Below are 57671 nucleotides of genomic sequence, written 5' to 3'. Positions count from 1 at the left end.
CCCCCATTTTCGAACTGAATCAGAGAAAAATTCTTTTATAATCAATGGCAGTTATTTCCACCAAGCGATGTAGTGCCATTTTTTATGTTTTTATCTTGACTTTTCCATGATTTTATTGCATGCTCCAGGCATGTATATCCGCAGAACCAAGACTAAATCTCTTGATCAGGGAGAAGGCTACTACACCTACCGCATCGTTGAATCGGTCCGTATCGGCCAACAGGTCAAACAACGCACACTGCTCAATCTGGGCAAGGATTTTGCCGTGGATCCTGCGCACTGGCCATACCTGACGGACCGAAAAATACGGGGTCACGTCTAACATTTCAACATTTGTCACGGTTATTTTGCTTAAATCGCAGCACAGCTGGACGGTGTGAAAATAGCAGCGCTGCGCAATGACGCAATGACGCAATGACAATATGTTAGTCATGCAAAATAGCGATTGGGCAAGATTTCCGGGATTATGGTTCGCTCGGCCGGTTGTTTTGTAACATTTCTGCCGCATGTGTGCGTGTGACCGAAGTGATTGTTTCGCCTCCCAGCATACGGGCGATTTCCTCGATTCGTGCTGGCAGGTCCAGATTCAGAATATGTGTGGTGGGTGAGGATGCGGTTTGGGTGCCAGTAGCTTTGGACACTCGCCAGTGTTGATCGCCCATGGCAGCTACCGGTGCTAGATGGGTGATGCACATCACTTGACGCGATTGGCCTAATTGTTTGAGCAGCTTCCCGACCTTTTCCGCTGCTTGCCCTCCGATGCCTGCATCGACTTCATCAAAAATCAGCGTGGGTGTGATGCCGCTTTGACTGGTAATGACCTGGATTGCAAGACTGATTCGCGACAGTTCACCACCAGATGCTGCTTTGTTCAATGGACGCAGGGGCAAACCAGGGTGCGCTGATACCTGGAACTCGATTTGTTCCAGGCCATGTTGGCCGCCTTTTGGCAATGCTGTCAAAGCAACATCGAAACGGCCACCGGCCATCGCCAGGGTTTGCATGATTTCTGTCACCGATCTGGATAGATTGCTGGCAGCGGCTTGGCGCGCTTTGCTTAATGTGCCCGCAAGACGTTCATATTCGTTCCAGGCAGCCTGTTCGGCGTCGATGAGGGTTGAGCCGTCGACAACGCCTTCCAGTATCTGTAGCCGTTGTTGTGCAGCTGCCAGCAGCTCGGGGATGGCTTCGGGGCTGACGCGGTATTTGCGCGCCGTCCCGTGAATGGCTGCCATACGGGCTTCCACTGTTTGCAAGTTTTGCGGGTCCAGATCCAGGCGCTGCTGGTAATGTTTTAATTCATAGGCGGCTTCTTGCAGCTGGATCTGTGTCGATTCCAATTGGGCACAGATGGGTTCGAGTGTGTGATCGATGTCGATCAATGCCTGTAGACGGCTAGTCACTGAGCTGATCTGGGATAATGCGGCCGTTTCTCCTTCCGACAAGGTTTCCAGGCTATATTGTGCGGCTTCCAGTAAGCTTGCAGTATGCGCCAACCGGTTATAGTCAGCCTGAAGCGCTTGCCAGTCTTCTGCTGAGAAATTCAGGGAAGACAATTCCTGCAGCTGCCATGTCAGGTGCTCATGTTCCTGCAGGCTTTGAGAGCGGTGCTTTTCCCAGGCAAGTCTTTGGCGATGAAGCGCCTGCCAGTGACGGTGAGCGGCTGCCACTTGCCGGGCGAGCTCGGTTTTGCCGGCCCAGGCGTCAAGCAGCTCACACTGTTTCTGGCTTTGTAATAATGATTGATGGGCATGCTGCCCATGGATATCGATCAGCCACTCGCTCACGGTACGCAGTTGCTGCAGGGTGACCGGGGTGCCATTGATAAAATTACGTGACCGCCCGTTGGCTTCAATTACCCTGCGGAGTATGCAGCTGTCCGGTGTTTCATCTAGCGCATTGGCTTGTAACCAGGCTTGGGCTGCAGGAAGCGCGTGCAGGTCGAATTCTGCGGTGATTTCCGCGCGTTTGCAGCCATGCCGGATTTGTCCGGATTCGGCCCGCCCACCCAATGTGAGTACTAATGCATCAATCAGAATCGATTTGCCGGCACCGGTCTCGCCGGTGAGTACGGTAAAGCCGGGTTTGAAAACCAGCTCTATGTGATCGACAATAATGAAATCACGGATAGACAGGCTCAGAAGCATGGTTGCCGATCAGCCGCCGTTTTTCTGGAGAATTCCGCTCCAGCCAAGCTTTTCTCGCAGCATACGGTAATGGCTGTAATGGATGGAATGCATCAGCCTGACTGTTTCCGGGTAGCGCCGCACCACGACCCGGTCATGTTCCCCGAGGTCAAACCAGGAATGACTGTCGGCGTAGATTTTGGTTTCGGTCGTATAATGAACCTTGATATCAACTACCGCATCGGCACCGACCACGATGGGACGATTGCTCAGGGTATGCGGGCAGACCGGTACTAGCGTTATCAGATCGAGCCCTGGATGCAGAATCGGTCCGCCAGCCGAGAGAGCATAGGCGGTAGAACCGGTGGGTGAGGCCACGATTAAGCCATCCGAGCGCAGTGAATAAACATATTCATCGTTAATGCGAACTTCAAACTCAATCATGCCGCTACTCACGCCGCGGTGCAGCACGACATCATTGAAAGCGAGTTCCTTGTAAACGCATTCCTCGTTGCGCATCACCTCGGTTGCCAGCAGCGTGCGGTTTTCTACAACGTACTGGCCTTCCAGCATCGTGGCCAGCGTGTCATACATGGTATCGACAGTCAGATCTGTCAGGAATCCCAGTCGCCCTTGATTGACTCCAATCAAGGGTACATTGTATGAAACCAGTGCGCGGGCAATATTGAGCATTGTGCCGTCACCTCCGATCACGACCGCCAGGTCGGCCTGTTTGCCAATTTGTTCCAGGGTCAAGGCTGGATAGGCAAGATCCTCGATATGGGCGGCAGTCAGGACATCCAGCACCACGTTGAAATCTCGCTCAGAGAGAAATTGTGCCAAATTTAGCAAAGGTATCGTAATATCCGGGTTTTTGTGCTTGCCGATCAATGCAATTGTTTTGAATGGGATGGCCATCTGCCTTTGACTTTGAAATAAATCCGTTTATTAAAATTAATGGTCAGGAATTGCCACCGGGAGGATCTCGGTGGGTACTTCCAAGGAGGCTGTCCGAGAATAGACTGATCTACTGCGGACGAGCCTGGTTGGCCGGATTTTACGATCCTATTTCGTTAAATAGAACGACTGTTCGCCTCAAATGATCGAAAAATCCAACTCAACCAGCCTCGCCCTCGCTACGATCGCTATTCTCGGACAGCCTCCAAGTGGGGCACAAATTTAAGAATATTAACGCAGCTGCTACTAAAGGTAAAAGTAAGTTGAAAAATGTTAAATGTGCCCTTATCTAAAACTCGAGCAATTTTAGCTTCGTGGTCAACTCATCTGACGGCACCTATTGGTGTAGAATAAACCGATGCTCAACGAACGTGCAAAAATACTACTTAAAACTTTGGTTGAACGTTATATCCATGAGGGACAACCAGTTGGTTCGCGTTCGCTCGCCAAATTTTCAGGTCTGGATCTCAGTCCAGCCACAATCCGCAATGTGATGACCGATCTTGAGGAGATGGGCCTTGTCTCCAGTCCACATACCTCTGCTGGGCGCATGCCGACAGCACTTGGCTATCGTTTCTTTGTCGATTCCTTGCTGATCGTCAAATCTTTGGATGAGGCGCAAATTACTACTCTGACCAATCAGATGCATCCGGACAATCCATCACGGCTGGCCAATGTCACTTCACAGTTGCTTTCAGATCTGACACAGTTTGTCGGGGTGGTCATGACGCCCAGAAGAGCAGGCGGGGCAGTGTTCCGGCATATCGAGTTTATGGCATTGACCGAGAAACGCATCCTGTTGATCCTGGTGACGCCAGAAGGTGATGTTCAGAACAGGATTATTTTTACTGATTCGGTCTATAGTCAGTCTGACTTGATAGAGGCCGGAAATTTTCTCAACCAGAATTATGCAGGCTGCACCCTTGAAGAAATCCGTGCCCGCTTGCAGAGCGAACTGCTGCAATTGCGCCATGATATGACTCACCTCATGAATGCGGCGATTGAGGCCGGCAGCGATGCTTTCCGCGAGAGTAGTGAGACTGTGGTCATTTCCGGGGAGCACAAGCTTCTGGATATCCGTGACTTGTCCGAGAATTTGGCCGGCCTGAAGAAGTTGTTCGAGCTGTTCGAGCGGAAATCAAAATTGCTGCAGCTGATGGAGCTGAGCCGTCAGGCGCATGGTGTGAAAATCTTCATTGGCGGCGAATCTGATGCCACCGTGCTGGAAGAAGTGAGCGTGGTGATGGCTCCGTATGAAATAGAAGGGGAAGTGGTTGGAACGGTTGGCGTGATTGGCCCGCGGCGCATGGCTTATGAACGTATTATTCCGATTGTTGATATTACTGCCAGACTGTTTTCGAGTAATCTGGCACAGCATTGAAGATCGATTTTCAATAATTATCAAAGTGAGCAAATGATGCGACCTGAACCTGCCTATCAACATGGCTCGATGAACCGGATCGGTGTGCTGCTGATCAATCTGGGTACCCCCGATGCGCCGACAGCCAAGGCTTTGAGACCCTATCTCAAGCAGTTCCTCAGCGAGCCGCGGATTATCGAGCTGCCACGTTGGTTGTGGTGGTTCGTTCTGAACGGTATTATTCTCAACACGCGTCCCAGGAAATCAGCGGAGAAATATGCGCAGATTTGGATGCCGGAGGGCTCGCCCCTGAAAGTACACACCGAGCGCCAGACTGAATTGCTGTTGCAATCGCTGGAAGAGCGTATCAAACCGGCCCCGGTGGTGGAATATGCCATGATGATCGGGACGCCATCGATCGCAGAGAAATTGCAGCGGATGAAGGAAAGAGGATGCGATCGCATTCTGGTTTTGCCGCTGTTCCCGCAATATTCCGCCAGCAGCAGTGGCTGTGCAATGGATGGTGTGTTTTCCGAGTTGCGTAGCATGCGGAATATTCCCGCTGTACGTACAGTGAAGCACTACCACGATGATGCCGGCTATATCGAGGCATTGGCCCAAAATGTTCGTGAATATTGGGACAAGCATGGCCAGCCGGATAAGTTGATCATGAGCTTCCACGGTGTGCCGCGCAAGACGCTGGACCTGGGCGATCCGTATCATTGTGAATGCCAGAAAACTGGCCGGCTGCTGGCGGAGGCACTAGCTCTTACGAGCGACCAATACCAGGTATGCTTTCAGTCGCGTTTCGGTTTCTCGGAATGGTTGGGTCCCTATACTTCCAAAACGCTCAAGGAGTTGGGCAGGCAAAATCTCAAGCGGGTCGATGTTGTTTGTCCCGGCTTTGTTGCGGATTGCCTGGAAACTCTCGAAGAGATCGCTATCGAGGGGAAAGCGACTTTCATCGAAGCGGGTGGAGAAGATTTTCATTATATTCCCTGTCTCAATGAGCACTCTGATTGGATCAAAGTTCTTGGCGACATCACTCACAGGCATCTTGCCGGCTGGCTGGATCAACAGGTTTCCGAGGAAGCCGCCGAACTGTCTCGCAAACTGGCGCTGGAGTTGGGTGCGCAGGAATAACCTGCAAATCTGAGCCATGCTGGCTGAGCAGGAAGCCCTGATCCGGGCGGGATGCTTTCTGGGCATCTTGCTCTTGATGGCATCCTGGGAAGTCTATGCGCCCAGGCGCAAGTTGGCCATTTCCAAATGGTTGCGCTGGCGTAACAATTTATCGCTGACGGTTTTGAATACCATTCTGATCAGGCTGGTATTTCCTGTTGCAGGAACCGGTGTGGCCGCTTATGCAGCTGACAATCAATGGGGCTTGTTCAATCAGTTTGAATTACCACTTTGGCTCATGGTTGGCTTAAGCCTGGTGCTGCTTGATCTCGTCATATATGGCCAACACCTCATGATGCATATCTATGCGCCGCTGTGGCGTTTGCATCGCGTACACCATGCTGATCTGGATATCGATGTCACCACTGGCGCACGTTTTCATCCTCTCGAAATGCTGCTTTCCATGCTGATTAAATTTATTGCAATAATTCTGCTTGGTGTTTCTGTTTGGGGCGTGCTGCTTTTTGAAATCATTCTCAATGCGATGGCCATGTTCAATCATAGCAATATTCGCTTGCCTGGCTCGATAGATCGCTACCTGCGAATTTTGATTGTGACGCCCGATATGCATCGGGTTCATCATTCAACTCTCCAGCATGAAATGCACCGTAATTTTGGCTTCAATCTCGCCATCTGGGACAGAGTGTTCGGTACCTATCGCGCACAGCCACAGGCTGGTCATGTGGGCATGACAATCGGTCTGGCCGAATGGCGCGATCCAGGTTCATGCAGCCGCCTGGCCAATATTCTCATGATGCCCTTTCGGTGGTGACCGGCTGCCTGCTCGGCGGGAGATTCATAAGGTGCTCATAATATTTGCTTGCTTTTTTATCCTTATATGATAGTTTTGACCGAGCAAACAACCTGATTCACTGGTAAACAATCTGATTTGGCTGCTACAAGCAAAATGAAGCTATTCTCTAATTTATGTTTGGCACTTATCCTAGCCGCTTGTGCGACGTCGCCTACGGGCAGAACGCAATTCGCATTCATGCCGGATGCCGAATTGAATAGCATGGGGCTGCAGGCCTTTGAAACGCTCAAACGAGAAAATCCAGTGAGTCGCAATGCAGCGCATATCGAATTTGTCCGTTGTGTCACGGATGCGCTTACCAGGGAAGTCGGCGGGGAGTGGGAGGTTGTCGTCTTCCAGGACCGTTCACTCAACGCATTCGCACTGCCTGGCGGGAAAATCGGTGTCCATGCGGGTTTGATTGACTTAGTGGATAACCAGCATCAGCTGGCAGCCATCATCGGCCATGAAATCGGGCATGTTCTTGCCCGGCATAGCAACGAGCGGATGTCCCAGCAAGTGGGTACGAAAATGGGGCTCACCCTCATTCAGGCTGTCACTGCGCCACAGACTGCCATGGGGCAGACGGCTATCGGCCTGCTGGGAGTGGGCGCGCAGTATGGCATCATCATGCCATTTAGTAGACTGCACGAAAGCGAAGCGGACATGATCGGCCTGGATCTGATGGCCAAGGCGGGATTCAATCCAGCAGAAAGCATTACTCTCTGGCAAAAAATGACCCAAGCCAGTCAGGGACCGCAACCTGTCGAGTTTCTTTCCACCCATCCTTCTCATGACACGCGTATCCAGGATTTGCAAGCCCGCTTGCCGAGAGCGCTGCAGCTACAACAACAGGCGAATGCTGCAGGAAAGAACCCTCGCTGCTTCAAGTAATCACACTTGAGCAGAAGCTATCGATTCTATCGAACAATCCTTTATTCTTTTCTAATTCGTAGCGGGAAGTGATTTATGCCAAGAAAACTATATGGTGTAAACTTCTTTTTGTTCAAAGAGTTATAGAATACCCACCAAGAACGGTCTAAAAACAAGTATCATTCGCACTACATTTATACGCAAGCCGTTATATTAATATTCCTAATTGACCGTATTATATTCAAGGAGATAGCAACAAATGTCGCAAAAGCACCCTGTTATCGCCGTGACCGGATCGTCCGGCGCTGGTACATCCACAGTCAAAACCAGTTTTGAGCATATTTTTCGCCGCGAGCAACTGAAAGTGGCTGTTGTGGAAGGGGATAGTTTTCATCGTTACGACCGGGAAGCCATGAAGCAGGCGGTTGAAGCGTCAGAGAAAGGGGGAGGGCGGCCAATCAGTCATTTCGGTCCGGAAGCAAATGAATTCGAGAAACTGGAAACGCTCTTCAGAGAGTATGGCGAAACGGGTTCTGGTCAGACACGCTTATACTTGCACAACGATGAAGAAGCTGCACCCTACAATCAGAAGCCAGGCACCTTTACGCCCTGGAAATCTATCCAACCGGGCACGGATTTGCTGTTCTACGAGGGCTTGCATGGGGGGGTAAAAAGCGACACCGCCGATGTGGCTCAATTTGTGGATCTGCTGGTGGGCGTGGTGCCCATCGTCAACCTCGAGTGGATCCAGAAGATCTATCGGGATACAGCGGCAAGAGGCTACTCTGCCGAAGCCGTGACGTATACCATTTTGCGTCGCATGCATGATTATGTGCATTACATCACGCCGCAGTTCTCGCGCACGCACGTCAATTTCCAGCGTGTGCCAACGGTAGATACTTCCAATCCTTTCATCGCGCGTGAAATTCCCTCGTTAGATGAAAGCATGGTTGTCATTCGCTTCCGTGATTATCATGGTGTGGATTTTCCCTTTTTACTCAATATGATCGGCGATTCTTTCATGTCCCGTCCGAACACGATTGTCGTGCCGGGTGGCAAAATGGGCATGGCGATCGAACTGATTCTGACACCTCTGATTCTGGATCTGGTCGCAAAAAGCAAAAAGTAAAATTCATGGTTTTCCTGTTTCAAGTGGGTTGTTGTGCAGGGAAATTCGAATATTGCTTCCATTCATATGACATCGTTACTTTCCGGCCTGAACCCGGAACAGCTCGAAGCCGTCACCTGGCCACACCATTCCGCATTGGTGCTGGCGGGTGCCGGTAGTGGCAAGACGCGGGTACTGACTACCCGTATCGCTCATTTGCTCCAGACCGGTCAGGCGCATCCGCAAAATATCCTGGCTGTGACCTTCACCAATAAGGCGGCCCGGGAAATGATCACGCGCATTGCCGCCATGTTGCCTATCAATATACGCGGCATGTGGATCGGTACTTTCCATGGCTTGTGCAACCGGATGTTGCGTACGCATGCTGAGGATGCAGGGTTGCCCCAGGCTTTCCAGATACTGGATATGTCAGACCAGCTGGCAGTCATTAGGCGCATGTTGAAGGAACGTTCGCTGGATGAAAAATCATTTCCACCCAGACAGGTTCAGTGGTTTATCAACAATGCCAAAGAGGAAGGCTTGCGCGCATCCCGGGTCGAGACACAGGACAGTTACAGACGCAAGCTTGCAGAGTGTTATCAGATTTATGAAGGGATCTGCGCGCGCGAGGGTATTGTTGATTTTGCCGAATTGCTGTTGCGCAGTTATGAGTTGCTGAGCCGCAATGAGATTCTGCGTGATCACTATCGAGACCGTTTCAATCATATTTTAGTTGATGAGTTCCAAGACACCAATCGTTTGCAATACAAATGGCTCAAATTGCTGGCGGGAGCTGGTTCGCAGCAGCAGGCGGCTATTTTTGCCGTTGGTGACGATGACCAGAGTATTTATGCATTCCGGGGTGCGCATGTTGGCAATATGAAAGATCTGGAGCAGGATTTTTCGATTCCCAAAGTCATTAAGCTGGAACAAAACTATCGCTCACACGGCAATATTCTGGATGCAGCCAATGCATTGATCAGCCATAACGATGGTCGCCTGGGCAAAAATCTATGGACTGCTGAGGGGCATGGCGAGCCGGTTCGGGTTTATCATGCGATAACGGATATAGACGAAGCGGCCTTTATTGTGTATGAAATCAAGGCATTGCAGGCAGAGGGCCTGGCGCTTTCCAACATTGCGCTACTCTATCGTTCCAATGCCCAGTCAAGGATTCTGGAGCACAGCCTGTTTAACGCATCGATTGCGTACCGGGTGTACGGTGGTATGCGCTTTTTTGATCGGCAAGAAATCAAATATGCGCTTGCCTATTTGCGTATGATAGCTTTTCCGGATGATGACCACGCATTGTTGCGCATCATTAATTTTCCGGCGCGAGGTATCGGTGCCCGGACACTGGAGCAGCTGCAGGATGAGGCCGGTACCGCAGGCAGTAGTCTATGGCAGGCAGCACTGAGGCGATGTGATGGCGAAGCACAGGCGGCGGTACGCCGGGCAAATTCATCTGGAAAGGGTGTCGCCGGCTTCGTGCATCTCATACAGACCCTGCGACAGGCCTGTGCAGGCCTGTCGTTGCCTGAAATCGTTCACCGTGTGGGAGAGATTAGCGGCTTGATGGCGCATTATCAGGCCGAGCGCGAAGGCGCCGAACGATTGGAAAATTTGAAGGAATTGATCAATGCGGCAACGAGTTTCGTGCATGAGTCTGAGGATGATAGTCTGTTGGCTTTTCTTTCCCATGCTTCCTTGGAGGGCGGCGAACACCAGGCTGGCAGCTACCAGGACGCAGTTCAGCTGATGACTGTGCACGCAGCCAAGGGACTGGAATTTCACGCAGTCTTTATCAGCGGCCTGGAAGAGGGATTATTTCCTCATGAAAATAGCCGTCATGAGGCAAATGGCCTGGAAGAGGAGAGGCGCCTCATGTATGTAGCGATGACGCGCGCGCAACGACGCTTATATCTTAGTCACGCCCAGAGCCGCATGTTGCACGGGCAGACGCGAGTGAATGTGCCGTCACGATTTGCTGAAGAGATTCCCGATGATTTGCTAAAAAGGTTGCGGCCAAATTCCAGAGCGGACATCGGATCGCAGCCATTTTTTATGAATCCGGCACATGATTCCAGACATGTCCGTCGTACTGCAGGAAGCGCTGCGGGCAATGTGTCAACCCGGCCCGTGGCTGCTATGGCTGCGCATGCATCGGGTCTGCGGATCGGTCAACAGGTCTCGCACACGAAATTCGGGCCAGGTACCATTATTGACTACGAAGGGAGTGGAGCGGATATGCGAGTGCAGATTTGTTTTAGCCGTGCCGGCACCAAATGGCTTTCACTCGCCTATGCCAAACTGACACCTCTATGAGTGTTGCCAGCCCTGGTTTCTGGCCGGCCTGGATCTCCTGGATTGACTGTTACAACCGGCTGACTGAAGACAGGGTTAGGTCAACAGTTGGGTGCTTGTTGACCTAACCCTGTCTTCGCCGTATAGCGGTATCCCGGTCATCGGGATACCGGTTTAGCGCTGTTCTATCTGACTGACATCCTCTTTGTTCTCGTGCTCGTCTGGGGCGGGGTCTGTGCCGCTGTCCTCATCGTAGTGAAAGAGATCCTTGTAACTCACGTATACGGAGGCAAAGGTGACCGGGAACCATAAAATGAAGCCTAGTCCATAGGGTATTGATGCCAAAAAGGCAAGAAAAAGCAGCGTGATGAAATATATCTGGAAAGCAAAGATATTTCTCAGGCAGGCAAAAAAACTTTTGCGCATGGCAATAACGGGCGGCATATTCTCGAACATTACCAGCATGGGGGCAAACCAGACTGCCATTAACAGCGGGATGACGAGTAGCAGGGCAAATAGAAAGGCGGATAAGGCATCATCCATCACGGCAGGTAACTCACTCTCATCGAAACGCTTGCCATAGAGCCACATGTCGACGACAGCATCCCCTCCTAGCAGCATGAAAACACCAATGATCAGGACATCGCCGATCAGATAGAGTCCGCCTATCGTGATCAGTGCCGAGGTGTTTTTTTTGAAACCGACAAATAGGTATCCCAGATCAAGCTTACCGGTCAGATCCAGTTGTCTGCACCCGACCATGATGCCGGCCACAAAGACCGGCATGGTCAGTGTGCCCACAAAACTTCCCAGCAGCGGGATAAGGCCCAGCGTGGCACCGATCAGCAGGTAAGTAAAGCATAGCAATATCCAGTTGAGGGGGGCCTGGCGAAAAAAATAGAAACCGCTCACTATCCATTGTAATCCCTGTTTGCCGCGTACATATCGCGCATCCATCTGTATGTTCCTCCTGTAATGTAAAACGACTCATCTGCGAGCATTGATAGGTGTCAGGACGAGCCGGTAAGCAGAATACCTAGGAGGCTGTCCGAGAATAGACTGATCTACTGCGGACGAGCCTGATTGGCCGGATTTTACGATCCTTTTCGTTAAATAGAACGACTATTCGCCTCAAATGATCGAAAAATCCAACTCAACCAGCCTCGCCCTCGCTACGATCGCTATTCTCGGACAGCCTCCTAGAAACACAAATCATGTTTCTACCGTGTTTGAAAATCGGTTTCAGAGCTAGAGATGCGGCAACATGCTCGGGTTGGTCAAATGATATTCCAGAATTTTTCTAAAATGCGCTGGGTCTTTTTTGTGCGTCAATTCGCCTGGGCGAGGCAAATGATAATCATACAAGCGCGATATCCAGAAACGCAGTGCTCCGGCACGTAACATCTGCGGCCAGGCATGGCGCTCTTCAGCATTTAATGGACGGATGGTGTGATAGGCCACTATAAATGCCCGGGTGCGTGCCTTATCCAGCATTTCATTTCCGAGCATGCACCAGTCATTGACGGTAATGGCGAGGTCGTAGAGCAGCGCATCATTGCAAGCAAAATAGAAATCGATAATGCCACCGATGCCAGAAGATGTAAACAGAACGTTATCGCGAAACAAATCTGCATGAATGATGCCTTGCGGGAGCTTGTTCGTGGGGTGTGCGGCCTGATATCGCAATTCCATATCAAGCAACTCACGCTCTGCCGGCGTAAGAAAAGGGCTGACGCCTTGGGCCGTTGCCTGCCACCAGTCTGGACCTCGTGGGTTTTCATTTCGGTCCGCATAGGATAGGCCAGCCAAGTGCATCCTTGCCAGCATCGCGCCGATCTGGGCGCACTGCTTCTCTGTGGGGTGAAGCACGGACCGGCCTGGCAGGAAAGTGACGATGCAGGCGGGTTTATCGTTCAACCAGCTGAATAAAGCGTGATTGTGCGGCGCAATCGGTCTGGGGCAAGGAATACCATGACTGGAAAGATGTGCCATGAGATTGAGGTAAAAGGGCAGCTCGGTGTCGGTCAGTTTCTCAAACAGGGTGAGAATGTATTTTCCTTGTGTGGTCGTGACAAAGTAGTTGGTGTTTTCTATTCCTGATGAAATGCCCTGTAAATCGATTAATGTGCCCAGTGAATAATTGTGCAGCCAATGGCTCAGTTGTGTTTGGGTGACGGGAGTAAAAACAGACATGAATGGCGCAATGAAAAAAGCGTTAGCAGGTTAGAAGCAGCCGGTTTGGAACAATTTGGAAAGGCTTGGATTTTGTGCGCAGGCCATTGGAGAAAATCAGAAGCGATAAATTTCCCACATTGGAACACTGACATCGGACTCCATCATATCCCCCCGATGGGGGCCGCCAACGGTACCCCGGCGGTTCAGCAGATAATAAGGCTTGCCGATTCGTGGCGTAATTTTGATCATATAAAGCTGGCCATTGATACGATATTCTTCAATTGTTTCCTCTTCGCCCTCGCGTATGGTGATTTCAGGCTCCAGGGATGGATCAAGTCCCAGATCAGGCAGCGGTATGTCTTCTTCACTAGGGGGGTCAGGTAAATCGGGCAAAGGCACCAAATCATCGGGCTGTGGCCGGGATTGTGCCAGGACAGATGAGGTTGCCCAGATCGAACTGGCAAGAAGCAGGAGGATGGTCACCGATCTCATGCTGGTCACTCCAAAATATAGAAAATCGAAACAGGTTGTGGGTTATGGGGAAAGAGATCTGTGCCTATCCTAAAGATTCAGCTGAATGTCGCGTTCGGTTGCCGAGGGCTCAAACCCGGATGTTTCATAGTAGCGGAAGATCGCATCGACCACCTGGGTGGGTTCGTCGATGATTTGGATGAGGTCCATATCTTCTGGCGCGATAAAGTTTTCTGCCACCAGTACCTGACGAAACCAATCGACCACACCCTGCCAGAAATCCGAGCAGACAAGAATGATTGGCATCTTTCGGGTTTTGCCGGTTTGTACCAGCGTCAGCGCTTCCATCAATTCGTCGAGTGTGCCGAATCCCCCTGGCATGACGACATAGGCGGTTGCAAACTTGACAAACATATATTTGCGCGCAAAAAAATGGCGAAAAGTTTGGCTGATATCCTGATAGATATTGCGATGTTGTTCATGGGGCAGCTGAATGTTCAGTCCCACACTCGGCGATTTGCCTAAAAAAGCACCTTTGTTGGCTGCCTCCATAATACCCGGGCCGCCACCGGAGATAACAGAGAATCCGGCATCCGACAATTGTCTTGCAATCGCTTCGGTTAATTTATAATGTGGATGGTCGGGGTGGGTTCTTGCGCTGCCAAAAATGCTGACGGCCGGTTGGATGCATTCAAGTCGTTCTGTTCCCTCGACAAATTCCGCCATGATCCCGAAAACTCGCCATGATTCCTTGGCTGACCAAGGTTTTTCCAAGGTCAATGCATTAGCCAGTTTAGCTTGCAAGCTCATAAAGGTCCTTTTTTGATGAAAATGCTTTTGTTGGTCGACGGCTCTTCTTACTTGTACCGCGCTTTCCATGCTTTACCGGATTTGCGCAATCGTCACAATGAACCCACTGGCGCGATCTATGGCGTGCTGAATATGTTGCGTCGCCTGCACAAAGAGTACCACCCCGATTATAGCGCGTGTGTGTTTGACGCAAAAGGTAAAACATTTCGAGATGAGATCTACCCGCAATACAAGGCGCATCGTCCACCGATGCCGGATGACTTGTCCAGGCAGATTGCATTCCTGCATGAATGCATACGTGCAATGGGTTGGCCGCTCTTGATGGAAGAGGGTGTTGAAGCTGATGATGTGATCGGCACATTGGCCAGGCTTGCTGCCAATGAGCAAGTGCAATGCATTATTTCCACAGGCGATAAAGATATTGCTCAACTCGTGGGGCCGGGCATTCAATTGGTGAATACCATGAATAACGAGCGGCTGGATGAATCGGGGGTTCTTGATAAATTTGGCGTGACCCCTGCGCAAATTATCGATTTCCTGGCGCTAGTGGGCGACAGTGTCGATAACATTCCTGGGGTCGAGAAAGTGGGGCCCAAGACAGCAGCCAAATGGCTAAAAAAGTATGGCACGCTAGATAATCTGATTGCCCATGCCGATGAAATCAGCGGGGTGGTGGGCCAGAATCTACGCAAAAGCCTTCCCTGGCTGGAGACTTCCAGGAAATTGCTGGCTATCAAATGTGATGTGCCGCTGGACATTGACTGGCATGGCCTTGTGACCAACGCCATGGATACGGAAAAACTGGCGGCGCTCTACGAACGCCTTGAGTTCAAAAGCTGGCTGCGCGAGCTCAAGCAAACCCAGGCCGCGAATGACAGTGATCCTGTCATGCCTGACCCCGATCCTGCAGTCGTGCAGCCAGCGCGCACCGAATTGGATCTGGACTACCAGACCATCTTGACCGAGTCCCTACTGGATGAATGGTTGAAGCAGTGTGAACATGCCCAGCTGGTTTCGGTGGATACTGAGACAACCAGCCTGAATCCCATGGAAGCAAGGCTTGTGGGGCTGTCACTTTGCATACAGCCGGGCCAGGCGGCCTACTTGCCGCTTGCACATCATTATCCTGGCGTCCCGCAGCAGTTGGACAGTAAGCGGGTGCTGGAACGGCTGAGGCCCTGGCTGGAGGACCCCGATCAAGCCAAGCTTGGCCAAAACTTGAAATATGACAAGCATGTGCTGGCAAACCATGGGGTGACACTAAACGGAATTGTCCATGATACGTTGCTGCAATCCTATGTGCTGGAATCGCATCAGTCGCATGATCTGGATAGCTTGGCCACCCGTCATCTGGGCGTTCAGACTATTCACTACGATGAACTGACCGGCAAAGGCGCGAAACGTATCGGTTTTGAGCAGGTGGAGATTGACCGGGCCACGCGTTATGCCGCCGAAGATGCGGATATCGCATTACGCCTGCATCAGTTTTTGTATCCGGCCATCCGCAGCGATGACCAGCTTGAGCAAATTTATCGACAGATAGAGATGCCTTTGCTGGATATTCTGTTCCAGATCGAACGTCATGGCGTGTTGCTGGATGTCGATTTGCTGCGCGCACAAGGTAATGAGTTGGCCCGGCAACTGGCAGCGCTCGAACAGCAGGCCTATTCAATGGCCGGACATGCCTTTAATCTGAATTCGACTAAACAGATACAGGAAATATTGTTCGGACAGTTCAAATTGCCGGTTATCAAGAAGACGCCCAAGGGTGCGCCCTCTACCGATGAAGAGGTGCTTCAGCGGCTGGCATTAGATTATCCTTTGCCCAAGGTCCTGCTGGATTACCGCGGTCTGGCCAAGCTCAAATCGACCTATGTCGATAAATTGCCTCAAATGGTGAATCGGCAAACCGGGCGTGTCCATACGCATTATGCCCAGGCCGTGGCAGTGACCGGGCGCTTGGCAAGCAACGACCCCAATCTGCAGAATATTCCCGTCCGTACGCCTGAGGGCCGGCGGATTCGTGAAGCATTTATCGCGCCTGCAGGTTGGCAGATCATCTCTGCTGATTATTCCCAAATCGAATTGCGCATCATGGCGCATATTTCCCAGGATGCAGGACTGCTGCAGGCTTTTTCAGAAGGACAAGACATTCATCGTGCGACTGCTGCTGAAGTTTTTGGTGTGCCGGTCGAGCAGGTCAGTGCAGAACAGCGGCGTTACGCCAAGGTAATCAATTTCGGCCTGATCTATGGCATGTCGGAATTTGGATTGGCAGCGCAACTGGATATCGACCGCATGGCGGCGCGCACTTTCATCGATCGATATTTTGCCCGCTATCCGGGCGTGGCCGATTACATGCAGCGCACGCGAACCGAAGCCAAACAGAATGGGTATGTAAAAACCGTACTGGGGCGACGATTGCAATTATCGGATATTCGTAGCAGCCAGCACAATCGGCGCATGGGTGCGGAACGTGCGGCAATCAATGCACCCATGCAGGGTACGGCGGCCGATATCATCAAGCTTGCCATGATCGCCGTGCAGGGATGGTTGGTGCAGGCGCAACTGCAGAGCAAGCTCATCATGCAAGTGCATGATGAGCTGGTGCTGGAGGTTCCCGATAGCGAGGTTTTCCTGGTAAAGGAAAATCTGCCCAAACTGATGGAGAATGTCCTCGAGCTGGATGTTCCGCTGCGGGTCGAAGTGGGTGTGGGAAAGAATTGGGATCAGGCACATTGATTCAATTTATCAATTATTTATAGAAATATCATGAAATTCCTTGACTAATGGATGACATCTCTTTAGATTAAACTAGTTAGAAAGTGGAATTATTTAGGAGGGTTTATACCAAAATGGATATCGCATCGATATTATTGACCGGTTTGATTGACTTGCCGTGGTGGGGGTATATTGTTACAGCATTGATATTTACCCATATCACTATCGCAGGCATCACCATTTTTTTGCATCGCCACCAAGCGCACAGAGCGTTGGATTTACATCCGATACCCAGCCATTTCTTTCGTTTCTGGCTCTGGTTGACGACCGGTATGGTGACCAAGGAATGGGCTGCCGTTCACCGGAAGCATCACGCTAAATGTGAAAGTGTGGATGATCCGCACAGCCCGCAAATTTTCGGCATCAAAAAGGTGCTGGCCGAGGGCGCCGAGCTTTACAAAATTGAAAGTAAAAACAAAGAGACACTGGAACGCTATGGGCATGGCACGCCCGATGACTGGATGGAGCGTAACGTATATACCAAGCACAGCGTGGCGGGTATTGTGTCGATGCTGGTCATCAATGTGCTGCTGTTTGGTCCGATCGGACTGACTATCTGGGCGGTGCAAATGATGTGGACGCCGGTGATGGCTGCCGGCGTGATCAACGGTATCGGCCACTTCTGGGGTTACCGCAATTTCCGTTCGGAGGATGCCAGCCGTAATATCGTGCCTTGGGGAATTCTGATTGGCGGTGAAGAGTTGCACAATAACCACCATGCCTATCCGACATCGGCCAGATTATCCAATAAGTGGTTTGAGTTTGATATCGGCTGGATGTATATCCGTATTTTGGAAATAATGGGACTGGCCAAGGTCAAAAAAGTCGCGCCTAAATTACAACTGAACAAAAGCAAAACCGAATGCGATCTGGAAACATTGCAGGCTGTCATTTCTCATCGCTATGAGGTATTGGCCAAATATACCCAATCCATGAAAGTCGCTTTCAGTAAAGAGTTGACGCATTTGCAGGGGGTTGCTGCAGAACATGGTGTGGATGGTTCCACTTTGAAAAACTGGGTCTTGGCCGATGCCAAAACTCTCAAGGAGGAAGAGCGGACCAAGCTGACGCAGGTGTTAAGCCATGCCCAGATGCTCGACAAGCTTTATCATATGCGAGAGGAACTTTCGATGATATGGGAGCGCTCCGCTGCAACCAAGGACGAACTGCTCAAGCAATTGGAAGACTGGTGCCGCCGTGCAGAAGAAAGCGGTATCGATTTTCTGGAAAACTTTTCTCGCAGACTGCGCTGCTATGCATAGTCGTCATGGTCTTGCATGATTCAAGACAATAAAAAACCCGCTTCGGCGGGTTTTTTATTGTCGGTTCTGAACGCTCATGGACTGGCTATTTGGGCGCAGGATCTGGTTATTTCAGCTTGGTCTCTTTGTATGCCACATGCTTTCTTGCAACCGGGTCATATTTCTTGAGTTCCAGCTTTTCCGGATTAGCCCGTTTGTTTTTGGTCGTGGTGTAAAAATGACCTGTTCCAGCCGACGACTCTAATTTTATCTTCTCACGCATAGGTTATGCCTTTTTCAAAACTTTGCAGCGATTAATCAGATGTGCTCTCCACGGGCGCGCATATCAGCCAACACTGCATCAATCCCGTTTTTGTCGATGGTGCGCAGGGCAGCATTGCTCAGGCGCAGACGTATCCAGCGATTTTCGCTTTCCAGCCAGAAACGACGCGACTGGAGGTTGGGCAGGAAGCGACGTTTGGTTTTATTGTTGGCATGGGAAACATGATGGCCACTCATGGGCCGTTTACCTGTGACTTGACATACACGCGCCATGATACATACTCCTGTATTCTGAAAACTAAAGTCGGGCATTATAGCCTGATTTGCAATGATTTTTCAATTTAAATCAGGCCGCGTTCAGCAAATGATACGACTTCTTCGCTGCCGATGACAAAGTGATCCAGTACCCGTATGTCGACCAGCGCCAGCGCCTGTTTGAGTGATCGGGTCAGGGTTTCATCTGCTTGACTGGGTTCGGCGACTCCAGAGGGATGATTGTGTGCAAAGATAATGGCCGCGGCGTTATGAAATAAAGCACGTTTGACCACCTCGCGTGGGTAGACGCTCGCCTGTGTCAGGGTGCCGCTAAAGAGCTCTTCGGTCGCGATGGTGCGATGCCGGGCATCCAGGAAGATCCCGACAAAAATTTCATGCGGCTTGCCTCCAAGGCTCAGACGCAGATAGTTGCGTACCGACTGCGGAGAATCCATGATGTCGCCACTCTTGATCTCCTCGGCGAGTGCGCGCCGGGCCATTTCCATCACTGCCTGCAGTTGGGCAAATTTGGCTGGGCCCATGCCGGGTAGCTGACTGAACGTGTGTAAATCGGCGATGCATAATTTAGTCAGGCTGCCAAAATGGGCGAGTAACTCTCGTGCCAGCTCGACGGCATTCTTGCCGCTCACCCCCGTGCGCAGAAAAATCGCGAGCAGTTCCGCATCGGATAGCGCTGTGGCGCCTTTTTCAATCAGTTTTTCACGTGGGCGTTCGGATGCCGGCCAGTCTGAAATTGCCATGTGGAATTTAATCCTGTAAAAGAAGTCTCTTATCCTAACAACCGTAGGGATGCAGTTTAGAATGCGTGGGTGGTTAGGCTTATATGACACTGCATACGCATATGGGAACGGCTGTTTTCTGAAAATATGAATAGCGGCGCACTATCAGTGTCATGTTTGACCAGGCAGGGAAGTGCGGGAGAAATATCCCGCTGCAGCAGATGGCTGGTGCGGAGCGGTCTCTGCGGCCGCGCTTGCAGGCGGCCGGGAAGAAGTGCAGTCCGGGACAGCTATGGCGGAAGCCGGTTTTCTGGCTTTAACGATTGAGATATTCGATAACTATATGATGAGACAGGTATGACTTTAGCGCGTCCACTTGCAGGCAGACGCCTATTGCTGGGGATAACGGGGGGAATCGCCGCTTACAAGGCTGCGGAATTGGCGAGATTGTTGGTGCAGGAAGAGATGCAGGTGCAAGTCGTGATGACTGAATCGGCTTGCCGTTTTATGGGCGCGGCCACATTGCAGGGGTTGACGGGTAAGAAAGTATACACCGAGCTATGGGATGACAACGTTCCAAACAATATGGCACATATCGGCCTGTCACGTGAAGTGGATGCCATACTGATCGCGCCGGCGAGCGCGGACTTTATCGCCAAGCTCGTGCATGGTCTGGCCGATGATTTGCTGTCGACCCTTTGCCTGGCACGAAGTTGCCCGCTATGGGTGGCGCCGGCCATGAATTTGCAGATGTGGGAAAATCCTTCAACCCAGCGTAATCTTGCCACGCTGCAACAAGACAATATTGCTGTACTGGGACCCGCCAGTGGCCAACAGGCATGCGGTGAGATCGGCGTGGGACGTATGCTGGAAGCCCGGGAGCTGCTGGCGGAAATTTATCGCCGCTTTCAATCCAAATCCTTGAGTGGTAAACGGGTCTTGATCACGGCGGGGCCGACCTTTGAAGCGCTGGATGCCGTCAGGGGGCTGACCAATCTGAGCTCTGGCAAAATGGGGCTGGCGGTTGCGCAGGCTGCAGGTGATGCCGGTGCGGAGGTGACGCTGGTCTGCGGTCCGGTTTGCGCACCACTGCCAGTGGTGCATAAACGCATCAGCGTCATCAGTGCAGCTGAAATGTTTGCCGCCGTGAAAGACGAGGTGCATGATAACGATATTTTCATCAGTGTTGCGGCCGTTGCCGACTACCGGCCAGCCGAGTCTTTCGAACACAAACTCAAAAAGACTGCCGCCAATCTGACATTAACTTTGGTGCCCAATCCGGATATTTTGCAGTATGTGACCAGTCTGCCGAATGCGCCTTTCTGTGTGGGGTTTGCGGCAGAAACCGAAGCCATCGAACGGCATGCAGCTGCAAAACGCAAAAAGAAAAAATTGCCGCTGATTGTCGCGAACGATGCGCGTCTGGCGATCGGATCAGATGACAATGCGCTGATTCTGCTGGACGACACGGGCACCCACCACTTGCCGAAAGCTGGCAAGATGCAGCAGGCTCATCTGCTGATTGATCACATCGCCCATTTATACCACCAACATACAAAGAAGCATGCATGCAATGAAGAACGTTGATATCAAATTACTGGACGCGCGTCTGCGTGATTATCTCCCCAGCTATGCCACACCCGGGTCGGCTGGGCTGGATCTGCGCGCTTGCATCGATAACAAAATTGAAATCCGGGCAGGGGAGACATACTTGATTCCAGCCGGTATCGCGATTCACTTGGCTGACCCAGGGTTGGCTGCCATGGTGCTACCACGTTCCGGCTTAGGACATAAGCACGGAATCGTGCTCGGGAACCTGGTGGGGTTGATCGATTCGGATTACCAGGGACAAATCCTGGTTTCCTGCTGGAACCGCGGGCAGTCGAGCTTCGTACTTAATCCGCTGGAGCGGATCGCGCAGTTGGTCATTGTGCCGGTTGTCCAGGCAAGTTTTACGCTGGTAGAAAATTTTGATGCCAGTCAACGAGGCGAGCAAGGGTTCGGGAGTACGGGGAGATGCTGAAACCTGTGCTGGGCCTGTTGCTGGTTGCCGCCAGCATGCTGTCGTTCAGCTACGCAGGCCAGGGCGCGTTGCCTATTATCGAACTTGAAATTGCCCAATATTCGATTACAGCCGAAGTCGCGAATACATCAGCCACGCGCACAGCCGGGCTGATGCATCGTACCCATCTGCCCGAGGATCATGGCATGCTCTTCGTTTTTCCCACTACTGCCATTTACAGCATGTGGATGCAAAATACCCCCTTGCCGCTGAGCGTGGCTTTTCTGGATGAGACGGGCGCCATCATCAATATCGCCGATATGGCCCCCAATACGCTGACAGCCCATCGCGCCGAGAAAGCGGCCAAATATGCATTGGAGATGAATGCCGGCTGGTTTGCCGCCAGGGGAATCAAAGCAGGCGCTACGGTGCAGGGAATCGAGGCTGCCGATAGCGCTCGCTAGGAGGCTGTCCGAGAATAGCGATCGTAGCGAGGGCGAGGCTGGTTGAGCGGGATTTTTCGATCATTTGAGGCGAATAGTCGTTCTATTCAACGAAAAGGATCGTAAAATCCAGCCAATCAGGCTCGTCCGCAGTAGATCAGTCTATTCTCGGACAGCCTCCTAGGAGGCTGTCCGAGGATGAAAGCTTTGGTTTTCTTCACCAGTGGCCCCGGTCAACTGTCATACCGGTAAAGTAGGGGCCGCCGGCTTGCGGGTTTAACGCATTTGAGGGAACATTCCCTTGACTGCGCGCATCATTTTGGACATGCCACCTTTGTTCATCATCTTCATCATCTTGCGCGTTTGTTCAAACTGCGACAAGAGGCGGTTGACTTCCTGCACAGAAACGCCTGAACCGGTGGCAATCCGGCGCTTGCGCGAGGCCTTGATGATTTCTGGCTTGGTCCGTTCTTGTGGCGTCATGGCATTGATGATGCCTTCCGTGCGATTGATGATTTTTTCGTCTACGTTCATGTTTTGCGCGGCCTGACTTAACTGATGCGGCAGTTTTCCCAACATGGCGCCCATGCCACCCATTTTTTTCATTTGCTGAAATTGTTGTTTGAAATCATTGAGGTCAAATCCCTTGCCTGATTTCATTTTTTTCATCAAACGCTCGGCTTCTTTCTTGTCTGAAGACCGTTGCGCTTCCTCGATCAACCCTAGCACATCCCCCATGCCCAGTATGCGTGAAGCCATGCGATCAGGATGAAAGGGTTCCAGTCCGCTCAGCTTCTCGGCTACCCCGGCGAATTTGATCGGTTTGCCGGTCACATGCCGGACCGACAGCGCCGCACCGCCACGCGCATCGCCATCGAGTTTGGTGAGGATCACCCCGGTCAGGGGCAAGGCATCCGAGAACGCCTTGGCAGTATTGACTGCATCCTGGCCTTGCATGGCATCGACGACAAATAGCGTTTCGACTGGTTTCAGTAATCGTTCCAGTTGGGTGATTTCTTGCATCATCGCCTCGTCGATCCCCAGGCGTCCGGCGGTATCGACGATCACGACATCATAGTGGTGGCGGCGGGCATAATCCAGCGCAGTGGTGCTGATTTCCGCTGGCTGCTGGCCAGTCTGTACCGGGAAAAACTCGGCGCCTGTCTGCTCGGCCAGCAGGGCCAGCTGATCGATGGCAGCCGGGCGGTAAATATCGCAAGATACCAGCAACACTTTTTTCTTCTTTTCTTCCATCAGCCACTTGGCCAGTTTGCCGCTGCTGGTCGTTTTGCCTGCACCCTGCAACCCTGCCATCAGAATAACGGCAGGCGGCGCGACGTTCAGATTCAGTTCAGCCTTTTCTCCGCCCATAATGGCAACCAATTCCTGATGGACAATACCGATCAGGGCTTGTCCGGGCGTCAGGCTGTCCATGACCTCATGGCCAATGGCTCTTTGTTTGACTTGTTCGATGAATACCTTGATTGCTGGCAAGGCAACGTCTGCTTCGATCAAAGCCATGCGCACTTCGCGCAAAGCTTCTTGAATATTGCTCTCGGTCAGGCGTGCTTCACCACGCAATGTTTTGATTACGCCGGAAAGTCGTTCGGTTAAATTATCAAACATGCATGCTCCTGGTTAAAATCATATCGTCAGGCGGGTAGTGACGTCTCTGGTTAAACTTTATAGAATAGCAAATTAGCGCTTCATGTTTATTCAAGCGCAGGGTAGACTGCTCTAGTCTTTGCTAACTAATCCTATTGATTATTAATGTCTAGCATTCTAACTTATCTCAGTGCTTCTTTGCTTTACGGGTTTGCCGGATGGTATTTCTGGCAAACCACCCAGAGGCATGCATTCGCCATGCATGACAATGAAGCAGGCGAACCCTCTGGTGTGGCGTTGCGGCATACGATCATGCTTGCGCCGCTGGCATTTCATGGTCTGATTCTCCATCAGTCCATGTTCGAGAATGATGCACTCAGCTTTGGGGTCGGAAACGCTGTGTCATCTATCGTCTGGCTGACCGCCCTGATCTACTGGATCTCAGGCTTTTTTTCATCCTTGCAGGGACTGCAGAATCTTATCGCGCCAATTTCACTGACAGCAGCCATAGCTGTTTTGGCGCCATTGATGTTTCCCTCTGTGCATCCTCTTGCGCATACTGAAATGCCGGTTTTCAAGGCGCATTTGCTGGCGGCTATGCTGGCTTACAGTCTTTTTACGATTGCAGCCCTGCATGCATTGCTGATGACTATTCTGGAAAGGCGCCTGCATCATTCCGCGGTTTCTTCGCTCTTCACGCGCCTGCCACCTCTTCTGACCATGGAGAAAATGCTTTTCCGCCTGGTCTGGACTGGATTTATCCTGCTGAGCCTGACGCTATTCAGCGGTATCGTATTCTCGCAAGAGTTGTTTGGCCAGTCGGTGCCGTTTACGCACAAAACCTTGTTCGGTTTTATTTCCTGGGGGATTTTTGCAGCGCTTCTCGTGGGCAGGCATCTCTACGGCTGGCGCGGACGCATCGCGATTCGTTGGATGTTGACCGGGTTCGGGGTTTTGCTCCTGGCCTATATCGGCAGTAAGTTTGTACTCGAAATCATCCTGGATCGCTGAAAGGAGACGGATCAGATCTGCCTGGGCGTTTTGAATTCAAGGGCACCTTGAGGTAATCGATGACAGTGGATCAGCATCAAGCACAATCGACCGTTCCTAAGCGGGATTACCAGGCAAGATTGCGTACACCGTTCGCGGTGCTGGGGGTGCGCATCGAAGAGGACTGGCTGACCGATGTCGACTATTTGCCACTGAACATCCCCGCGCTCGAGCCGGCTAGTCTATTCGCGGCCGAGGTCTGTCGTCAATTGCTTGCCTATTTGCATAACCCCAGATTTGTTTTTGATTTGTCCCTGCACATCGGCGGAACGCCTCACCAGCAAAGGGTCTGGCAATGTATCCAGGCGATACCGCCCGGTTCCACCTGTAGTTATGCCGAGATCGCCCACGAGCTGCATTCCGCTCCGCGCGCTGTTGGCCAGGCATGCGGTGCAAATCGTCTGCCCATCATTATCCCGTGCCATCGTGTCATCGCCAAAAATGGCAAACTGGGGGGGTTCATGCATGCCAGTGATGGCATGCCGCTGACAATCAAGCAATGGCTGCTGCAGCATGAGCGCGTCTGAAGCCAATACAAGACTGCTCGATGAATTTATCGACGCCTTGTGGCTGGAAGATGGTTTGGCGCGCAATACGCTCGTCAGTTATCGTACTGATTTGGCAAAACTGAGTCACTGGCTGTTGCAGCAACAGCGGGCAGATGGATGCTTGACCAGGGTAGCGCAAGCCGACCTGCTGGCTTTTCTCGCCCACAGGATTGCACAAGGGATCAAGGCCAGCACAACTGGTAGAGAACTTTCTTGCATGAAAAGGTTTTACCGGTATTTGCTGCGGCAAGGGAAAATTGGGGTCGATCCCACGGTCAATATCGACAGTCCAAAGAATTCACGGCAGCTGCCAATGAGTCTGACCGAGGCGGAAGTGGAGGCGTTGCTGGCTGCACCGGATATCCAGCAAGCGCTTGGGCTGCGTGATCGTGCCATGCTGGAAGCACTCTACGCTGCGGGTCTGCGGGTCTCGGAATTAATCGGTTTGAAGATTTCCCAGGTGCGACAGGATATGGGGATCGTGCATATTCTGGGCAAGGGCAACAAAGAGCGCCTGGTGCCTTTGGGGGAAGAGGCATTGCATTGGCTCAACCTGTATATGCAGCAGGCCCGGCCGGCAATACTTGCTGGCAGACATAGCAGCATGGTTTTTGTGACCGCGCGCGGGGGGGCCATGACGCGCCAGGCTTGCTGGTATATGATCAAGCGCCAGGCTAACCAAGCAGGCATTCACAAACCATTGTCGCCGCATACCCTGCGCCATGCATTTGCGACCCATTTGTTGAACCATGGTGCAGATTTGCGAGTGGTGCAGCTTTTGCTGGGCCATACGGATATTTCAACCACCCAAATTTATACCCATGTTGCACGAGAGCGCCTCAAACGATTGCATGCCGAACATCATCCACGAGGATAACGGATGCTTTGACCGTGATCCGGGTGAAGTCAGGCTATGACATAGGGCGTATATTCTCCATGTCAGACAGCCTGAAATACCCGGCTCGCCATTCTCCGCTGGTATCATCCGGGATTTCTTGCTTTTTCGGCTGAACGTGCTTTATGTGCGGTTTTCAAGGGCACGACCTGCCGCAGCTTCACCGCATCAGTCCTTGGTTTCAACCTGTATCAACGGTTCGGTGCTGGTTGCTTCCACATGCTGAATCCGTTTGCGCGGTCTTTTGGGGGGTGCCTGCACTGCCGGCGTATCGGATACTTTGTCAGCCGGGGTCTCAATCATAATCAGTCCGCTCTGGGAAAGATCCGGCAGCACCATTTCCTGGTGAGCCGCCGGCTTGGCTGGTTCGATGGCTTCTACTTGTTCGGCAGCAGGCTGCTCGATTTCGACAGATGCTTCTTGTTGCGGTACAACCTCGGCCGTTACGCTTTCTGCTGCCAAGAGTGGAATAGGGCTTTCTGCTGGCGTCGGCTCTGGCATGTCCGCACCCTCGGCTGAGACAGCTGCCGGGGCTGATACCGGCGGCTCGGCCGGGGCAGCGACGGGTGCTGAGGGTTCGGTGGCACCGTCATCAGTGCTTGGGGTGGCTTCTTGATCGGATTCGGTGGTTTTGTTGGGGCGTGCACGTTCTGCCCGGTCACGATGCAGTCCTCCACGGCGACGGCGTGGCCGTCCACGTTTTTCGCTCGTTTTATCATCTGCCTGGTTAATGGCTGGAATCGCTTCTTCCTTGACAGGTTCTGATTCTGAATTAGCTGAAACTTCCGCGGCCGCCAGATCCGGGAATACATCGGGTGAACTAGCGGGTTGATGACGACGGGCTTTTTGTCCATTGTCGGGGAGCTGGTCGTCGGTTTGTTCGCGAAGCAGTATGCCGCTCGCTTCCGGTGGCGATGCACTCGCGGCCATTTGCTGCCCTGGAAGTTCGCTGGTCAGCATAGCCTTGTTGCGTTTGCCGCGATTGCGATCGCGGCGACTTTTGCTGCGCTCGGCCCGCGGGGGGTGTTCCGGTGTGAGGCCCTGAGCGGTTTCTGCTTCGGGCAGCTGATTATGAGCCGGCCTGAACAAACTGAAAAACTTATCGAGAAACGAATGCTGCTCGCGTGGCTTGTCCTCGCGTATCGGAGCAGGCTGATCGGGCTTGATGCCGGTGACGGCAGCTTTGGGGCGAGTCGCCTTGACTTCCTGGGAAGCCGTTGGCGGCAGAATTTCCTCCGAAATTTTTTCTACCATCTCGTAACTGGGAGGCAATTCTGTTGACTTGATATCCTCATGGCGCAGCCGGGTGATGACGTAGTTAGGCGTTTCCATGTGGATATTGGGAACCAGAATAATGCCAACCTTGAGGCGCGCTTCGAGCAAGTGAATTTCCGATCGTTTCTCATTCAGCAGAAATGTCGCAACGTCAACCGGCAGCTGTACCTGGAGTAGACTGGTATGCTCCTTCATCGCCTCTTCCTGGATAATCCTGAGAATGTGCAATGCTGAAGAATCCGTGCCTCGGATATGGCCGGTACCATGGCAGCGGGGGCAGGGAATGTAATTGCCTTCACCTAGAGAAGGCCGCAGGCGTTGCCGGGATAACTCCAGCAGTCCAAAGCGTGAAATCTTGCCGACCTGGACGCGTGCCCGATCCAGCCGCAAGGCCTTGAGCAGCGTTGTTTCCACTTCCCGCTGGTTGCGGGAGACTTCCATATCGATAAAATCGATGACCACCAGTCCGCCCAGGTCGCGTAAACGCAATTGCCGGGCGACCTCATCGGCTGCTTCCAGGTTGGTATTGAGTGCAGTGGCTTCGATATCCGATCCCCGAATGGCGCGGGCCGAATTGACATCGATGGAGACCAATGCTTCGGTATGATCGATGACCACCGAGCCGCCCGAAGGTAGTGTCACCTGACGGGAATAAGCGGTTTCAATTTGATGCTCGATCTGAAAGCGGGAAAACAAAGGGATATCATCTTGGTAGAGTTTGAGCCGGTCAACGTTGGCTGGCATCACATGTGCCATGAATTGATAGGCTTGCTCAAATATTTCGGGGTTGTCGATCAGGATTTCCCCGATTTCGGAATGAAAATAATCACGAATGGCGCGAATGACCAGGCTACTTTCCTGATAAATCAGGAAAATGCCACTCTGATGATTGGCCGCTTCCTCGATTGCATGCCAGAGCTGAACCAGGTAATTCAAATCCCACTGCAGCTCTTCCTCGCTCCGGCCAATACCGGCAGTGCGTGCGATGATACTCATGCCGCTTGGCACGTGCAGGTGTGCAATCACTTCGCGCAATTCAGCCCGCTCTTCAGCACTGATGCGCCGCGAGACCCCGCCGCCTTGCGGGTTGTTGGGCATCAGCACCAGATATCGGCCTGCCAACGAGATATAGGTGGTGAGCGCTGCACCCTTGTTGCCGCGCTCATCCTTGTCAACCTGTACGATCAGCTCTTGGCCTTCGCGCAACAATTCGGAGATACGGTGGTTGGCTGTATCAGTGCTTTTGCCAAGGCAGGTGGGAGAAATTTCTTTATAGGGCAGGAATCCGTGGCGTCCCGCGCCGTAATTGACAAAGGCGGCTTCCAGACTGGGTTCAAGACGGGTGATGGTTGCTTTGTAAATATTGCTTTTTCGTTGTTCCTTGCCTACGGTTTCGATATCGAGATCGATGAGTTTTTGCCCATCGACAATGGCGACGCGCAACTCTTCAGGTTGGGTCGCGTTGAATAACATGCGTTTCATTTAGTGCCTCCCGCGCTCGGTTTTCACGGGCAGACCTTTCGTTCACTGTCAGCGTGGCATCCTAATAGTTTTCGCATACATGCGCTTTTTGTTCGGATAATTGGGTCATGATACGGATCATATGTTGGTATCCTTGGGAAATTGACCAATCGATAGTTGCCACTTGGTATTTTCACTCTCAGACCGATAGGGCCGATCAATGACCTCTATGCTGGAGCGTGGAACCAGGAACTTGAATCTATGTGTGCTTTGAGCGCGCAAAATTAATATATATAACGATCGCTACTTCACGTGGTGAGCGACATTAACCAGACAAAAACCGGTTTTTTCCAGCATTTGATATTCGAAAATTCGGGTCCACAACATTATTGACTGTGCAATCACGTCATGAAAAATAGATATAGGAATTCAGGTGTGAAAAGTATAGGTAAAAGCGGGGCATTCAGTAAAGCAATTATGACAGATATTATGCCAAAACGTGTGGCTGTAGAACACATCGATGAAGCCTCGGATGGTCAGCGCATCGATAACTTTCTTTTCAGGTGCCTGAAAGGGGTACCTAAAAGCCATATTTACCAGCTGCTTCGTAGCGGACAGGTGCGCGTCAATAGCAAGCGTATCGATGCGAGCTACCGTTTGCAGTGCGCTGATAAAGTACGCATTCCGCCCGTCACCCGCACGGCCAGAAGCGTCGCTGGCAAACCGGAACGATCGTTGAAGTCGTTTGATGTGCTTTATCAGGACGATTGGCTGCTGGTCATCAACAAACCAGCTGGCATGGCGGTGCATGGCGGCAGCGGAATCAGTCACGGTGTCATCGAGCAATTGCGCTTTCAGCATCCTGACTGGAAGTTTCTGGAGCTGGTGCACCGGTTGGACAGAGAAACTTCGGGGGTATTGCTATTGGCCAAGAAACGGCAAGCACTGCTGGATCTGCATCGGCAAATCCGCGAGGGAACGGTTTGTAAACACTATTGGGTATTGGTCCGCGGCAAGTGGCGCAACCAAAAACAGAACGTTAAATTGCCACTGAACAAATATCTGACGGCCGAGGGTGAAAGACGTGTTGCCATTGCCACGGGCCAACCTAACCAGCATACAACACAGCAGGCGCATACCGTGTTCACCTTGCAGCAAGCCTGGGAGCACTTCAGCCTGTTGAACGCGGAACTAAAGACCGGGCGCACACATCAGATTCGCGTACACTTGGCGCACCTCGGTTTCCCGATTGCCGGGGATGATAAATATGGGGACTTTCAGTTGAATAAGCAATTGATGAAAGGCTGGCGGGGATTCACCTTGAAACGCATGTTTTTGCATGCTGCGACATTTTCATGTACACATCCGGCGACCGGAGAGCCCTTGCATCTGGAGGCACCCTTAACCCGGGACTTGCAGCGCTTTCTGGCACAATTCGAGAAGAATAAGGACGAAGATCGGTTGTAAACTTCAAGGCGCCTCTAAAAATCCCTATTTCGTCACAATACGTCGTGTTTCACAAAAAATGTCTCCTAGCATATCCATCATATGCTGCGTCAACATTTTTTGTTCTCGCCTGGTCTTGTTTAAAACGCTGAATTTTTAGAGGTACCCTTTACCCACTGAGAAAATCAACAACAAGTGAAGCGATCAAACGGAACGCCAGCATGGTTCAACAGACTTTTGGAACAATACAAAAAATAGATGCAGTCGAGCAGAGGGTGCAGAAGCATGCTCAAATTATTTCATCGGGGGAGCAGACAAACATCGCCAATGTTGAACTGGTGGCCTATATCGAAGCGATCGAACGGCTGGCATTGGTGTCGATTACTGACCGCAAAGGGCGTATCCTGCATGTCAACAATATTTTCTGCCGGGTCAGCGGTTATTCGTTTAGCGAGTTATTGGGGCAGGATCACCGTATTCTGAATTCGGGCGCGCACCCAAAAGCCTTTTTTGTCAATATGTGGCGCGAAATCGCGCATGGTCGTATCTGGCATCAGGAAATCTGCAACCGCACCAAGCATGGGGAATTGTACTGGGTCGATTCGACGATTGTGCCAATCAAGAGCGGCAATGATCACATCGACCGTTTTCTCTCGGTCAGGGTAGATATTACTGCGCGTAAGGAACGGGAAGCGTATCTGGAAAAACGCCTCAAGGCCAGAGACCATTTATTCGAAATACGGCGCGAAATCCTGCGGGCACAAAGTATTGCGTCGCTGATTGCAACGATTCTGTCGCGTACAGTATTGGCCATGCAATTTCCTCAAGCAGCCGTGAGCACAATTTATCTCGATGGAAAGCGCTATTCCTCCGATGCCCTTGATCAAGTGCGGCCAAGAGACCCATCCACTCTGCAAAGCGATATTTGTGTCAAACACAGGGTGCGCGGTTGGATTCAGGTCGCTTACCGCGAACCGAGACCATTTTTGTTACCGGAAGAACGGGATCTGGTGCAATCGGTTGCGGAAGATTTCGGCGCCTGGCTGGATCGCCAGGAGACTGAGGCATATGTGCGTTATCAGGCAGATCATGATGGATTGACGCAATTACCCAACCGGCGTTATTTGAAGCGCAAACTCAAGAAATTAATCGAAGAGCGGCGTCAGGAAGAGGGGCGTTTCGCGATCATGTTCATTGATCTGGACCATTTTAAAGGCATCAATGATACGCTCGGGCACGAGATGGGGGATTTATTGCTCAAGGAAGTGGCTGCAAGATTGCTTGCCTGCATGCGCCATGAGGATATCGTGGTACGCCAGGGAGGGGATGAGTTCATCGTTCTGATCCAGAGCGTGCAAGCACTTGTCGATGTGGAAATCATTGCGCAGAAACTGGTCGAACAAATGATGCAGCCTTTCTGTATCGAGAACAAGGTGCTGCGTGTGGGTGCGAGTGTGGGTATCGCCCTGTTTCCCGAAGACGGTCAGGATGTCAAAATGCTGCTCCGGTGCGGCGACTTGGCTATGTATCAGGCGAAGCATGCCGGGCGAAATGGCTACCAGTTCTTTTCCCGGGAATTGGACAAGTTGATGGCCGAGCGGCACAGAACCGAGGTTGCTTTGCGCAGAGCACTGGACAACAATGAGCTCGTACTGCATTTCCAGCCAATTGTCGATGATATCAATGCCAGTATTGCATCCATGGAGGTGTTGTTGCGTTGGCAACATCCGGAAGATGGACTGGTACCACCTGCCAGATTCATTCCGCTGGCCGAGGAAACCGGTCTGATCGTGCCCATCGGTGCCTGGGTAATTCGAACCGCTTGTCTGCAGATCAATACATGGCAACAACAAGGGCTGACCGTTCCCAGACTGACGATCAACCTGTCCGTACGGCAGCTGGGAATGAAGGATTTTGTGGATGATGTGAGGATCATCCTGCAAGAAACCGGTGTGGCAGCAGACCTCATCACTCTTGAAGTGACAGAAAGTATGCTGGCAAAAAATGTTAACCAAGTTGCGGCTGTTTTGCGCAGCTTATCAGCTTTGGGTTTCAGAATTGCAATCGATGATTTTGGAACCGGCTACTCCTGCATGAGTTCTCTCAAGCATTACCCCATTGATTTGCTGAAAATCGACCGGCATTTCGTTAGGGATGTCTGTATTGACGAAAATGATGCCGCCATTGTGACTGCCATTATTGCCATGGCACATGGCCTGGGGATAGAAGTAGTGGCCGAGGGCGTGGAGTCAATTGAACAGCTCGATTTTCTGCGAAAAAAGAATTGTAAGTTCTACCAGGGCTATCTGTTTTGCAAGCCGCTGCCTGCTGCCGAAATCATCCATCTGCTGCAAAAAAAGACACGCTTCGAATGGACCTGATCATGCCGCATGGCCATGGCCGCGTTTGTGCCATGTTTTGAACTGACACTAGGAGGCTGTCCGAGAATAGACTGATCTACTGCGGACGAGCCTGATTGGCCGGATTTTCCGATCTTTTTCGTTAAATAGAACGACTATTCGCCTCAAACGATCGAAAAATCCAACTCAACCAGCCTCGTCCTCCCTACGATCGCTATTCTCGGACAGCCTCCTAGTCTTGCCCGGCTTGCTGCCGAGACAATTACTGAATCGTGACCGGATCCGCTTCGGCGCTGGTTTCCGTCGCCGCGCGTTCTATCTGGAGCGATTCCAGCAAGGGCGTCAGTACCGGCCAGACATTCTCAAGGATTTTTTGCTGTGCCTTGGCATTTGGATGTATGCCATCGGCCAGAAAATATTCGCGCTGGTCTCCGAAGCCTTCGAGCAGGAAGGGAACCAGCGGCAGCTGATAATGTCTGGCTAAACGTAGGTAAATTTCACGAAACTTCCGTGTATGAGTTATGCCATAATTAGGTGGCAGTTGCATCCCGGCCAGGAGTGGGGCAGCATTATATTGTTTGCAGGTAAGAATAATTGCTTCCAGATTGTCATAAATAGATCGAATCGATTTGCCCTGAAGACCGTCGTTTCCACCCAGTGCAACGATGACGATATCCGGCTGGTGAGTGTTGAGCGCCTGTTCGATGCGATTGCGTCCGCCCAGGGTAATTTCTCCACTGATGCTGATATTGACGACCTCGTGATCAGGAGATTGGGTTTTTAATTGCTGCTTGAGCAAAGAGACCCATCCGGTTTCCGGTGGCAATCCATAGCCTGTTGACAAACTGTCCCCCAGCACCATGACCATTAAACCCGTTCCTGACCAGGCCAGGTTGAAAGGAAAGATAGCAAATAAACATAATACAATGAGCAAAAATTTTTTCATGGCAAAGCATCTCTCAACTGAGCAGTCAATACTTACAAACAGCAGTCAGCCTATCATACAAGCCAATAATCTGACCAGAGAGGTCGACACCGGCGAGACCATGCTGACCATTCTCGAAGATATCAACTTACAAGTCAGCGCGGGGGAATCGATCGCGGTGGTGGGCGCTTCCGGTTCCGGCAAATCGACGCTACTCGGCTTGCTGGCAGGACTGGACGTGCCGACCCGCGGCACGGTTTACCTGGATGGAGAAGATATCTTCAAGTTGGACGAAGATGAGCGTGCAGAGTTGCGTGGCAGGTTGCTGGGTTTTATGTTTCAGTCATTCCAGTTGCTGCCCTCGCTGACTGCACTGGAGAACGTGATGTTGCCACTGGAGCTGGCTGGCGCCAGCAATGCCCGTGAGGCCGCCCAGGTCTGGCTGATGCGGGTGGGGCTGGAGAATCGGATCAAGCATTATCCCAAGCAGCTTTCAGGGGGAGAGCAGCAGCGTGTGGCCATTGCGCGGGCCTTCGTGACGCAACCCAAGATGCTGTTCGCCGACGAGCCGACCGGTAACCTGGATGCGGCCACAGGTGCCCAGATCATCGAGCTGATGTTCGAGATCAATCGCGAGCAGGGAACGACGCTTATACTGGTCACGCATGACGAGCATCTCTCCGCGCGCTGTTCGCGCATCATCAAACTGGTCGCTGGGCGGGCCGTCGACTGATGGTATGGATGCTGACAAGCATCTGGCATGCTGAATATTTTTCTGAACAGTGAGTGGTTGCTAGTACTCCGTTCCGCCAATTAGCTTACATGAAATCGCGCCTTCGCCTGTCATGCGTTGTTGCAAATCCTCGCCATAGCTACGGCTATGACTGCGGTTTGCGCCTAGCCTGGCAGGCGAATCCATCGATTTCATTTGTAAGCTAATTGACGGTACGGAGTACTAGCCAGCTGGCTGGCTGGTGTATGCGGCCAGCCAGGGAATGCCGGGTGCGGAAGGTTCGTCCTGTTAGCAAACTCGAGTGGCTGCAGACTTGTGCCGCGTGGCGTGCAGTGCACTCTTTCAACCTGAGGTTTACTTGAAATGAATATGATCAGACTTTCCTCGCGGATGCTGTTGCGAGACTGGCGCGCGGGAGAATTGCATATCCTGACCCTGGCGCTTGTCATTGCTGTCAGTGGGGTTGCGACGGTTGGCTTTTTCTCCGACCGGGTGCAGAAGGCTCTGGTGCGCGAGAGCAACCAGTTGCTGGGTGGCGATTTGCTGGTTACATCCGATAGCCCTTTGCTACCCGCCTATGCCGAGCATGCACGTAAGCTGGAGCTGGAAACGACCAGCCTGACCCGCTTTCCCAGCATGATCAGCTTTGAGGACAATAACCTATTGACGGGTATCAAGGCGGTGGCGCCCGGTTATCCACTACGGGGCGTATTGAAGCTGGCCGATCCACCGAACGATGATACGGCTATCCGGCCGGTCCGGATTGCGCACGGCATTCCCCGGCCAGGCGCGGTCTGGATCGATGAGAAAGTTATGACGGGGCTGAAAGTGACAGTGGGCGACAAAATCGAAGTCGGTGCCATGGAAATGACGGTCACCGCCCTGGTGGCAAGTGAGCCGGATCATTCGGTTGGATTTGTCAGCATGAATCCACGGTTACTGATGAACGAAGAGGATCTGGCCGCGACTCAGCTCATCCAGCCCGGCAGCCGTGTCAGCTATCAACTATTGGTGGCGGGGGATGAAGCCCGGGTAGCCAAGTTCAGACGCTGGCTCGATGACAGGCTGGCGCCGAACGAACGGGTCGAGGGGATACAGGATGCGCGCCCGGAAATCCGCTCGGCACTGGACCGGGCCAGCAAATTCCTGAGCCTGGCCGCCCTGGCCAGTGTCGTGGTGGCAGCTGCTGCGGTCGCGTTGGCTACGCGCCGTTTTATTCAGCGTCATTTGGATGGTTGTGCCGTCATGCGCTGTCTGGGCGCAACCGAGTCGGATTTGATGCGCCTTTATTTATACTATTTTGTGATGCTCGGGACGGCCGCAAGCTTGCTGGGCTGCGTGTTCGCCGGCTTGGCACAGGAGGTGCTTTCGCACTGGCTGGCCGAGTTGATCGGCATCCGGTTGCCGCTGCCGACGGCATTGCCCGCCATGCAAGGCATGCTGACCGGCCTGGTGCTGCTGCTGGGTTTCTCCCTGCCCCCGCTGCTGAATTTGCGGCAGGTGCCGGCCTTGCGCGTGATCCGGCGTGATCTGGAGTTGACCAATGTACACAGCCTGGCCGGCTACGGATTCGGATTGGCCATGCTGTCGACATTGTTCATCTGGAAGGCGGGCTCGCTCATGCTTGGTATCATGATCATGTTGGGTTTTCTGCTGGCGATTGTTCTGTTCGGTTTGTTCGGCTTGTTGCTGATCAGGCTGTTTCTGCTGGCCCGTCCGCAGGGATCGAGTCCCTGGAGCTATGGCCTGGCCAATATCCGCCGGCGGGCCATTCCCAGCCTGGTACAGGCGACCGCACTGGGACTGGGGTTGATGGCCTTGTTGACGTTGACGTTGACGCGTAATGATTTGCTGCAGGACTGGCAGTCCCGGCTGCCGGAGGAGGCCCCCAACCGCTTTCTGGTGAACATTCAACCAGATCAGCAGGCAGCACTGATGACATTTTTCGATGAGCACGCGATTGTCCGGCCGGAAATCTTTCCGATGGTGCGCGCGCGGTTGATGAAAATCAACGATCGGGCTGTCAGCCTCGAGGATTATCCCGATCCGCGCGCCAAACAACTAGTCAACCGGGAGTTCAATCTATCCTGGACGGACACGCTGCAACAGGACAATGAAATTGTGGCGGGCCATTGGTGGAAGGCAGACGTTATTTCATCCGAGCCCGAATTGTCGATGGAAGTGGAATTTGCCCAAACCCTCGGCCTCAAACTCGGCGACCGGCTGACATTCTATACCGGCGGGGGGGATTTCTCAGCCACGATCACGAGTTTGCGCCAGGTGGACTGGGATACCTTCCAGGTCAATTTCTTTGCCGTGGTGCGGCCTGGGGTATTGGATAACTATCCGGCCAGCTATGTCACCAGTTTCTACCTGCCGCCCGAGCGGGCAAGAATCCTGCAGGATCTGGTGCGTGCTTTCCCAAATATTCTGATTATCGATGTCGCCAGCGTGATCGAGCGGGTGCAAAGCATGATCGAGCAGGTCACGCGCGCAATCGAGTTTGTGTTTCTGTTTACCTTGCTGGCGGGGTTCGCTGTCATGTATGCCGCGATCGCCTCGACACAGGATGAGCGCATTTATGAAGCGGCAATTTTCCGCACGCTTGGGGCAAGAAAACAGCAGCTTGCGCGTGCCTGGGCGGTGGAATTCGCGATTCTGGGTGCGCTGGCCGGGTTTTTTGCGGCGGCAGGGGCGAGTGTGCTCGGCTATCTGATCGGTAAATATGCCTTGCATATCACCTATACCCCCAATATCTGGATAGGGCTGGTTGGCATACTGGTCGGTGTGGTGGGTGTGACGGTGGTAGGCCTGCTGGGCACGCGTGCCACACTCTCTGAACCGCCGTTGCTGACGTTGAAGAAAATCGCCTGAGGCACTTATGCTGGAAACCGCCCTCAGCTGTAGAAGATACAGCTGAGGGCGGGAGAGCATTCAAGAGATACGATCAAGAGAGTAGACCCTTACGGGATTCTCGTTGCATCTGCCGGATTTGGATTGCATCAGAAATTGAAATTCGGCAAATCACCGATACCACCTAAATTATTTGGATTAATGAATTCTCCACCAATATTAATCCAGGTCTCGCCGGTATAGGCATCGTGAATCGATATGGCTTCGGTCTGGAAGCAATCGGCAACCTGTTCATTACGCGTTATGGTATGAGTGGCATGGGTAATGTTCGGGCCTGTGATTGTGATACCAGGTTGACCTGATAGCTCATCATACATTTCATCGGTTACGTCCAAGCAGATATCTGAGTTGATGGTCAATCCTATTTGGTCAGGTGAAGCATTCCGGATACAAACCGAGGTATTACCTGCGTAGGAATCCAGAATATTGGTAGGCCCGTTATTGAATTCGACACCACTCCATTGATTATTTAGAAGTTCTACTGTGGTCAATACCGAAATGCCGGTCGGGGCTGGCGCTTCTTCCTCAGGTGCTTCACAGAAATTGGTGTCTCGCGGCAGCTTGATGCATTGGCCATTGGTCGTGATGTTCACGGCGTTGCCGCTCTGGGTATAAACAAAGCCCTCTGGGATATCGTCGGTCTTGCAGGCGGGGATGCTGCCATCGCCACCGGATTGGGTGATGTCGGCCAGGAGAGTGGATACCGGGCTGATTTGGGTTGGGTTGTCATAGCCCCAGGGGCCGCCCAATACATACACATTCTGATCTTGCGTATTGATGCCGGCGTAAATATTGGTCTGCGGATAATAGCGGAACCGCCAGGGATCGAGTGAGTGGGTGGCCTGGTGGGTGGGGAACAAATGCGGGAATGTTCTCTCTGCCCAGTTGAGCAGGGTTTCGGTATCGCTGCTGAGATCGGCGAATGCGCTGGAGGTTTGTCCAATCAGTACGCTGGCGCAGGCGGCGATGAGAGATGCCTTGATTGTTTGCTTCATGTTGATGGTCTCCATCGGTAGTTAAAAATAGTATATCAATAACGAACTTGTCGCTTGGCTGGAAAAAAGCGTATGGTGACAGGTTCCCGGCAGCGGCAGTGTGAGATATATACTATGTTTCGGGTTTTATTTCCAGATTATGAAACCAGAGGAGGCTGACATGACGATAAATAATGATGCGATGCGCGAAGCCATCGTCGAGACCGCGGTGATGCTGGCGGCTCGTTCATCCTGGGAGGCATTGCGCCTGCATGACATGGCGGAGCAGCTGGCGATCTCGCTGGATGATATCCGGTGCCATTTTCGTGAGAAGGATGAATTGATTGATGCTTGGTTCGACCGGGCCGATAGCCATATGCTCAGGGAAGCCGAGTCGGCCGGATTTCTCGAACTGGCGCCGGCCGAACGGGTTCAGCATCTGATCATGGCCTGGTTGAATGCTCTGGCCGTGCAGCGCAGGGTTACCCGGCAAATGATCGCTTCCAAACTGGAAATTGGCCATATCCATATCCAGGTGCCCGCCATCATGCGCGTCAGCCAGACCGTGCAATGGATCCGTGAAGCCGCTCACCGCGATGCCACGTTTGTCTGGCGCGCGCTTGAGGAAAGCGCGCTGACCAGCATTTATCTCATGACTTTTTTTTTCTGGATGCGGGACGAATCCGAAGATGCGCGCTATACCCGCCAGTTTCTGCAGCGTCACCTATCGATGCTTCCTTGGCTGGCGGGTTCTAACCAGCGTGCGCATCATGCCAATGGGCAGGCTGTTTCCCGTCCACGTCAGCTCCCGTTACAGCTCGATTGATCTGATCGGATCAAACTTCCTGTCAAGGCGCTGAACAGGCATGGATCCCGTCACGCATATCCTCAGTGGCGCACTGCTGGTGCGGACCGTGCAGCCGGCCGGCCCGGTCCGGTTGCGGCGGCAGCAAATACTGGTGGGGGGTGTGGCGGCAGCTTTTCCCGATATCGATATCGTTTTGCGATTGGTCGATACCCTGACCTATCTCAACTGGCACCAGGGGCTGACCCATTCCTTGCTGATGCTGCCCGGCTGGGCATGGCTGCTGGCGCATTTGTGTGCCAGATGGCTGGGGCAGCGTGCCGCCTGGCGCAATTTTTTCATTCCGGCCTGTCTCGGGCTGCTGATTCATATCCTGGGCGATCTGGTGACGGCCTATGGTCTGATGCTGTTTGCACCATTTTCCAGCAGCCGCTTTGCCTGGCCGCTGGTTTTTGTCGTCGATCCATGGCTGACAGGGCTGATAGTCATCGGGCTGGTGACAAGTCTGTATAGGCCGGCCAAGCGTGCCTATGCCATCCTTGCCTGGCTGGGCGTGGGCGGGTATCTTGCCTATTTGGGGGGGCTGCAAGCAGAAGCGGTCCGTGCCGCCGAGGAATATGCCGTGCAACAAAAGCTCGAAGCGCATGCTGTCAGCGTATTGCCGCAGCCATTGTCGCCGTTCAACCGGATGCTGATCGTTGCAGAGGATGACCGGTTGCATGTGGCCTTGATCAACTTGGGGCATGATGTGCCGGCTGAATCCGCCGATGGCGGGAACTGGTTGCGTCAGATGGTGGCAGCCTATCGTCCGTTGACGATGGCCGACTGGCAAGTATACGGTCTGTACGCAGCGCCTTCCCCGGCTGAAGCAGCGCTGGCCCGGTTGGCCTGGCAGCAGCCGGCGATGGCTTCGTTTCGCGACTTTGCAAAATTTCCGGTTCTGGATGGCATCGACTATACTGGCTCCGGTACTTGTATCTGGTTTATTGATCTGCGCTTCAAGCTGCCAGGTTTGCCGCCGTCTTTTCGTTATGGCGCCTGCCGCGCGGATGACCGTTCATCCTGGTATTTGAAGCGGCGGCGCGGCGCATTCTGGATCGATTGAATTTGGATCCGGAAGCTGTGGGTGATCGGCGACACTTGCTCGCACGTTCCTGCTTGCCGATCCAAGCAACGAGGGTTCTCGGATTGCATTATTTTTATGAAAGTGATTTATGACCAAATTATCCGCCATCAAGATTCTGATTCTCGATGATGATCCCTTCATCCTGAAGATTCTGGCGCGCATGCTGGAAAAACAGGGGGTTGTGCATATCAGTTGCTGCGAGAAGGGCGAGGATGCACTGGTGCTGATCGATGACGCCGATCGCCGGCCCGATCTGATTCTGCTCGATCTCAACATGCCTGGCATGGATGGCATCGAATTCGTGCGCCATCTGGTCGGCCGCCGGTATGTTGGAAGCCTGATTCTGGTCAGCGGCGAGGATGAGCGCATGCTTAGAACGACTGAGAAACTGGTGCAGGCGCACAAGATCACCATTCTGGGCTATTTACAAAAACCCGTGCAGCCTGAGGCATTGGAGGCGTTGTTGATCAAGCTGGCGCCTCCCGTGCAGCAGGGTGAGCGTGCAGCCGGTGTCAAGAAGACCTATGATGGCCCAGCCATTAAGGCTGCTATCGAGTCGGGTGAATTGGTCAACTATTATCAGCCGAAAGTTCGGGTCGATACTGGTGCATTGGCTGGTGTGGAAACGCTGGTACGATGGCGGCATCCCGAGGATGGGATCGTTTATCCTGATCAGTTTATTGGTGTGGCGGAGAAACATGGCCTGATCAATGCCCTGACGCAGAAGGTGCTCGAGCAGGCTTTCGCCCAGGCTAGGCTATGGCAACAATCGGGCTACGAATTGAAAGTGGCAGTCAACGTATCGATGGATAACCTGGCATCGCTCGATTTCCAGGATGTCGTGGTGCGATTGGCCGCCAAGTCTGCTATTCCACCGAACAAGATCGTGCTGGAAATCACTGAAAGCCAGCTGATGGGCGACGTGCGTGTTTCACTCGAGATTCTGACCCGGTTGCGCCTGAAACGTTTTCATTTGTCGATCGATGATTTCGGCACGGGCCATTCCTCGCTCGCGCAGCTGCGTGATATTCCGTTCGATGAGCTCAAGATCGATCAGGGATTTGTGCACCGCGCCTGGGAGAGTGAAACGCTGCGTGTAATTTATGATACCAGTCTTGCCCTGGCCAAGCAGTTGAACATGGAAACGGTCGCGGAAGGCGTGGAAGACAGGGGGGACTGGGAATTGTTGCGTCAGACCGGCTGCGATCTTGCGCAGGGCAATTTCATCGCCAAGCCGATGCCGGCCGATAGGCTCAGTCATTGGATGAAAGAGTGGCAGACCCGGATCGAAACCGAGTCGCTGGTGGCCAGGGATTGATCATTGCGCAGCCGCTGGGTTTGCGCCGGTTGGCGGTAAGTGGCTGGCTGATTTGCGATCCAGCACCACGAAATGGTATGTCAATCCGGATGTATCATCCTGCTGGATTTCGCGCGAAATTTCTTGCCAGGCATCGCGCGCGTAGGCCGGAAAAAAAGTATCTCCAGAGAATGCCTGCTGTATTTCAGTGAGATATAGCCGGTCGCAGTAGGGCAGGGTTTGCTGGAAAAGCTCGGCCCCGCCGATGATGAAAATCGTTCGCGTGTCTTCGCCAAAGCGTTCGAGTACCGCTTCCATCGAGGTTGCAATTTCGACGCCTGGCAGTTGCAAATCCGGCTGACGGGTGAGCACAACATTCACGCGCCCAGGAAGTGGCCGCCCGATCGAATCGAATGTGCGCCGCCCCATGACGATGATCTGGCCCATGGTCAGCGCCTTGAAATGCTTGAGATCTGCGGGCAGGTGCCAGGGCAGCGCGTTGTCGCGGCCGATCACCCGGTTGGCCGCGACTGCGGCCAGGATGGCAAGCTGGGGCCCGGTCATACCGCGACCGGCGCATGGATGGGGGGATGGGGATCGTAGTGCTGCAAGCTGAAGTCCTCATACTTGAAATCGAAAATATTGGTGACTGAGGGATTGAGCTGCATGCGGGGCAGCGCCCTGGGTTCCCGGCCGAGTTGCTGACGGGCCTGATCGAGATGATTCAGGTATAAATGCGCATCGCCTAAAGTATGAATAAACTCACCCGGTTGCAGTTGGCAGCATTGTGCGATCATGAGCGTCAGCAATGCATAGGATGCGATATTGAACGGCACTCCCAGAAAAATATCCGCGCTGCGCTGGTATAACTGGCAGGACAGTTTGCCATCCGCGACATAAAACTGGAACAGTACATGGCAAGGTGCCAGCCGCATTTTCCCGAGATCGCCGACATTCCAGGCGGAGACCAGCATCCGGCGTGAATCCGGGGTTTCCCTGATCTGCTGAATAACTTGCGAAATTTGGTCGACCGAGTCCTTGTCCGTGACCGTCCATGAGCGCCATTGATGGCCATAAATCGGCCCCAGCTCCCCATTCTGATCCGCCCACTCATCCCAGATGGTGACCTGGTTCTGTTTGAGATAATGAATATTGGTATCGCCGCGCAGAAACCACAGCAATTCGTGAATGATCGATCTGACGTGACATTTCTTGGTGGTCACCAGTGGAAAGCCTGCCTGCAGATCAAAACGCATCTGATAGCCAAAAATGGATAAAGTACCGGTGCCGGTGCGGTCGGTTTTTTTACGGCCGTGCTCGAGCACATGGCGCATCAAATCGAGATATTGACGCATGAATAGTTTTGGTTGATAGTTTTAAGACGGTATCATACACGAAAGCCGATCGCCTCATAACGGGCCCGTTTCCTGTTCGACATTCATACGAATAACAGCCTCATTGATCGCGGGTACACATAATTCCATAAATCGGTAAGCATAACTGCGCAGATAATGGTTCTGCCTGACAGAAATATAAGTGGTATTTTGTTCGAATAGATCGGCACCATTTAACCTCACAAGATTGGTATCTTTTTCTGGTATGAATGCGACTGAAGCGATAATTCCTACCCCGAGGCCAAGATTCACATAAGTTTTGATGACATCCGCATCCAGGGCTGACATGGCGATATCGGGGGTAAGCCCGGCGCGAATGAATGCCTGATCGATCCGGGAACGGCCAGTGAAGCCTTCATGGTAAGTGACGATTGGAAATTCCGCAATTGCTTCCAGAGTGAGGCCGGGAACGGAGCACAAGGGGTGTCCGGTGGGTACAATGATAATGTGATGCCAGGAGTAATAGGGGAAGGAAACCAGGTATTTGGTATCCTTGAGCGCTTCGGTCGCAATGCCGATATCGGCCTGGCCACCGAGCAGCATGGATACGATTTCACCCGGACTGGACTGATGCAGCACAAGATGCACTTTGGGAAACGCTTGTTTGAATTGAGTGATGACGGCAGGGAGCGCATATTGCGCCTGGGTATGGGTGGTGGCAATGATCAATTGTCCCGTGTCATGACAACTGAATTGCTCGGCCAGCCGTTTGATATTGCGGGTGTCCATCAAAATGCGCTCGACAATTTTGATCAGCGCCTTGCCGGGCTCGGTCAGACCGGTGAGCCGCTTGCCTCTGCGTACGAACAATTCAATATTGAGTTCGTCTTCCAGATCTTTGATATGCTTGCTGACACCTGACTGAGAAGTGAACAGCTTGTTGGCCACTTCGGTCAGATTGAAGTTCTGACGAACGGTCTCGCTGATGATACGAAGTTGTTGAAAATTCAATATACGTCTCTCTGTGTTAGCTGTATTGGATAAAGCGTATGGAAGATCAATCCAAAGGCTCTGTGTGCAATGCGCGTCTCCCGGGGCAGTGATCAAACTGCTCTGGGACAGAGCCAGCTAGGAGGCTGTCCGAGAATAGACTGATCTACTGCGGACGAGCCTGATTGGCCGGATTTTACGATCCTATTTCGTTAAATAGAACGACTATTCGCCTCAAATGATCGAAAAATCCAACTCAACCAGCCTCGCCCTCGCTATTCTCGGACAGCCTCCTAGCCGGCAACCAAACTTTTATTGGCTGAATCTGGAAAGAAATCCAGGCGGCGAGGCCTGATATAAACCTTATCTCCTTTTTCTAGCTGCAGCGCCCGGAAACGTTCCTTACTCAATTCAACCTGGATGGAATCCTTGTTTCGATGATTGTCCCGGACAAGTTCCAGCTTGACCACACGGCCTGTGGAGAGCACATGAACAACGCGTGCTGCCAGCGCAGATTCACCATTGAGTTCGTGTTCAACCTCAATCTCATGTGGCCGAACATAAGCGACGGCTTCAAACGCATCGGCCTCGGCATGTTCCGGCACCTGAATTTCAATATTATCAATCCAGGCGCGGCCACGCTGTACCCGGCCATGAAATAGATTGACGTGACCAAGAAATTCGTAAATGAATGGATTGGCGGGCTTTTCATAAACCTCGTCGGGGGTGCCGATTTGTTCGATACGGCCCCGGTTCATTACCACGACTCTATCAGCGACTTCAAGTGCTTCTTCTTGGTCATGGGTGACGAATATGCTCGTGATATGCATATCATCGTGCAATTTCCGCAACCAGGCACGTAATTCCTTGCGTACCTTGGCATCGAGTGCGCCAAACGGTTCATCCAGCAGCAGCACTTTTGGCTCTACCGCCAGCGCTCGTGCCAGCGCGATACGTTGCCGTTGTCCACCTGAGAGCTGATGCGGATAGCGGTCTGCAAGCCAATCCAATTGAACCAGTTTAAGTAAATGGGTGACGCGTTGATTAATTTCCAGTGGAGTAGGACGACTCTTTTTTGGGCGAACCCGCAAACCAAACGCCACGTTTTCAAAAATGGTCATATTCCGGAAGAGGGCATAGTGCTGGAACACGAAACCCACCTGGCGATCGCGCACATGCTTGCTGGTAGAGTCTTCATTATTGAACAACACCCGGCCGGAATTCGCTGTTTCAAGCCCCGCTATCACCCGCAGCAATGTGGTTTTGCCTGAACCGGAAGGACCAAGCAAGGCAAGCAGCTCGCCAGGTTTGACAGTGAGATTGATATGATCAAGCGCAACGAAAGATCCGAATTGTTTGGAAAGATTGTTGATTTCAATACTCATGGTTAATTTCTCGCGGTTGATGTTGTTTTGCGATGCGGTGTTCCACAAAAGTTTTTACTGCCAGTGTGATCAAGGCGAGTAATGCCAGCAGCGAAGCGACAGCAAATGCGGCTGCAAAGCTGTATTCGTTATAGAGAATTTCGACATGCAGGGGCAAGGTATTGGTGCTGCCACGTATATGGCCTGAGACGATGGATACTGCGCCAAATTCTCCCATTGCACGCGCATTGCAAAGAATCGTGCCGTAGAGCAGCCCCCATTTGATGTTGGGAAGCGTGATCCGCCAGAGTGTTTGCCATCCGCTCGCACCCAGTATCACAGCAGCTTCTTCTTCCTCCGTACCCTGCGCTTGCATCAAGGGGATGAGTTCCCGCGCAATAAATGGAACCGTAACAAAAATTGTTGCTAACACAATACCTGGGACTGCAAAAATAATCTGAATGTCATGCTCTGCCAGCCACGGCCCCAGCCAGCCTTGCAATCCAAAAACCAGCACATAAATCAAGCCGGCAACGACAGGAGAAACAGAGAATGGTAGATCGATTAAAGTTATTAGAATATTTTTTCCTAGAAAATCAAATTTGGTAATTGCCCAAGCGGCAGCAACTCCGAATATCAGATTAAGAGGGACAGCAATTGCCGCGGCCGTTAGCGTCAGCCGCATTGCGGCTAATGCATCGGCCTCAGTAATGGCGGCATAAAAGACATCCGCTCCTTTCTTTAGGGCCTCGTAGAAAACGGCAACCAATGGCACGAAAAGAAATAATGATAAAAAGCACAGGACCAGTCCGATTAATAGCCAGCGTATCCAGGCTGATTCTTCGACAATCAGGGCTTTTCGCTGTTTACCAAGCGGTAAAATTTGCGTAAAGGTAGTCATGTTGACTCGTTACTCCCGATTTATGCCAAAGAGTTGCGACGGCGATTCCACCATTGCAACAAATTAATGATTAATAAGAGTGCAAAAGAAATAACCAACATCACGACTGCGATGGCAGTGGCGCCGGTGTAATCATATTGTTCCAGCTTGGTAATAATGAGTAATGGAGTGATTTCTGAAATCATCGGCATGTTGCCTGCAATAAAGATCACTGACCCGTATTCTCCAATGGCACGCGCGAAGGCAAGTGCAAAGCCAGTTGTCAGTGCGGGGAAAATCGTCGGAAAAATAATGCGTTGAAAAGTTTGTAAGCGCGTTGCACCCAGCATGGCGGCCGCTTCTTCCAGCTCCTGTTCAATATCTTCCAGTACAGGCTGAACGGTGCGAACGACGAACGGTAAGCCAATGAATGTCAACGCGACAAATACACCTAAGGGGGTGTAGGCGATCTTTACACCCAGTGGCTCCAAGTATTGACCAATCCAGCCGTTACCCGCATAAATTGCAGTGAGCGTGATGCCTGCCACAGCAGTCGGCAGGGCAAAGGGAAGATCGATCAATGCATCAACAAAGCGTTTACCCGGAAATTGATAACGTACCAAAACCCAGGCTACCAGCAATCCAAATATTGCGTTAAGAAGCGCCGCTGCGAATGAGGCCCCGAATGTTAGGCGATATGATGCGACAACCCGAGGCGCGGTCACTGTTGCCCAGAACTCTGGCCAGCTAAGTTCAGCCGTTTGAATAAACGTTGCTGAGAGCGGAATCAAAACAATCAGGCTTAGATAAAGAAGGGTGAATCCAAGCGCCAGATTAAAACCTGGCAAGACACTATATTGCTTGAAGGTACTCAAAGCCTAGACTCCTATTAATAATGTGTAGCAACTGGCCTAAAGGATTGTGGGTTGGGCAGTACAGGGGGGGCGGTTTTGCAGGATCAAATCTGGTTACAGATCTGCATTGTCCAATTTCAATTCTCATAAATCTTGTCGAATAAGCCGCCATCATTGAAATGAATTTTTTGTGTTGCTTGCCAGCTACCAAATATTTCATCCACGGTGATCAGGTTTATTTTTGGAAACTGGTAAGCGTATTTGGCCGCTACTTCCGGGTCGCTGGGGCGGTAGAAATGGCGCGCGGCAATTTCCTGGCCCTGCTCGGTGTAGAGGTACTCAAGATAGGCTTGTGCAACATCTCTTGTGCCGTGTTTGTCAACATTTCTATCAATAAGCGTTACCGGTGGTTCGGCAAGAATGCTGATTGACGGGAGGATGGTTTCAAACTTGTCCGGGCCGTATTCCTTGATCGCCAGAAACGCTTCATTTTCCCAGGAGATGAAGACATCCCCGATTCCTCGCTCAGCAAAAGTAGTGGTAGAGCCGCGTGCGCCGGAATCAAGTACCGGGACGTTTTTATAGAGTTTTGCCAGAAAATCGCGAACCTTGGTTTCATCGCCGTCAAACTTCTTTAGCGCGAAGGCCCATGCGGCCAGATAATTCCAGCGCGCACCGCCTGATGTTTTTGGATTGGGCGTGATGACGGCAACGCCGGGTTTGACCAAATCATCCCAGTCTTTAATACTTTTTGGGTTCCCTTTACGGACCATAAAAACAATGGTCGAGGTGTAGGGGGCGCTGTTATGAGGTAAGCGCTGTTGCCAATCCTTAGGAATCAGGCCGGATCGTTGGCTTATCTCATCGATGTCGTAGGCAAGTGCCAGGGTGATTACATCGGCAGGCACACCATCAATGACAGCCCGTGCTTGTTTGCCGGCCCCTCCATGCGATTGCTTAATGGAGACTTTTTCTCCAGTTTTATTTTGCCAATATTGGATGAACGCTTGATTGAATGCCTGATACAACTCACGGGTTGGATCATAAGAAACATTGAGAATGCTTCTATCGGCCAGTGCGTGGTGACTGATTAGAAGGCTGGATGCAACGAATCCAGCAGATAGCCAGATACCGAATTTCATAAGAATGCCTTTCATGAGAAATGGATATTAGTTAAAAGCGCTCAGGGTTACTTCAATATAGAAAAAATTAGTGCCAGCAGTGGTTTCCCCCAATTGGGCAAGCTGCCGTTTTTTGACAAATTCACCGTTGAACCAGTGTGAATAACCTACGGTGGTACTGACATGCGGCATCAATTTATAGATCGCCCGGAAATCAATAGCGTGCCCGAGAAAGTCACCGCTGTTGCCGGTTCGGTCACGATTACCGCCACTGCCGTTGAGTAGATTGTTGAAACGATCGGTGTTACTGGCTAACCAGAACCAGTCATAGCCACCGTCAATTTTTAGATCTTTATGTGGTTCAAACTCAACCCTGATTTTGGGTGCTTTAATGTTTTCCATCACAAGGTAGTCATTCGCTGACCAGGGACGCGCAAACCCGAAGAATCGTTCAAAACGATTATTCAGATTATCGTCAGGATTGCGATCGCCACTCACAAAGCCATAAAAGGCACTTAATCGTGGCTTCCAGCTTAACTGCTGAAAAGTGTAGCCAAACTCGAGCAAATAAGACCAAGCTGTTTTTTTCTGTCCGTTATCACGCCCAAATTGATAGATTGCGCCCAGGTCGAAGTCTATGCGGGTGTTGGGCAATACCCCGTAAGCGCGTATGGCAGGAGAATGAATCTCTTTTTTTGCCACTGTGCCACCCTGATCATCTTGCACGAGCCCCATGTAGTATGGCTGAAGCGTGACTATATCGGACCATTTACGCCAATGACCGACTGCACCGTAAAACCACAGATTTTTGTTGCGGCGGTCAAATTTGTCTAAAAGTCTTACCGGTTGCATGGCCCATGTATCGATTTCCCAGTCGTTAGCTTCCTGGCCAAAAGTAACGCGAAAACCTTCGAAGTTATTGGTGGTGTTCCGCCACTGGTTGTTGGCCAACAGACGCCGGTCTACTGCTTCCCAGGCCATACGGCCGCCCCGGATTCTGATGGGGCGATGATTTCCCAAATCATCTTGCCCTAATGCTTCCTTGAAATAGAGTTCGCCATAAGTTTGAATCAATTCGCATGCATTCCAGTCCCGATTGTCTTTTGGAAACCTGCCGTTATAACGGCGTGCATCCTCGAATTCGACCACGAGCCGCAAGGGGTCTAGAATTTCTCTGATGCCAACATAGGCCCGGGCTCTCAGCAAAACAGGATGATCGGTGGTAATCCGGTTGCGGCGTATATCGTTGTGACGTAATTCATGCCGAACGCGATAATCGAGGCCAAGGTCCAACCAGTAAAGATCCTTGAAGGCGTCAATACCGGTTTTTGCCAGATTGCGCGCGTAGCGAGGTGGATCGGATTCAGGGTGAGTACCATAGCTGCGGGCGCGTTGGTAGAATGTCGAAGGTTTATCGTTTGATATGGAGTTGCTATCAGCAGGTGGCGCGTAAGCAATAATTGCTGCATAGTCAGTATCCATTACATTATTTTGAGCAACTTGTGACATTTTTAATTGAGTTGTTTGACCAGTCATCCTGATTGCAATAGTGTTTTCTTCTGCCTGAGCGATACTGATGGATAAAAAATAGCCAATCAGTAATAACCAGATAAATCTGGCATGTTTCATTTGTTACCCCTTTAGTGAAGGAAAGTACTTCCGGTTTTCCGGTCAGGTCATTTCCGTTGTGATGACCTTTCTCCTCCAGCTATCTGGTCGGGGTAAAACTCAAATTTCTCCAAGCATGATTAAGCGCAATTGAGTTTGTTGATCTGTCATTCGATTTATTGATTAACCTGGGTGGCCGATACGAATTTTTTCTCGACATTCGATTTGTACGACTCTCCCATCATGGATAATGATTTCAATCGATCCATACTGGATGTTATGAATAGCGCGCAAAATTTCCTGCTCAATCTCTATAGGAGTATGTTTCTGTTTTGTTGAAGCAATGCCGATAGTCATGATGTTTGAAACGAATATTTATCGAGTTGCGACAAAGTATCAGTTTCTTTTTATTGTATGAAACAATAAAAATTCATTTCGTTATCAGAATTAAATATAAACACCCGTGATTGAATTTGATGGATTGGTAAAACCGGGAGTCAATGTGTTTGATTAGACCGGGTTGGTGTAGAGCAAGTGATGAAAGATGGGTGAGTAGTGCGCTGTTTGATTGCAGTCTTTAGTATTTCTTGGCTGCTTGCTTATACAGGGAGGAAGAATGACGTGTATTGCTGATTTTCAGAGATGATTGTGGAGTGAATTCATTTGTTTTTCCAGGTGCCAAGCAGCGCGCCACGGGTGACCAAGTCATGCAGCAACTGGCTGCCGGCGTCCAGAACGAGCTGAGGGTTGGGGTGATTGATTTCCGTTGCAATTTGCCTGAGCGCTGCCTGGCCGGTTGGTTGTTCGGCTTGAATCAGCTCCAGTAAGCGCGCGGTGACCGGATTGAGTGTGGTGAAATGCACTGCGTCTTCGGAATCACGGTACAGCAGGTAACAGTGCATGTGTTGGTCGGGGGCAGCGGGTTTGAAACGGGGGCCGATACGGTGTACCGGGTAGGCATAGCAGGCAAGCCGGGAACCGGGATGGAGAGCCGGACGCCCTGTCAGCAAATCGCCATCGGGATCGATTTGTGTCGGATCGGGCTCTGCCTCGGCGATCGAGACAGCCAGCTCCAGCCACTCATAGTGCATCAACTGAATAAGAAAAGGCAGCGCGGTAAAGTCGGATGCGGCGATACCAGCCTCCATCCAGTCGAGAAATGCCTTGGGAATATCCCGAAACAAGGGCGAATGACAGTGGTGTTCATGAAAGAAACGGCGCGTTGTCCGTTTCCAGGCGCGTGTGCCCAGCAGTTTGCGGGTGACCGGATAACAGGCGAGTAAAAAACTTTCTAGGTTGTTGAACAATAATTGTTCATAGACGCGCATGCGGCGCGCTGTCGCACCGGGCGGGCGGGGCGCGTTGCGTGGATCGCGGATCCGGGCTGCGAAAACCCGCTGATAACCGGCGTGGTCAAGGATTTCAAGCTGCATGGCCGACTTTTGCCGCATGGGACTGCAATTTCCGGATTCTTTCAATTTCAGGCAACAAATCGGCAAGCGGGGGGATGTTGAAATCGCGTTCCAGCAGCGTGGGCCGCTTGCCTTTGCAGGCATAGGTGTATTCGAGCATCGACCATACGGGATCGATGACCGGCGCGCCATGGGTGTCGATGATGAGATCATCGGCCTCGTGGTAATGCCCGGCCACATGCAGATAGACGATGCGCGCCGAGGGCATGGCATCGATGAAAGCATGCGGATCATAGCGATGGTTGATGGCGTTTACATAGACGTTGTTGACATCCAGGTGGAGATCGCAATCGGCCTCGTCGAGTACCGCGCGGATGAAATCCTGCTCGCTCAACTCGGCTATCGATGGTGCAACATAATAGGACGCATTTTCTATTGCGATACGCCGTTCGAGAATATTTTGTGTTTGGCGGATCCGGGTCGCGACATGGTGGACCGCATCGCTCGTGAAGGGTATGGGCAACAGATCATATAAATGTCCGTCATCACCGCACCAGGACAGGTGCTCAGTAAACAATTCGATTTCGTATTGATCCAGAAAGCGTTTCACGCGTTTCAGAAACGCTACGTCCAGTGGTGCGAGCCCGCCCAGATTGAGGGAAAGTCCGTGAACCACAATGGGGCGCTGCGCTGCGATAGCTTCGAGATCACGGCGCCGCCGTCCTCCCATTTCCAGCCAGTTTTCTGGGGCCAGCTCAAAAAAATCGATGGCGTCCGGGATACCGGTCCTGAGACCGGAAACATGCTCCCGTCTCAGACCGAGGCCCGCGCCATGCAGAGATAGCGCATGCATGATCGCACTCCGGCTGGATTATTTATTACCGCCGCATTTGCCCTCGCCACATTTACCTTCTCCGCATTTGCCTTCTTTGGCTTTCTTGGCGCTGTCATCCTTGGCTTTGTCGCCGCCGCATTGACCTTCCTTGGCTTTTTTGCTGTCCTTGGCACCGCCACACTTGCCTTCCCCGCATTTGCCTTCGCCGCATTTTCCTTCCGCACCCTTGGTGGACGCCTCGGCTACGTTATAGCCCTGGGACAGGGATTGCATTTCGAAAGGGTTATCCGTGGCATGGGCGAGACCCATGGTGCCGAGTGCGGTGGTGAGTGCGATAGCCAGTGGGGTGTTGGATTTTTTCATTGATTTCTCCTTTTGATTACCAGTCTAAAAAATAAGTGTCGCTGCCCGTCTGTAACCATCGGGTGATAGCCGACACCAGCTTTGCAACAGAACTTATAGCATAAAGCAATCAGTCTGGACTATGCTAGCGGACTTGTCCAGTAGGTGTAGGTGTAGGTGTAGGTGTAGGTGTAGGACCCATGTTTGCAGATTCAGGTTGCAACCGTGGCATTTCAGAATGATTGTATGACGAAGCGGAATTGATTCGCTATGTTGTCAAATGTGAATAATCCTGAAAATCTCTTTCAAGCAGATATAATACCGTCACAATCAAATTCGATAAAGATGATACCAATCAGACCTCGTTCGATGAGCCAGCGTTACTTAGAGTCCTATTGAAAGAGGGGCGGATCACATGCCATGACTCGATCCGGCAATCTGCTTATATAGACAACTACCAGGAAACTAATGCTTGCAACACTAATACAAAACGAAGCTTCATTTGATGAATCCATTCCAATCACGCATCTCCTGATAGTCCTGCCCAAGCTCGACAAGATTCCCGGCAAATATCGATTACCGGGTGAGCAAATGCTCAGCGATGTGCTCCAGCGCCGTGCTTTGCCATTGAGCAGTCTCAGCGAGAAGCCGCTGACCGCCACGCTCCCGAATGGTGCACTCTGTACCTGGGTCATGGTGGATCCCGATAAATCCCATTTTGAACAACAGACCTGCATCCGCCAGGCATTGCAGCCCCTGCTGGAGGAGAGTCCGGTGGAAATCAGCCTCGCGGTCTACGGCAGTATGCTGCAAAAACGGCATCTGGCCGGACTGGCTGTTTACATCGCCTGGATCAACGGTGCCGTCTTGCCGGTGCGCAAGCGCAAGGCTGACCGTAAATCTTTGGAAAAAATTACGCTCTATGGCTTCGAGGATCCGGATGGATTCTCTTTGCTGCGGGCGCAGGCGGAAGGTAACTTCCTCGCCAGAGGGCTGACCGTATTGCCCCCGAATGAGCTGACGCCCAGAACCTATCGCGAGCAGATCAAAAAACTTGCCGCCAACGAGAATTGGCAATATGCAGAATATGATCTGACGCAATTGAAGGAAATGGGTGCTGGTGCATTTGTGGCGGTGGCGCAAGGCAGTCAAACCAAGGATGCTGCCATCGTGCATTTGCGCAGGCAGGTGAATGGCGGGCAAAAGGACCGGACCATCGCGCTGGTGGGCAAGGGTATTTGTTTCGATACCGGTGGACATAACCTGAAACCCGCACGCTATATGTATGGCATGCATGGAGACATGAATGGCTCCGCTGTCGCGCTGGGCGTGCTGCTGGCGGCTACTCGGGCCAACTTGCCGATTAATATCGATTGCTGGCTGGCGATTGCCCAGAACAATATCGGTCCTGATGCGTTCAAGCAAAACGATGTGGTCACCGCTTTGAATGGGATGACAGTCGAAATCGTTCATACTGATGCCGAGGGCCGTCTGATTCTGGCGGATACGCTGGCGCTGGCTGCCAAGGAAAATCCGGATCTGATTATCGATTACGCCACCCTGACGGGTAGTATGATTACGGCACTGGGTACGCGCTACAGTGGGGTTTTCACGAACCGCGATTATCTGGCGCAAAATGCAGTGGCCATCGGCAAATCTAGCGGTGAGCGTGTTTGTGTTTTTCCGGTGGATGAGGATTATAAAGCCGACCTCGAGAGCAAAATCGCTGATATCAAGCAATGCCTGATAGAAAGTGATGCCGATCATATTCTGGCTGCATGTTTTTTGCGGCATTTCGTCAATGGCATGCCCTGGTTGCATATGGACCTCTCGGCTTGTCATCACAAAGACGGGCTGGGGGCAGTGGGTACAGAAGTTACCGGTTTCGGTGTCATTTGGTCCATTCATTTCCTGCAGGAAATTCTCAAGATCATGAACAAGGAAGTCGGTAAAACTCGTTGACTGGTTGGGTAACCTGGAAATTGCGGGATGTTTGGAAATTACTGGCTGTTAGCGATCATGCAGCGCAGCTGGTGCGTGCCAGCGCACAAGGTTGTTGCCTGAAGTGCCTTGGTACCAAAATTTAATTCGTGATGGATATAATAAACGGCCAGCCGGGGTTCCCGGGTTAAATGCCAGTCTGCTAATTTTTGGAGCCGCTGCGATGAAAGAGGAAATAAAAGAACGGTTGCGGAGAACCGAAACCTGGATGCGAGCATTCTTTATGCTGCTTTTTGTTTTTCTCCAGGGAATAGTGAAATTCCTGGTTCTGATGGTGGCAGTCTTTCAATTCGGGTGTGTGGCACTGACTGGCCATACCAATGCACAGTTGCTGCGACTGGGCCGTCAGCTGGCAGCATATGCCTATCAGATCATCTCATTCTTGACATTCAATACTGAGCAGCGTCCATTCCCTTTTTCTGCCTGGCCGAGTGAAACAGAAGCGCCGCGCGAGCATGTTAATCAGGAGCGAACGGACTGATTGATTGCCGGTCCTGTTGCGGGGAGAAATTCAAAAAGTTTAGGGTGCCTCCAAAAATCCATATTTCGTCACAATACGTCGTTGTTCACAAAAAACGTCTCCTGACATATCCATCATATGCTGCGTCAACATTTTTTGTTCTCGCCTCGTCTTGCTTAAAACTCTGAATTTTTAGAGGTGCCCTAAATGGCGTCCATAAATAAAAATGATCAGAATCAGCAAGGTGACGAGCCATCCCAGCACATAGATGACCGAAGCGCGTCTGGCTTTTTCTTTTTCGAACCAGATGCGTGGCCGGATCCCTTTAACGAAGAAAACAATCCGGCTTGCCAGGTTGACACTTACAATATTGACTGCCAGCAGCAGGCCGGCGCCAATCGCAAGCTCGGATGCGCCCCGCTCCAGCATCAATCCTAGCGTTGCGGCAGGCGGGAGCAGGGCCACGGCAACCATCACCCCGACCAGCACACTTGACAGACTGGTCGTCAAAGAGAGGGCCGCCGCAGCGCCGGAAGCAAGTGCCAGCACAACCGAATCTAGACCGGGTTCGGTGCGTGACAGCAGTTCATGGCTGGTTAAATCGGCGGGATAAAGCACTCCCAAACCCGCAGACAATACCACCACCAATAGAATGCCGGCAAATAGCGTGCGCGCTGATTTTTGTATCAGGCTGATGTCACCCAGGGCGGTTCCGAGACTTAGGGCTAAATTGGGGCCAAGCAACGGCGCGATCACCATGGCGCCGATCACGACTGCGACATTGTTCTCGATCAGTCCTATCCCGGCAACCAGTGTTGACAGGATGACCAGGACGACAAAATTAAAATCGAGCCGTGCGCTTCTCTCAACATCCTGATAGATCGCCTCGCGGGCGGCTGTGGCCGAGCCTTCCTGTTTGCGCCTCTCTTCATCCGGTTGGGGCAGAATGGACTCGACGGACAAGACGATAATCTTGGCGGTGGGCTGAGCACCCAGAATGCTTTGCAGTGTATCCAGCACGGACTGAAGCTTGTCATCACTGACCAGTATGCGCATCGATTGCATGTCATCCTCACCGGTGACACCCAGCCGGAAATCCTGCGCATGGGCTTTCTCTGCGATCGCGGCGACGGTATCCGCATTGCCTTCATTGGCGATGACTTCGATATATTTCATTGTGGCAGTTGTTTTTTTAGTAATTGGGAGCGAATCCTGGATTCCCCGGTCAGGCTGCCTTGTGCTGGGATGACCGCACACTGCAGTCCGCTTGGCTGAGGAAAACAGGTTGAATATTACTGGGAGTGCCGGAATGCACGCAATGTATAGCATTTTGGCACATGCTTCTCAACCCTGCTTGGCAGGGCGTAATCAAGGAATCAATAAAATCAATAAAATCAATGGGGACGGACTTGATTGATTCTGGCTTTCCGTCGATAATCTTCCGATTTACGATCTCCTTCCCTTGGCGCGGGGGGGGGCTCGTCGCTGCAGTTGCCGCTCTATTCTGACCCTGAATTGATCACTGCTTAGCACCAGGCCCTATTGATTGCCGAGCGCATTTCATCAAGCATTTTTTTGCAAGCTGCATCTCAGGTACCTTGCCGTTGTTCATCCGTTTTGCGCAACCGGCTTTATTCCCGTTGCGACGTGACAACAGTTCGCTGTCGATCAGCGTGGCTTTATAACGCCATTCCCATAAGGTCCCGTTCCGTTTGTAACAATAGTTGAAATACTGAATATAATGTCAGCCCAACCGCTGCATCAGTTTGCCGATGCCATCCTCGGTATGCGGCGTCACCAGCAAATGCAGATGAATGGTCATCAGAATATAGGCATGGATATCGCCGCCGTGTTTTTCCCCAGCTGCCTGAAGCCTTTGCAGAAAGAACCGGTAACCCTCGTCCGCGCAAAAGATTTCCTGGCGATTATTGCCACGCTGGATCACATGTTGCGGCTGACCGGAAATAACAAAACGGGGTAGGCGTGCCATTGATTTGTTGCCTATCTACCCAAAGAGCCTATAGCCTATCTTGGCAATTTTGTAAAAACAATCGAATCTGACCCCTTTGATCTGCTGATCCACAGACGTAGTCTCTAGCCAGTCAGAATCGGCAGGATCTGCTTTTTCCGTGAGACAATTCCGGGTAGCGTCACGGTATTTGCGTCTGTTGATACGGAAAACGAAGTGGATATGATTCGTTTTGTCCGGTCGTTGTAAGTGAGTACAGTGGCTTCCCCTTTTAGGATATCAACTATGAAGAATAGAACGTCGTCTACGTCTGACTCATTTTCTACACAGTCGGTAATCGCTTCAATGATACCTGTCTGTCGGGCTAATACCGTGTCGGGAGTGGTGGTCTCTAGCACTGATACCCGGATGTTGGTATCTCCGACGGCGTACTTCTTACTATCCATCATAATCAGTTCTTTATCAGAAAAACCGGAGATGTCGGACTTGGCTTTAAATAACTTATCGGCTAAATCGTCGATCGAGACCTTGAGGGCGTTAGCGAGAGTCCGAGCGACCTCCTGATCATGGGAGGTGGTGGTGGGAGAGCGAAAGGCCAGGGCGTCAGAGAGGATGGCGGACAGCATCAATCCGACTATGGAGTGAGGAAGGTCATTGACGGGGAGGTCCATAAGGTCGTAGATGATGGTAGCAGTACTCGCGAGGGGACGGATGGTGACACGGGGCGGCGTTTTGGTGGTCAGCCCGCCGATTAGCTTGTGGTGGTCGATAATTTCGACGATTGTTATATCACTAATATTTTCGGGTAGTTCTTGTGGGTTGTTGGTATCTACGATGGCAACCTGATCTTGTTCGGTGAGATCTGGAAGAAAGGATGGAGTCGAGACGTCGAAGCGTTCCAGAACAAATCGTGTCTCGCTGTTAAGCTCCCCCAGTATAAAGGGAGAGGCCTCCTGGCCACGTATTTCTTGTAGATACCATGCCCACACAATAGCGGAGCTAACGGTGTCGGTGTCGGGTGATAGGTGTCCAAAGACTTTCAACATAGGCATACGTTACACGTTATAGAACGTACTGATAATAGTATCGTAGAAAGGTGGTTTGATGAAGTGTTGATTATTGAGAACCGGATTATATCTTGTCTGCCGATGCGTTATACACGCAGCAAAGCTCACATAGGGGTCA

At 51.9% G+C, this 57671-nt stretch carries 52 protein-coding genes; 24 read left to right on the top strand and 28 right to left on the bottom strand.

Annotated elements, in window-relative coordinates; all coding sequences use genetic code 11:
* The first annotated feature begins 130 nt into the window (after window positions 1-130).
* Window positions 131-322, top strand: coding sequence for a hypothetical protein (locus ABTW62_RS04555; RefSeq protein ID WP_430903408.1), 192 nt, complete (start codon window positions 131-133; stop codon window positions 320-322).
* Window positions 323-464: 142 nt separating this feature from the next.
* On the opposite strand, the gene recN is transcribed toward ABTW62_RS04555, so the two are convergent.
* Both recN and ABTW62_RS04545 read right to left on the bottom strand, forming a co-directional pair.
* Window positions 465-2147 carry a DNA repair protein RecN gene (gene recN / locus ABTW62_RS04550; protein WP_430903398.1) on the bottom strand — a complete coding sequence of 561 codons (1683 nt, stop codon included), beginning with the start codon at window positions 2145-2147 and terminating at the stop codon, window positions 465-467.
* Between the two features lie 9 nt (window positions 2148-2156).
* Entirely contained in the window at window positions 2157-3044 is an 888-nt protein-coding gene (locus ABTW62_RS04545) for an NAD kinase (RefSeq protein ID WP_430903397.1), read from the bottom strand.
* Between the two features lie 397 nt (window positions 3045-3441).
* Here ABTW62_RS04545 and hrcA point away from each other — a divergent pair, with 397 nt between their 5' ends.
* From hrcA to ABTW62_RS04515, 6 genes are all read left to right on the top strand, one after another.
* Entirely contained in the window at window positions 3442-4464 is a 1023-nt protein-coding gene (gene hrcA, locus ABTW62_RS04540) for a heat-inducible transcriptional repressor HrcA (RefSeq protein ID WP_430903396.1), read from the top strand.
* A 33-nt stretch (window positions 4465-4497) separates the two neighbouring features.
* Complete coding sequence (gene hemH / locus ABTW62_RS04535) at window positions 4498-5586, top strand: ferrochelatase (protein ID WP_430903395.1); 1089 nt, start codon at window positions 4498-4500, stop codon at window positions 5584-5586.
* A gap of 16 nt (window positions 5587-5602) precedes the next feature.
* Window positions 5603-6397, top strand: a complete 795-nt coding sequence (locus ABTW62_RS04530; RefSeq protein ID WP_430903394.1) for a sterol desaturase family protein — start codon at window positions 5603-5605, stop codon at window positions 6395-6397.
* Between the two features lie 219 nt (window positions 6398-6616).
* Window positions 6617-7312 (top strand): M48 family metallopeptidase, encoded by a 696-nt coding sequence (locus ABTW62_RS04525; RefSeq protein WP_430903393.1) that lies wholly within the window; start codon window positions 6617-6619, stop codon window positions 7310-7312.
* A 238-nt stretch (window positions 7313-7550) separates the two neighbouring features.
* Window positions 7551-8420: a phosphoribulokinase gene (locus ABTW62_RS04520; protein ID WP_430903392.1), complete on the top strand. Its 870-nt coding sequence runs from the start codon at window positions 7551-7553 to the stop codon at window positions 8418-8420.
* A 66-nt stretch (window positions 8421-8486) separates the two neighbouring features.
* Entirely contained in the window at window positions 8487-10724 is a 2238-nt protein-coding gene (locus ABTW62_RS04515; protein ID WP_430903391.1) for a UvrD-helicase domain-containing protein, read from the top strand.
* Between the two features lie 153 nt (window positions 10725-10877).
* On the opposite strand, the gene ABTW62_RS04510 is transcribed toward ABTW62_RS04515, so the two are convergent.
* The 4 genes from ABTW62_RS04510 to ABTW62_RS04495 form a co-directional block, all read right to left on the bottom strand.
* A complete protein-coding gene (locus tag ABTW62_RS04510; RefSeq protein WP_430903390.1) occupies window positions 10878-11660 on the bottom strand; it encodes a BPSS1780 family membrane protein in 783 nt (260 codons plus the stop codon).
* A 291-nt stretch (window positions 11661-11951) separates the two neighbouring features.
* On the bottom strand, window positions 11952-12896 hold the full coding sequence (locus ABTW62_RS04505; RefSeq protein ID WP_430903389.1) for a homoserine kinase: 945 nt from the start codon (window positions 12894-12896) through the stop codon (window positions 11952-11954).
* Between the two features lie 96 nt (window positions 12897-12992).
* Entirely contained in the window at window positions 12993-13370 is a 378-nt protein-coding gene (locus ABTW62_RS04500; RefSeq protein ID WP_430903388.1) for a DUF2782 domain-containing protein, read from the bottom strand.
* 69 nt (window positions 13371-13439) lie between these two features.
* Window positions 13440-14159 carry a TIGR00730 family Rossman fold protein gene (locus ABTW62_RS04495; RefSeq protein WP_430903387.1) on the bottom strand — a complete coding sequence of 240 codons (720 nt, stop codon included), beginning with the start codon at window positions 14157-14159 and terminating at the stop codon, window positions 13440-13442.
* Window positions 14160-14174: 15 nt separating this feature from the next.
* On the opposite strand from ABTW62_RS04495, the gene polA reads away from it, so the two are divergent.
* Window positions 14175-16901 carry a DNA polymerase I gene (polA, locus tag ABTW62_RS04490; RefSeq protein WP_430903386.1) on the top strand — a complete coding sequence of 909 codons (2727 nt, stop codon included), beginning with the start codon at window positions 14175-14177 and terminating at the stop codon, window positions 16899-16901.
* 113 nt (window positions 16902-17014) lie between these two features.
* Entirely contained in the window at window positions 17015-18202 is a 1188-nt protein-coding gene (locus ABTW62_RS04485) for a DesA family fatty acid desaturase (RefSeq protein ID WP_430903385.1), read from the top strand.
* Window positions 18203-18308: 106 nt separating this feature from the next.
* On the opposite strand, the gene rpmG is transcribed toward ABTW62_RS04485, so the two are convergent.
* The 3 genes from rpmG to radC form a co-directional block, all read right to left on the bottom strand.
* Window positions 18309-18464, bottom strand: a complete 156-nt coding sequence (gene rpmG, locus ABTW62_RS04480) for a 50S ribosomal protein L33 (RefSeq protein ID WP_090410857.1) — start codon at window positions 18462-18464, stop codon at window positions 18309-18311.
* Between the two features lie 35 nt (window positions 18465-18499).
* Entirely contained in the window at window positions 18500-18736 is a 237-nt protein-coding gene (gene rpmB / locus ABTW62_RS04475) for a 50S ribosomal protein L28 (RefSeq protein ID WP_090410859.1), read from the bottom strand.
* Between the two features lie 68 nt (window positions 18737-18804).
* Window positions 18805-19479 (bottom strand): RadC family protein, encoded by a 675-nt coding sequence (gene radC / locus ABTW62_RS04470; protein WP_430903384.1) that lies wholly within the window; start codon window positions 19477-19479, stop codon window positions 18805-18807.
* Between the two features lie 336 nt (window positions 19480-19815).
* Here radC and coaBC point away from each other — a divergent pair, with 336 nt between their 5' ends.
* The 3 genes from coaBC to ABTW62_RS04455 are packed head-to-tail and all read left to right on the top strand — an operon-like array spanning window position 19816 to window position 21924.
* Complete coding sequence (gene coaBC, locus ABTW62_RS04465; protein WP_430903383.1) at window positions 19816-21045, top strand: bifunctional phosphopantothenoylcysteine decarboxylase/phosphopantothenate--cysteine ligase CoaBC; 1230 nt, start codon at window positions 19816-19818, stop codon at window positions 21043-21045.
* On the top strand, window positions 21032-21481 hold the full coding sequence (gene dut, locus ABTW62_RS04460) for a dUTP diphosphatase (RefSeq protein WP_430903382.1): 450 nt from the start codon (window positions 21032-21034) through the stop codon (window positions 21479-21481). The genes coaBC and dut overlap by 14 nt, the downstream gene beginning before the upstream one ends.
* Window positions 21475-21924 carry a DUF192 domain-containing protein gene (locus ABTW62_RS04455; RefSeq protein ID WP_430903381.1) on the top strand — a complete coding sequence of 150 codons (450 nt, stop codon included), beginning with the start codon at window positions 21475-21477 and terminating at the stop codon, window positions 21922-21924. Before dut ends, ABTW62_RS04455 begins: the two co-directional genes overlap by 7 nt.
* Before the next feature lie 255 nt (window positions 21925-22179).
* Here the strand turns inward: ABTW62_RS04455 and ffh are convergent, their stop codons facing one another.
* A complete protein-coding gene (gene ffh, locus ABTW62_RS04450; protein ID WP_430903380.1) occupies window positions 22180-23529 on the bottom strand; it encodes a signal recognition particle protein in 1350 nt (449 codons plus the stop codon).
* 144 nt (window positions 23530-23673) lie between these two features.
* On the opposite strand from ffh, the gene ABTW62_RS04445 reads away from it, so the two are divergent.
* From ABTW62_RS04445 to xerD, 3 genes are read left to right on the top strand one after another with little or no spacing between them, the layout of a single operon-like run.
* Window positions 23674-24519, top strand: coding sequence for a cytochrome C assembly family protein (locus tag ABTW62_RS04445; RefSeq protein WP_430903379.1), 846 nt, complete (start codon window positions 23674-23676; stop codon window positions 24517-24519).
* A gap of 59 nt (window positions 24520-24578) precedes the next feature.
* Window positions 24579-25085: a methylated-DNA--[protein]-cysteine S-methyltransferase gene (locus ABTW62_RS04440; protein WP_430903378.1), complete on the top strand. Its 507-nt coding sequence runs from the start codon at window positions 24579-24581 to the stop codon at window positions 25083-25085.
* The gene (gene xerD / locus ABTW62_RS04435; protein WP_430903377.1) at window positions 25072-25983 is read left to right on the top strand and encodes a site-specific tyrosine recombinase XerD; all 912 of its coding nucleotides are present in this window, start codon (window positions 25072-25074) and stop codon (window positions 25981-25983) included. Before ABTW62_RS04440 ends, xerD begins: the two co-directional genes overlap by 14 nt.
* 186 nt (window positions 25984-26169) lie before the next feature.
* Here xerD and ABTW62_RS04430 read toward each other — a convergent pair whose 3' ends face one another.
* A complete protein-coding gene (locus tag ABTW62_RS04430; protein ID WP_430903376.1) occupies window positions 26170-28758 on the bottom strand; it encodes an Rne/Rng family ribonuclease in 2589 nt (862 codons plus the stop codon).
* Between the two features lie 456 nt (window positions 28759-29214).
* Between ABTW62_RS04430 and ABTW62_RS04425 the strand changes: the two genes are divergently transcribed.
* Both ABTW62_RS04425 and ABTW62_RS04420 read left to right on the top strand, forming a co-directional pair.
* Window positions 29215-30204 (top strand): RluA family pseudouridine synthase, encoded by a 990-nt coding sequence (locus tag ABTW62_RS04425; protein ID WP_430903375.1) that lies wholly within the window; start codon window positions 29215-29217, stop codon window positions 30202-30204.
* Window positions 30205-30404: 200 nt separating this feature from the next.
* Window positions 30405-32564 carry an EAL domain-containing protein gene (locus ABTW62_RS04420; protein ID WP_430903374.1) on the top strand — a complete coding sequence of 720 codons (2160 nt, stop codon included), beginning with the start codon at window positions 30405-30407 and terminating at the stop codon, window positions 32562-32564.
* A 241-nt stretch (window positions 32565-32805) separates the two neighbouring features.
* Here the strand turns inward: ABTW62_RS04420 and ABTW62_RS04415 are convergent, their stop codons facing one another.
* Window positions 32806-33489, bottom strand: coding sequence for an arylesterase (locus tag ABTW62_RS04415; RefSeq protein WP_430903373.1), 684 nt, complete (start codon window positions 33487-33489; stop codon window positions 32806-32808).
* Between ABTW62_RS04415 and ABTW62_RS04410 the strand changes: the two genes are divergently transcribed.
* Together ABTW62_RS04410 and ABTW62_RS04405 are read left to right on the top strand one after the other, a co-directional pair.
* Window positions 33488-34201, top strand: coding sequence for an ABC transporter ATP-binding protein (locus ABTW62_RS04410; protein ID WP_430903407.1), 714 nt, complete (start codon window positions 33488-33490; stop codon window positions 34199-34201). The genes ABTW62_RS04415 and ABTW62_RS04410 overlap by 2 nt on opposite strands.
* 363 nt (window positions 34202-34564) lie before the next feature.
* Window positions 34565-37075 (top strand): ABC transporter permease, encoded by a 2511-nt coding sequence (locus ABTW62_RS04405; RefSeq protein ID WP_430903372.1) that lies wholly within the window; start codon window positions 34565-34567, stop codon window positions 37073-37075.
* Window positions 37076-37203: 128 nt separating this feature from the next.
* Here the strand turns inward: ABTW62_RS04405 and ABTW62_RS04400 are convergent, their stop codons facing one another.
* Window positions 37204-38109 (bottom strand): hypothetical protein, encoded by a 906-nt coding sequence (locus ABTW62_RS04400; protein WP_430903371.1) that lies wholly within the window; start codon window positions 38107-38109, stop codon window positions 37204-37206.
* A gap of 160 nt (window positions 38110-38269) precedes the next feature.
* Between ABTW62_RS04400 and ABTW62_RS04395 the strand changes: the two genes are divergently transcribed.
* The 3 genes from ABTW62_RS04395 (at window position 38270) to ABTW62_RS04385 (ending at window position 41337) form a co-directional block, all read left to right on the top strand.
* On the top strand, window positions 38270-38914 hold the full coding sequence (locus ABTW62_RS04395) for a TetR/AcrR family transcriptional regulator (protein WP_430903370.1): 645 nt from the start codon (window positions 38270-38272) through the stop codon (window positions 38912-38914).
* Window positions 38915-38954: 40 nt separating this feature from the next.
* A complete protein-coding gene (locus tag ABTW62_RS04390; protein ID WP_430903369.1) occupies window positions 38955-39998 on the top strand; it encodes a metal-dependent hydrolase in 1044 nt (347 codons plus the stop codon).
* Between the two features lie 109 nt (window positions 39999-40107).
* Entirely contained in the window at window positions 40108-41337 is a 1230-nt protein-coding gene (locus ABTW62_RS04385) for an EAL domain-containing response regulator (protein ID WP_430903368.1), read from the top strand.
* On the opposite strand, the gene ABTW62_RS04380 is transcribed toward ABTW62_RS04385, so the two are convergent.
* From ABTW62_RS04380 to ABTW62_RS04325, 12 genes are all read right to left on the bottom strand, one after another.
* Complete coding sequence (locus ABTW62_RS04380; RefSeq protein ID WP_430903367.1) at window positions 41338-41880, bottom strand: dihydrofolate reductase; 543 nt, start codon at window positions 41878-41880, stop codon at window positions 41338-41340.
* Complete coding sequence (locus tag ABTW62_RS04375) at window positions 41877-42671, bottom strand: thymidylate synthase (protein WP_430903366.1); 795 nt, start codon at window positions 42669-42671, stop codon at window positions 41877-41879. The genes ABTW62_RS04380 and ABTW62_RS04375 overlap by 4 nt, the downstream gene beginning before the upstream one ends.
* A 54-nt stretch (window positions 42672-42725) precedes the next feature.
* A complete protein-coding gene (locus ABTW62_RS04370) occupies window positions 42726-43661 on the bottom strand; it encodes a CysB family HTH-type transcriptional regulator (RefSeq protein WP_430903365.1) in 936 nt (311 codons plus the stop codon).
* A gap of 272 nt (window positions 43662-43933) precedes the next feature.
* Window positions 43934-45025 (bottom strand): sulfate/molybdate ABC transporter ATP-binding protein, encoded by a 1092-nt coding sequence (locus ABTW62_RS04365; protein WP_430903364.1) that lies wholly within the window; start codon window positions 45023-45025, stop codon window positions 43934-43936.
* Window positions 45015-45905, bottom strand: coding sequence for a sulfate ABC transporter permease subunit CysW (cysW, locus tag ABTW62_RS04360; RefSeq protein WP_430903363.1), 891 nt, complete (start codon window positions 45903-45905; stop codon window positions 45015-45017). The genes ABTW62_RS04365 and cysW overlap by 11 nt, the downstream gene beginning before the upstream one ends.
* Before the next feature lie 20 nt (window positions 45906-45925).
* A complete protein-coding gene (gene cysT, locus ABTW62_RS04355) occupies window positions 45926-46759 on the bottom strand; it encodes a sulfate ABC transporter permease subunit CysT (RefSeq protein ID WP_430903362.1) in 834 nt (277 codons plus the stop codon).
* 116 nt (window positions 46760-46875) lie between these two features.
* Complete coding sequence (locus ABTW62_RS04350) at window positions 46876-47880, bottom strand: sulfate ABC transporter substrate-binding protein (RefSeq protein WP_430903406.1); 1005 nt, start codon at window positions 47878-47880, stop codon at window positions 46876-46878.
* Window positions 47881-47907: 27 nt separating this feature from the next.
* Window positions 47908-49488 (bottom strand): alginate export family protein, encoded by a 1581-nt coding sequence (locus ABTW62_RS04345; RefSeq protein ID WP_430903361.1) that lies wholly within the window; start codon window positions 49486-49488, stop codon window positions 47908-47910.
* Between the two features lie 162 nt (window positions 49489-49650).
* Entirely contained in the window at window positions 49651-49824 is a 174-nt protein-coding gene (locus tag ABTW62_RS04340; protein WP_430903360.1) for a YezD family protein, read from the bottom strand.
* A 302-nt stretch (window positions 49825-50126) separates the two neighbouring features.
* Window positions 50127-50918 carry an HvfC family RiPP maturation protein gene (locus tag ABTW62_RS04335; RefSeq protein WP_430903359.1) on the bottom strand — a complete coding sequence of 264 codons (792 nt, stop codon included), beginning with the start codon at window positions 50916-50918 and terminating at the stop codon, window positions 50127-50129.
* Window positions 50890-51732 (bottom strand): HvfB family MNIO-type RiPP peptide maturase, encoded by an 843-nt coding sequence (locus tag ABTW62_RS04330; RefSeq protein WP_430903358.1) that lies wholly within the window; start codon window positions 51730-51732, stop codon window positions 50890-50892. Before ABTW62_RS04330 ends, ABTW62_RS04335 begins: the two co-directional genes overlap by 29 nt.
* Window positions 51733-51750: 18 nt before the next feature.
* Window positions 51751-52077: an HvfA family oxazolone/thioamide-modified RiPP metallophore gene (locus ABTW62_RS04325; RefSeq protein WP_430903357.1), complete on the bottom strand. Its 327-nt coding sequence runs from the start codon at window positions 52075-52077 to the stop codon at window positions 51751-51753.
* Between the two features lie 447 nt (window positions 52078-52524).
* On the opposite strand from ABTW62_RS04325, the gene ABTW62_RS04320 reads away from it, so the two are divergent.
* Together ABTW62_RS04320 and ABTW62_RS04315 are read left to right on the top strand one after the other, a co-directional pair.
* Window positions 52525-54018: a M17 family metallopeptidase gene (locus tag ABTW62_RS04320; protein ID WP_430903356.1), complete on the top strand. Its 1494-nt coding sequence runs from the start codon at window positions 52525-52527 to the stop codon at window positions 54016-54018.
* Window positions 54019-54220: 202 nt separating this feature from the next.
* Window positions 54221-54538 carry a DUF4389 domain-containing protein gene (locus ABTW62_RS04315; RefSeq protein ID WP_430903355.1) on the top strand — a complete coding sequence of 106 codons (318 nt, stop codon included), beginning with the start codon at window positions 54221-54223 and terminating at the stop codon, window positions 54536-54538.
* Window positions 54539-54709: 171 nt separating this feature from the next.
* Here ABTW62_RS04315 and ABTW62_RS04310 read toward each other — a convergent pair whose 3' ends face one another.
* The 3 genes from ABTW62_RS04310 to ABTW62_RS04300 form a co-directional block, all read right to left on the bottom strand.
* Window positions 54710-55693, bottom strand: coding sequence for a TIGR00341 family protein (locus tag ABTW62_RS04310; protein ID WP_430903354.1), 984 nt, complete (start codon window positions 55691-55693; stop codon window positions 54710-54712).
* Window positions 55694-56261: 568 nt separating this feature from the next.
* Window positions 56262-56507, bottom strand: a complete 246-nt coding sequence (locus tag ABTW62_RS04305) for a transposase (RefSeq protein ID WP_430903353.1) — start codon at window positions 56505-56507, stop codon at window positions 56262-56264.
* A 104-nt stretch (window positions 56508-56611) separates the two neighbouring features.
* Entirely contained in the window at window positions 56612-57532 is a 921-nt protein-coding gene (locus tag ABTW62_RS04300; RefSeq protein WP_430903352.1) for a manganese-dependent inorganic pyrophosphatase, read from the bottom strand.
* Between the last annotated feature and the right edge of the window lie 139 nt (window positions 57533-57671).

The organism is Nitrosomonas sp. ANs5, from assembly GCF_050584665.1.
Taxonomy (GTDB): Bacteria; Pseudomonadota; Gammaproteobacteria; order Burkholderiales; family Nitrosomonadaceae; genus Nitrosomonas.
Note: the sequence above shows the minus strand (reverse complement) of the source record. Positions and strands in the feature narration are given on the sequence as shown.

What these genes read in the sequence shown, in the direction of transcription:
- ABTW62_RS04335 (WP_430903359.1), bottom strand. Translation starts at nt 50,918, where the DNA reads ATGCGGCAAAAGTCGGCCATGCAGCTTGAAATCCTTGACCACGCCGGT.
- ABTW62_RS04455 (WP_430903381.1), top strand. Translation starts at nt 21,475, where the DNA reads ATGCTGAAACCTGTGCTGGGCCTGTTGCTGGTTGCCGCCAGCATGCTG.
- ABTW62_RS04525 (WP_430903393.1), top strand. Translation starts at nt 6,617, where the DNA reads ATGCCGGATGCCGAATTGAATAGCATGGGGCTGCAGGCCTTTGAAACG.
- ABTW62_RS04320 (WP_430903356.1), top strand. Translation starts at nt 52,525, where the DNA reads ATGCTTGCAACACTAATACAAAACGAAGCTTCATTTGATGAATCCATT.
- ABTW62_RS04390 (WP_430903369.1), top strand. Translation starts at nt 38,955, where the DNA reads ATGGATCCCGTCACGCATATCCTCAGTGGCGCACTGCTGGTGCGGACC.
- rpmB (WP_090410859.1), bottom strand. Translation starts at nt 18,736, where the DNA reads ATGGCGCGTGTATGTCAAGTCACAGGTAAACGGCCCATGAGTGGCCAT.
- ABTW62_RS04345 (WP_430903361.1), bottom strand. Translation starts at nt 49,488, where the DNA reads ATGAAACATGCCAGATTTATCTGGTTATTACTGATTGGCTATTTTTTA.
- ABTW62_RS04375 (WP_430903366.1), bottom strand. Translation starts at nt 42,671, where the DNA reads ATGCGTCAATATCTCGATTTGATGCGCCATGTGCTCGAGCACGGCCGT.
- ABTW62_RS04515 (WP_430903391.1), top strand. Translation starts at nt 8,487, where the DNA reads ATGACATCGTTACTTTCCGGCCTGAACCCGGAACAGCTCGAAGCCGTC.
- ABTW62_RS04555 (WP_430903408.1), top strand. Translation starts at nt 131, where the DNA reads ATGTATATCCGCAGAACCAAGACTAAATCTCTTGATCAGGGAGAAGGC.
- ABTW62_RS04395 (WP_430903370.1), top strand. Translation starts at nt 38,270, where the DNA reads ATGACGATAAATAATGATGCGATGCGCGAAGCCATCGTCGAGACCGCG.
- ABTW62_RS04350 (WP_430903406.1), bottom strand. Translation starts at nt 47,880, where the DNA reads ATGAAATTCGGTATCTGGCTATCTGCTGGATTCGTTGCATCCAGCCTT.
- ABTW62_RS04500 (WP_430903388.1), bottom strand. Translation starts at nt 13,370, where the DNA reads ATGAGATCGGTGACCATCCTCCTGCTTCTTGCCAGTTCGATCTGGGCA.
- coaBC (WP_430903383.1), top strand. Translation starts at nt 19,816, where the DNA reads ATGACTTTAGCGCGTCCACTTGCAGGCAGACGCCTATTGCTGGGGATA.
- dut (WP_430903382.1), top strand. Translation starts at nt 21,032, where the DNA reads ATGAAGAACGTTGATATCAAATTACTGGACGCGCGTCTGCGTGATTAT.
- ABTW62_RS04410 (WP_430903407.1), top strand. Translation starts at nt 33,488, where the DNA reads ATGGCAAAGCATCTCTCAACTGAGCAGTCAATACTTACAAACAGCAGT.
- ABTW62_RS04330 (WP_430903358.1), bottom strand. Translation starts at nt 51,732, where the DNA reads ATGCATGCGCTATCTCTGCATGGCGCGGGCCTCGGTCTGAGACGGGAG.
- ABTW62_RS04505 (WP_430903389.1), bottom strand. Translation starts at nt 12,896, where the DNA reads ATGTCTGTTTTTACTCCCGTCACCCAAACACAACTGAGCCATTGGCTG.
- ABTW62_RS04510 (WP_430903390.1), bottom strand. Translation starts at nt 11,660, where the DNA reads ATGGATGCGCGATATGTACGCGGCAAACAGGGATTACAATGGATAGTG.
- ABTW62_RS04315 (WP_430903355.1), top strand. Translation starts at nt 54,221, where the DNA reads ATGAAAGAGGAAATAAAAGAACGGTTGCGGAGAACCGAAACCTGGATG.
- ABTW62_RS04425 (WP_430903375.1), top strand. Translation starts at nt 29,215, where the DNA reads ATGACAGATATTATGCCAAAACGTGTGGCTGTAGAACACATCGATGAA.
- ffh (WP_430903380.1), bottom strand. Translation starts at nt 23,529, where the DNA reads ATGTTTGATAATTTAACCGAACGACTTTCCGGCGTAATCAAAACATTG.
- ABTW62_RS04485 (WP_430903385.1), top strand. Translation starts at nt 17,015, where the DNA reads ATGGATATCGCATCGATATTATTGACCGGTTTGATTGACTTGCCGTGG.
- ABTW62_RS04300 (WP_430903352.1), bottom strand. Translation starts at nt 57,532, where the DNA reads ATGTTGAAAGTCTTTGGACACCTATCACCCGACACCGACACCGTTAGC.
- xerD (WP_430903377.1), top strand. Translation starts at nt 25,072, where the DNA reads ATGAGCGCGTCTGAAGCCAATACAAGACTGCTCGATGAATTTATCGAC.
- ABTW62_RS04385 (WP_430903368.1), top strand. Translation starts at nt 40,108, where the DNA reads ATGACCAAATTATCCGCCATCAAGATTCTGATTCTCGATGATGATCCC.
- ABTW62_RS04325 (WP_430903357.1), bottom strand. Translation starts at nt 52,077, where the DNA reads ATGAAAAAATCCAACACCCCACTGGCTATCGCACTCACCACCGCACTC.
- polA (WP_430903386.1), top strand. Translation starts at nt 14,175, where the DNA reads ATGAAAATGCTTTTGTTGGTCGACGGCTCTTCTTACTTGTACCGCGCT.
- ABTW62_RS04530 (WP_430903394.1), top strand. Translation starts at nt 5,603, where the DNA reads ATGCTGGCTGAGCAGGAAGCCCTGATCCGGGCGGGATGCTTTCTGGGC.
- cysW (WP_430903363.1), bottom strand. Translation starts at nt 45,905, where the DNA reads ATGACTACCTTTACGCAAATTTTACCGCTTGGTAAACAGCGAAAAGCC.
- ABTW62_RS04400 (WP_430903371.1), bottom strand. Translation starts at nt 38,109, where the DNA reads ATGAAGCAAACAATCAAGGCATCTCTCATCGCCGCCTGCGCCAGCGTA.
- ABTW62_RS04405 (WP_430903372.1), top strand. Translation starts at nt 34,565, where the DNA reads ATGAATATGATCAGACTTTCCTCGCGGATGCTGTTGCGAGACTGGCGC.
- recN (WP_430903398.1), bottom strand. Translation starts at nt 2,147, where the DNA reads ATGCTTCTGAGCCTGTCTATCCGTGATTTCATTATTGTCGATCACATA.
- ABTW62_RS04380 (WP_430903367.1), bottom strand. Translation starts at nt 41,880, where the DNA reads ATGACCGGGCCCCAGCTTGCCATCCTGGCCGCAGTCGCGGCCAACCGG.
- ABTW62_RS04445 (WP_430903379.1), top strand. Translation starts at nt 23,674, where the DNA reads ATGTCTAGCATTCTAACTTATCTCAGTGCTTCTTTGCTTTACGGGTTT.
- ABTW62_RS04420 (WP_430903374.1), top strand. Translation starts at nt 30,405, where the DNA reads ATGGTTCAACAGACTTTTGGAACAATACAAAAAATAGATGCAGTCGAG.
- ABTW62_RS04430 (WP_430903376.1), bottom strand. Translation starts at nt 28,758, where the DNA reads ATGAAACGCATGTTATTCAACGCGACCCAACCTGAAGAGTTGCGCGTC.
- ABTW62_RS04415 (WP_430903373.1), bottom strand. Translation starts at nt 33,489, where the DNA reads ATGAAAAAATTTTTGCTCATTGTATTATGTTTATTTGCTATCTTTCCT.
- rpmG (WP_090410857.1), bottom strand. Translation starts at nt 18,464, where the DNA reads ATGCGTGAGAAGATAAAATTAGAGTCGTCGGCTGGAACAGGTCATTTT.
- ABTW62_RS04520 (WP_430903392.1), top strand. Translation starts at nt 7,551, where the DNA reads ATGTCGCAAAAGCACCCTGTTATCGCCGTGACCGGATCGTCCGGCGCT.
- ABTW62_RS04495 (WP_430903387.1), bottom strand. Translation starts at nt 14,159, where the DNA reads ATGAGCTTGCAAGCTAAACTGGCTAATGCATTGACCTTGGAAAAACCT.
- radC (WP_430903384.1), bottom strand. Translation starts at nt 19,479, where the DNA reads ATGGCAATTTCAGACTGGCCGGCATCCGAACGCCCACGTGAAAAACTG.
- hrcA (WP_430903396.1), top strand. Translation starts at nt 3,442, where the DNA reads ATGCTCAACGAACGTGCAAAAATACTACTTAAAACTTTGGTTGAACGT.
- ABTW62_RS04545 (WP_430903397.1), bottom strand. Translation starts at nt 3,044, where the DNA reads ATGGCCATCCCATTCAAAACAATTGCATTGATCGGCAAGCACAAAAAC.
- ABTW62_RS04440 (WP_430903378.1), top strand. Translation starts at nt 24,579, where the DNA reads ATGACAGTGGATCAGCATCAAGCACAATCGACCGTTCCTAAGCGGGAT.
- ABTW62_RS04340 (WP_430903360.1), bottom strand. Translation starts at nt 49,824, where the DNA reads ATGACTATCGGCATTGCTTCAACAAAACAGAAACATACTCCTATAGAG.
- ABTW62_RS04310 (WP_430903354.1), bottom strand. Translation starts at nt 55,693, where the DNA reads ATGAAATATATCGAAGTCATCGCCAATGAAGGCAATGCGGATACCGTC.
- hemH (WP_430903395.1), top strand. Translation starts at nt 4,498, where the DNA reads ATGATGCGACCTGAACCTGCCTATCAACATGGCTCGATGAACCGGATC.
- ABTW62_RS04365 (WP_430903364.1), bottom strand. Translation starts at nt 45,025, where the DNA reads ATGAGTATTGAAATCAACAATCTTTCCAAACAATTCGGATCTTTCGTT.
- ABTW62_RS04305 (WP_430903353.1), bottom strand. Translation starts at nt 56,507, where the DNA reads ATGGCACGCCTACCCCGTTTTGTTATTTCCGGTCAGCCGCAACATGTG.